Source organism: Streptomyces sp. NPDC048142 (assembly GCF_043202835.1).
GTDB lineage: Bacteria > Actinomycetota > Actinomycetes > Streptomycetales > Streptomycetaceae > Streptomyces.
This window is the reverse complement of the sequence record NZ_JBIDBC010000046.1, coordinates 1-48,022: the sequence shown is the minus strand read 5'-3', so window position 1 is coordinate 48,022 and position 48,022 is coordinate 1. Positions and strand designations below refer to the sequence as shown.

40 protein-coding genes and 2 pseudogenes are annotated in these 48,022 nt (G+C 72.5%); 21 read left to right on the top strand and 21 right to left on the bottom strand.

Going from position 1 to position 48,022, the window contains the following annotated elements:
- Positions 1–84, top strand: a pseudogene (locus tag ACGF2Y_RS34180) (transposase); the annotation flags it as partial.
- Between the two features lie 7 nt (positions 85–91).
- Here the strand turns inward: ACGF2Y_RS34180 and ACGF2Y_RS34175 are convergent.
- The 6 genes and pseudogenes from ACGF2Y_RS34175 to ACGF2Y_RS34150 form a co-directional block, all read right to left on the bottom strand.
- Positions 92–1,885: a hypothetical protein gene (locus ACGF2Y_RS34175; RefSeq protein WP_392955454.1), complete on the bottom strand. Its 1,794-nt coding sequence runs from the start codon at positions 1,883–1,885 to the stop codon at positions 92–94.
- A 92-nt stretch (positions 1,886–1,977) separates the two neighbouring features.
- Entirely contained in the window at positions 1,978–4,122 is a 2,145-nt protein-coding gene (locus ACGF2Y_RS34170; RefSeq protein ID WP_392955452.1) for a hypothetical protein, read from the bottom strand.
- A 113-nt stretch (positions 4,123–4,235) separates the two neighbouring features.
- Positions 4,236–5,669, bottom strand: coding sequence for a DUF11 domain-containing protein (locus ACGF2Y_RS34165; protein WP_392955451.1), 1,434 nt, complete (start codon positions 5,667–5,669; stop codon positions 4,236–4,238).
- Between the two features lie 810 nt (positions 5,670–6,479).
- A complete protein-coding gene (locus tag ACGF2Y_RS34160) occupies positions 6,480–6,791 on the bottom strand; it encodes an IS630 family transposase (protein WP_392955460.1) in 312 nt (103 codons plus the stop codon).
- Positions 6,792–7,128: 337 nt separating this feature from the next.
- Positions 7,129–8,241, bottom strand: a pseudogene (locus tag ACGF2Y_RS34155) (MFS transporter); the annotation flags it as partial.
- Between the two features lie 140 nt (positions 8,242–8,381).
- Positions 8,382–9,782: an NAD(P)-binding domain-containing protein gene (locus ACGF2Y_RS34150; RefSeq protein WP_392955449.1), complete on the bottom strand. Its 1,401-nt coding sequence runs from the start codon at positions 9,780–9,782 to the stop codon at positions 8,382–8,384.
- A gap of 210 nt (positions 9,783–9,992) precedes the next feature.
- Here ACGF2Y_RS34150 and ACGF2Y_RS34145 point away from each other — a divergent pair, with 210 nt between their 5' ends.
- Positions 9,993–10,349, top strand: a complete 357-nt coding sequence (locus ACGF2Y_RS34145; protein WP_392955447.1) for an ArsR/SmtB family transcription factor — start codon at positions 9,993–9,995, stop codon at positions 10,347–10,349.
- Between the two features lie 237 nt (positions 10,350–10,586).
- On the opposite strand, the gene ACGF2Y_RS34140 is transcribed toward ACGF2Y_RS34145, so the two are convergent.
- The 3 genes from ACGF2Y_RS34140 to ACGF2Y_RS34130 all read right to left on the bottom strand — a co-directional run bounded on the left by ACGF2Y_RS34140 (position 10,587) and on the right by ACGF2Y_RS34130 (position 13,203).
- Positions 10,587–11,648 (bottom strand): ArsO family NAD(P)H-dependent flavin-containing monooxygenase, encoded by a 1,062-nt coding sequence (locus tag ACGF2Y_RS34140; protein ID WP_392955445.1) that lies wholly within the window; start codon positions 11,646–11,648, stop codon positions 10,587–10,589.
- A 143-nt stretch (positions 11,649–11,791) separates the two neighbouring features.
- Positions 11,792–12,898: an ACR3 family arsenite efflux transporter gene (gene arsB, locus ACGF2Y_RS34135; RefSeq protein WP_392955443.1), complete on the bottom strand. Its 1,107-nt coding sequence runs from the start codon at positions 12,896–12,898 to the stop codon at positions 11,792–11,794.
- On the bottom strand, positions 12,895–13,203 hold the full coding sequence (locus ACGF2Y_RS34130; RefSeq protein WP_356212810.1) for a metalloregulator ArsR/SmtB family transcription factor: 309 nt from the start codon (positions 13,201–13,203) through the stop codon (positions 12,895–12,897). Before ACGF2Y_RS34130 ends, arsB begins: the two co-directional genes overlap by 4 nt.
- 92 nt (positions 13,204–13,295) lie before the next feature.
- Between ACGF2Y_RS34130 and ACGF2Y_RS34125 the strand changes: the two genes are divergently transcribed.
- Positions 13,296–13,709, top strand: a complete 414-nt coding sequence (locus tag ACGF2Y_RS34125) for an arsenate reductase ArsC (protein WP_392955441.1) — start codon at positions 13,296–13,298, stop codon at positions 13,707–13,709.
- The gene (gene trxB / locus ACGF2Y_RS34120; RefSeq protein WP_392955439.1) at positions 13,706–14,695 is read left to right on the top strand and encodes a thioredoxin-disulfide reductase; all 990 of its coding nucleotides are present in this window, start codon (positions 13,706–13,708) and stop codon (positions 14,693–14,695) included. Before ACGF2Y_RS34125 ends, trxB begins: the two co-directional genes overlap by 4 nt.
- 29 nt (positions 14,696–14,724) lie before the next feature.
- Here trxB and ACGF2Y_RS34115 read toward each other — a convergent pair whose 3' ends face one another.
- The 5 genes from ACGF2Y_RS34115 to ACGF2Y_RS34095 all read right to left on the bottom strand — a co-directional run bounded on the left by ACGF2Y_RS34115 (position 14,725) and on the right by ACGF2Y_RS34095 (position 23,006).
- The gene (locus ACGF2Y_RS34115) at positions 14,725–15,717 is read right to left on the bottom strand and encodes a DUF389 domain-containing protein (protein ID WP_392955437.1); all 993 of its coding nucleotides are present in this window, start codon (positions 15,715–15,717) and stop codon (positions 14,725–14,727) included.
- A gap of 128 nt (positions 15,718–15,845) precedes the next feature.
- A complete protein-coding gene (locus tag ACGF2Y_RS34110; protein ID WP_392955435.1) occupies positions 15,846–17,984 on the bottom strand; it encodes an ATP-binding protein in 2,139 nt (712 codons plus the stop codon).
- Positions 17,981–18,688: a DUF4255 domain-containing protein gene (locus ACGF2Y_RS34105; RefSeq protein ID WP_392955433.1), complete on the bottom strand. Its 708-nt coding sequence runs from the start codon at positions 18,686–18,688 to the stop codon at positions 17,981–17,983. Before ACGF2Y_RS34105 ends, ACGF2Y_RS34110 begins: the two co-directional genes overlap by 4 nt.
- The gene (locus ACGF2Y_RS34100) at positions 18,685–21,957 is read right to left on the bottom strand and encodes a hypothetical protein (RefSeq protein WP_392955431.1); all 3,273 of its coding nucleotides are present in this window, start codon (positions 21,955–21,957) and stop codon (positions 18,685–18,687) included. The genes ACGF2Y_RS34105 and ACGF2Y_RS34100 overlap by 4 nt, the downstream gene beginning before the upstream one ends.
- Before the next feature lie 299 nt (positions 21,958–22,256).
- Entirely contained in the window at positions 22,257–23,006 is a 750-nt protein-coding gene (locus tag ACGF2Y_RS34095) for a response regulator transcription factor (protein WP_392955429.1), read from the bottom strand.
- 237 nt (positions 23,007–23,243) lie between these two features.
- Here ACGF2Y_RS34095 and ACGF2Y_RS34090 point away from each other — a divergent pair, with 237 nt between their 5' ends.
- The 5 genes from ACGF2Y_RS34090 (at position 23,244) to ACGF2Y_RS34070 (ending at position 27,933) form a co-directional block, all read left to right on the top strand.
- A complete protein-coding gene (locus ACGF2Y_RS34090) occupies positions 23,244–24,530 on the top strand; it encodes a hydrolytic protein (RefSeq protein ID WP_392955458.1) in 1,287 nt (428 codons plus the stop codon).
- Positions 24,531–25,233: 703 nt separating this feature from the next.
- A complete protein-coding gene (locus tag ACGF2Y_RS34085; protein ID WP_392955427.1) occupies positions 25,234–26,775 on the top strand; it encodes a phage tail sheath family protein in 1,542 nt (513 codons plus the stop codon).
- 62 nt (positions 26,776–26,837) lie between these two features.
- Positions 26,838–27,278, top strand: coding sequence for a phage tail protein (locus tag ACGF2Y_RS34080; RefSeq protein ID WP_007457189.1), 441 nt, complete (start codon positions 26,838–26,840; stop codon positions 27,276–27,278).
- Positions 27,275–27,778, top strand: coding sequence for a hypothetical protein (locus tag ACGF2Y_RS34075; RefSeq protein ID WP_392955425.1), 504 nt, complete (start codon positions 27,275–27,277; stop codon positions 27,776–27,778). The genes ACGF2Y_RS34080 and ACGF2Y_RS34075 overlap by 4 nt, the downstream gene beginning before the upstream one ends.
- The gene (locus tag ACGF2Y_RS34070) at positions 27,775–27,933 is read left to right on the top strand and encodes a DUF6760 family protein (protein ID WP_003966147.1); all 159 of its coding nucleotides are present in this window, start codon (positions 27,775–27,777) and stop codon (positions 27,931–27,933) included. The genes ACGF2Y_RS34075 and ACGF2Y_RS34070 overlap by 4 nt, the downstream gene beginning before the upstream one ends.
- Before the next feature lie 1,545 nt (positions 27,934–29,478).
- Here the strand turns inward: ACGF2Y_RS34070 and ACGF2Y_RS34065 are convergent.
- From ACGF2Y_RS34065 to ACGF2Y_RS34055, 3 genes are all read right to left on the bottom strand, one after another.
- Positions 29,479–29,697, bottom strand: coding sequence for a hypothetical protein (locus tag ACGF2Y_RS34065; protein ID WP_392955423.1), 219 nt, complete (start codon positions 29,695–29,697; stop codon positions 29,479–29,481).
- A gap of 252 nt (positions 29,698–29,949) precedes the next feature.
- Entirely contained in the window at positions 29,950–30,084 is a 135-nt protein-coding gene (locus tag ACGF2Y_RS34060; RefSeq protein WP_392955422.1) for a hypothetical protein, read from the bottom strand.
- A 12-nt stretch (positions 30,085–30,096) separates the two neighbouring features.
- On the bottom strand, positions 30,097–30,435 hold the full coding sequence (locus ACGF2Y_RS34055; RefSeq protein ID WP_392955420.1) for a hypothetical protein: 339 nt from the start codon (positions 30,433–30,435) through the stop codon (positions 30,097–30,099).
- Between the two features lie 490 nt (positions 30,436–30,925).
- Here ACGF2Y_RS34055 and ACGF2Y_RS34050 point away from each other — a divergent pair, with 490 nt between their 5' ends.
- The 8 genes from ACGF2Y_RS34050 (at position 30,926) to ACGF2Y_RS34015 (ending at position 37,839) form a co-directional block, all read left to right on the top strand.
- Entirely contained in the window at positions 30,926–31,360 is a 435-nt protein-coding gene (locus tag ACGF2Y_RS34050; protein WP_392955418.1) for a hypothetical protein, read from the top strand.
- Positions 31,361–31,461: 101 nt separating this feature from the next.
- Positions 31,462–31,887, top strand: a complete 426-nt coding sequence (locus tag ACGF2Y_RS34045) for a phage tail protein (protein ID WP_392955416.1) — start codon at positions 31,462–31,464, stop codon at positions 31,885–31,887.
- 40 nt (positions 31,888–31,927) lie between these two features.
- Positions 31,928–32,650, top strand: a complete 723-nt coding sequence (locus ACGF2Y_RS34040; RefSeq protein WP_392955414.1) for a LysM peptidoglycan-binding domain-containing protein — start codon at positions 31,928–31,930, stop codon at positions 32,648–32,650.
- Entirely contained in the window at positions 32,647–34,428 is a 1,782-nt protein-coding gene (locus tag ACGF2Y_RS34035) for a VgrG-related protein (protein ID WP_392955413.1), read from the top strand. The genes ACGF2Y_RS34040 and ACGF2Y_RS34035 overlap by 4 nt, the downstream gene beginning before the upstream one ends.
- 123 nt (positions 34,429–34,551) lie before the next feature.
- Positions 34,552–34,869, top strand: coding sequence for a PAAR domain-containing protein (locus ACGF2Y_RS34030; protein ID WP_392955411.1), 318 nt, complete (start codon positions 34,552–34,554; stop codon positions 34,867–34,869).
- Positions 34,866–35,306, top strand: a complete 441-nt coding sequence (locus tag ACGF2Y_RS34025; RefSeq protein ID WP_392955409.1) for a GPW/gp25 family protein — start codon at positions 34,866–34,868, stop codon at positions 35,304–35,306. The genes ACGF2Y_RS34030 and ACGF2Y_RS34025 overlap by 4 nt, the downstream gene beginning before the upstream one ends.
- On the top strand, positions 35,306–37,267 hold the full coding sequence (locus tag ACGF2Y_RS34020) for a putative baseplate assembly protein (protein ID WP_392955407.1): 1,962 nt from the start codon (positions 35,306–35,308) through the stop codon (positions 37,265–37,267). Before ACGF2Y_RS34025 ends, ACGF2Y_RS34020 begins: the two co-directional genes overlap by 1 nt.
- Positions 37,264–37,839 (top strand): phage tail protein I, encoded by a 576-nt coding sequence (locus tag ACGF2Y_RS34015; RefSeq protein WP_392955405.1) that lies wholly within the window; start codon positions 37,264–37,266, stop codon positions 37,837–37,839. Before ACGF2Y_RS34020 ends, ACGF2Y_RS34015 begins: the two co-directional genes overlap by 4 nt.
- A 555-nt stretch (positions 37,840–38,394) precedes the next feature.
- Here ACGF2Y_RS34015 and ACGF2Y_RS34010 read toward each other — a convergent pair.
- The gene (locus ACGF2Y_RS34010) at positions 38,395–38,694 is read right to left on the bottom strand and encodes a hypothetical protein (RefSeq protein WP_392955403.1); all 300 of its coding nucleotides are present in this window, start codon (positions 38,692–38,694) and stop codon (positions 38,395–38,397) included.
- A gap of 31 nt (positions 38,695–38,725) precedes the next feature.
- Between ACGF2Y_RS34010 and ACGF2Y_RS34005 the strand changes: the two genes are divergently transcribed.
- From ACGF2Y_RS34005 to ACGF2Y_RS33990, 4 genes are all read left to right on the top strand, one after another.
- On the top strand, positions 38,726–39,445 hold the full coding sequence (locus ACGF2Y_RS34005; RefSeq protein ID WP_392955401.1) for an NADase-type glycan-binding domain-containing protein: 720 nt from the start codon (positions 38,726–38,728) through the stop codon (positions 39,443–39,445).
- A gap of 505 nt (positions 39,446–39,950) precedes the next feature.
- Positions 39,951–40,928, top strand: a complete 978-nt coding sequence (locus ACGF2Y_RS34000; RefSeq protein ID WP_392955399.1) for a terpene synthase family protein — start codon at positions 39,951–39,953, stop codon at positions 40,926–40,928.
- Between the two features lie 202 nt (positions 40,929–41,130).
- Complete coding sequence (locus ACGF2Y_RS33995; RefSeq protein WP_392955397.1) at positions 41,131–43,419, top strand: peptidoglycan recognition protein; 2,289 nt, start codon at positions 41,131–41,133, stop codon at positions 43,417–43,419.
- A 42-nt stretch (positions 43,420–43,461) separates the two neighbouring features.
- A complete protein-coding gene (locus ACGF2Y_RS33990; protein WP_392955395.1) occupies positions 43,462–44,952 on the top strand; it encodes a carboxylesterase/lipase family protein in 1,491 nt (496 codons plus the stop codon).
- A gap of 78 nt (positions 44,953–45,030) precedes the next feature.
- Here ACGF2Y_RS33990 and ACGF2Y_RS33985 read toward each other — a convergent pair whose 3' ends face one another.
- From ACGF2Y_RS33985 to ACGF2Y_RS33975, 3 genes are all read right to left on the bottom strand, one after another.
- A complete protein-coding gene (locus ACGF2Y_RS33985; RefSeq protein WP_392955393.1) occupies positions 45,031–45,906 on the bottom strand; it encodes a polysaccharide deacetylase family protein in 876 nt (291 codons plus the stop codon).
- A 372-nt stretch (positions 45,907–46,278) separates the two neighbouring features.
- Positions 46,279–46,794, bottom strand: coding sequence for an ATP-binding protein (locus tag ACGF2Y_RS33980; protein WP_392955456.1), 516 nt, complete (start codon positions 46,792–46,794; stop codon positions 46,279–46,281).
- Between the two features lie 274 nt (positions 46,795–47,068).
- Positions 47,069–47,836 (bottom strand): enoyl-CoA hydratase/isomerase family protein, encoded by a 768-nt coding sequence (locus ACGF2Y_RS33975; protein ID WP_392955391.1) that lies wholly within the window; start codon positions 47,834–47,836, stop codon positions 47,069–47,071.
- Positions 47,837–48,022 lie beyond the last annotated feature (186 nt).

Genomic DNA, 48,022 nt, shown 5'->3' with positions numbered 1-48,022 from the left:
ATCCGCCGCTACATCATCTGGCGGAACAAGCACGCCGCCGACGAACGCCTACGAGAAGTCGTCGCCAGGGCGAACGTTGCCTGATGCGGCACTAGCTACCGGCCTCGGCTTTCTTGGACAGCGTCAGGTCCGCTTTGGCCCCACTGACGCCGCCGGGCGGGCCGACGGCGGCGCTGGTGTTGTTGCCGGGCACGGGGTCGCTCTGCCGTGCGGTGGCGGTGACGGTGTTCCGTACGTCGCTGCCGTTGCCCTCGTACCTGGGGTCGAGCCGGACCTCGATGGTCCAGCTCGTGGACCGCCCCACCGCGAGCGCGCTCCTCTTCGGGCAGGTGATGGTCTGCCCGCTGCGGGCAGTGCAGCCGTCGGGCGAGGCCAGGAAGGTGAGTTCGGCCGGAAGGGTGTCCTCGACGGAGACATCGGTGGCGTCGGCGGGGCCCTTGTTGACGGCCGTGAGGGTGTAGCGGAAGGTCTCTCCCGGGGCCACCGGCCCCTCCCCCGCCGCCTGCTTCTCCGCCGCGATGTCGGCGGGTCCCTCCGTAACAGTGGTTGTCGTGGAGGCGGAGTTGTCGGCGGGATCGAGGTCCAGCCGGTCGTCCGGGGCGGTGACGGTCGCCGTGTTGGTCAGGGTGGTCGGCGAGGGTGGGGCGGTGCCGGTGACGGTGTAGGTCGCGGACCCACTGCGTGCCAGGTTCACTGTGGTGTCCAGAGGGCCACTGCCGGTGGCGGTGCCGCAGCTGCTGCCGGCGGCGGCCGTGCACGTCCAGGTCACTCCCGTCAGCCCGGGAACAGCGTCACGGACCCGGGCACCGGTGACGCCGTTGGTGGCGTCGTTGCCGACCTTGACCGTATAGGTGACCTTGCCTGATCCGGCCGGGACCGAGGCCGGCGCACCGGTCTTGCTGATCGACAGGTTGACGGGGGCGTTGACCTTGAGGTCGCCGATGTCGTGGTTGTTGGTGGCGCCGCCGGTGGAGGCCGAGAAGCCGATCCTGAGGGTGGAGGGCAGCGAGGGCTGGTCGGTGATCGTCGTGACGTCGTAGTCGGTGATCAGCTTCTGCGTCGCGGTCCCGGGTCCGGTATCGGACCAGACGGAGAGCAGCACCTTTTCGCCGGTGGGGAGGAGGAGCACGCGGACGGTGCGGTAGTCACCCTGGCTCGCGGTCTCGACGGTGCCGCCGGGTCCGGCGGCTGAGGTGGCGTGCCGGTAGCCGGTGGTGCCGTTGCCGCCGCCGCGGACCACGACCCGGTTGGGCGCGGCGCCCGGTCCGCCGTTGCCGACCAGGTTCTCGGAGAAGTTGCCGTACTCGTCGAAGCCGAGGCCGAGGTAGGCGCCGGGCAGTCCGTTGTTCCGGCAGGCGTTGGTGAGCCAGCTGGAGGTGCTCCGCGAGCAGGCGTAGCCCAGGGCGCCGCCGAACTGGCCGACGCCGTTGGCGGCCGTGCCGTTCGCGAGGAAGAAGGCGAGCCCGTCGCCGCGCTTGCCGCTGTGGGTCTGCCCGCCCCAGGAGGCGTAGCTGAACTCTGCCAGGAAGCCGAGGCTGGAGGAGAAGGAGTCGTTCATCCTCCAGGAGCCGGCCTGGTTGGTGGAAGTGCTGGTCAGCCGGAGCCAGCCGCCCTTGACGTAGGTGGCGTTGCCGGAGGTGGTGCCGATGCCGCTGGAGCTGTCGAACGGCTCGTGCAAGGGAAAGGTGGCGTCCGCCATCCGGAGCTCGGCCTGTGCGCTGTCGGCGAAGACGGGTGGGCCCGGAGGTCCTGGGGTGAGGGACTGACCGGGGGCGGCGGCGCCCAGGGTGATGGCCGTGAGTGCCACCGTGCACAGCGCCGCCAGGATGCGGGGGAACCGCGCGGTGCGTCCGTGCCGTCGTGTTCCTGATGAGGTGTTCTCCACGTTGAAGCCGTTTCCTCGCCGGGAGCCCCGGCCGGTTTCCCGGCCGGGGCTGTCGCATGAGCGGTCGATGTTCCGCCGTTGTCCGTCAGTTCCTACCGGGCTGTGCGGGACGTGCCGGACACTGCTGCTCCTTCCTTGTTCTCGGCGGCCTCCTTGTCCACTTCGAGGTCGGCCTTGGCCTCGTCGACCTTGCTTCCTGGCACGCCGGTGACCGTGCTGGAGTCGTTGCCGCTGTCGGGGTCGGCCGTATCGGAGGAGACGGTGGCGGTGTTGACGATGTCGTCACCGTTTCCGGTGTAGTCGGGTGCGAGTTTCACCCAGACGATCCACGTCTTGGACTCGTCCGGTCCGAGTGTGGTCTCGGGTCCGCAGGTAACGGTCCTCCCCGCGGCAGTGCAGCCGCTCGGGGAGTGGTCGAAGGAAAGGTTCTCCGTCAGGGTGTCGGTCGCCTTGACCTGCTTGGCCTCCGACGGGCCCTGGTTGGTGACCGTGATTTCGTAGGGGAAGGTCTCGCCGGGCGAGACCGGCGAGTCGCTGCCGAGCTTCTTGCCGGCCTCCAGATCGGCGCTGGGGTCGCCGGACTTGCCGCTGGGCAGCGGTGCGGTGCTGGTGTCGTTGTCGCCGTTGGGGTCGATGTTCGCGGCGGTGACCGTGGCGCTGTTGACGATCTCCGTGCCGTCGCCGGTGTAGGAGGGGTCCAGCTTGACCGTCAGCAGGTACTCGGCCTTCTCGCCCACCTTCAGCGGTGTGCTCCTGGCACAGCGGACGATGTCGCCATCGTAGGTACAGCCGGACGGGGTGGAGGAGACGTAGGTCAGTTCCTTGGGCAGTCTGTCGGTGAGGGTCACGCTGTGCGCGTCCGCGGACGGGCCGTCGTTGGACACGGTGATGTGGTACTGGAACTCCTTGCCGGGTACGGGCGGGGTGTCGCCCACCGGCTCCTTGGTGACGCTGAGGTCCGCCGTGGGAGGGTTGACCTTGTCGCCGGGCGGCCCGGCGGGCTTGCTGGTGTTGTTGGTCTCGTCGGGATCGTCCGTCTCGGAGGTGACGGTCGCGATGTTCTGGATGTCCGAGCCGTCACCCGTGTAACCGGAGTCCAGCTTGACGGTGAAGATCCAGGTCCTGGACGCGCCGGAGTCGAGGGTGGGAAGGGTGCCGCAGCTGACCCGCTGGCCGAGGGCCGTGCAGCCGTCGGCGGGGGAGACGAAGGACAGCGGCGTCGGCAGGGTGTCGCTGACGCTGACGCTCTCGGCGCGGGAGGGGCCGTCGTTGGTGACCCGCACCGCGTACTGGAAGGTCTCGCCAGGGGACACCGGAGTGTCGGTGACGGTGGTCTTGTCGATCCTCAGATCCGCCTCGGGGGTGTCGACCCGGGGGTAGACCTGGTCCGAGGTGTTGTTCCGGGTGTCCGGGTCAGGAGTGTCGGAGCCCGCCGTGGCCGTGTTGGGCAGGTCCTTGCCGTCCCCGGTGTACGACGGGTCGAGCTGGACCTTGAACGTCCAGCTCACCGACGCGCCGGGGGCCAGCACCGGGTCCGGGCCACAGGTCACCTTCTGCTGCGACTCTGTGCACTCGTCCGCGGAAGACACGTAGTTCAGAAGCCTCGGGAGCGTGTCTGTGGCCTTGACGTTCCGGGCATCGGAGAGCCCCTTGTTGGTGACCGTGACCGTGTAAGCGAACTCCTCGCCCGGTACCGCCGGCTCGGTCTGCGCCACCGATTTGGTGGCGACCAGGTCGGCCTTGGGATCGAAGGGGCCGGGCGGGATGACGGGGTCGTTGGTGTTGTTTTCCTTGTCGGGGTCGGTGGCGTCCGAGTCGGTCGTGGCCGCGTTCCCGAGGTCGTCGCCGGTGCCGTCGTAGGAGGGGCTGAGCCGGGCGACGAAGGTCCAGGTCTTCGTCTTGCCGACCGCGAGCTCCGGCTCCGGGCCGCAGGTGACCTTCTGGCCCACGGCCGTGCAGCCGTCCTTCGAGGACTCGAAGGTGATGTTCGCGGGGAGCGTGTCGGTCGCGGTGACGTTCCTCGCCACCGACGGGCCCTTGTTCGTCACCGTGAGCGTGTACGTGATCAGGCCGCCCGGCGGGACCATACGCCCCTCGGCCGTCGGCCCGGCCGCGCGCGTCGAGGTCACCTCAAGCTGCGGTGCCGCAGCAGCCGGAGTGGCACCCCACAACGGCAGCGCGCACGCGATCACACCCGCCAGCCAGTGCAGTGGCCTCCAGGATCTCCTTGTTGCCATCGGCATCGCTTCCTGTTCTCTCCGCCCTGGCCGGCCGGCCAGGGCATGCGTGGGAAGGGGGTGTGGAGCAGCCGCACCAGTCGTGCGACGGTCTGTCCGGGGTGTCCGGGTGCTCAGGCCCGACGCCGCCGACGGACGTGAAGCACCAGTCCGGTGCCCGCGGCGAGCGCCAGCCCTGACGTCCACGGCAGCCACCCGGGGACCTCGCCCCCGGTGTCCGGGAGCATGTGGTCGTGGTCGGGCGTGGGTGACGGCGACGGAGTGGGCAGCGGACGGATGGGCACACCACAGCCACCGATGGCGCTGGGCGTCGCCTTCCCCACGGTCGCGACGTCGTTCCCCGGATCGGGGTCGTGCACCGCGGAGGTCACCCGGGCGGTGTTGTCGACCGCAGCACAGTCGCCGTCGAAGTCTCGGGCCAGCCCTACCGTGAAGCGGTACTCGGCCGTCTCGCCCGGGGCGAGACGGTCCGAGCCACCGCAGGTGACCGTGACCCCCTCCGCCGTACAGCCGTCCGGCGACCCGACGAACGACAGGGCCCGGGGCAGCGGATCCGTGACGGCGACGTCCCGGGCGGTGGACGGGCCCTCGTTCCGGATCGTCATCACGTAGGCGTAGGTCTCGCCCGGCGTGACCGCATCGGCGCCGTCCGCGAGTTCGTACCGCTTCCCGAGCACGAGGTCCGCCGACGCCCGGGCGGGACCCGCGTCCTCGCCCGGAAGCCCGACGAGCTCGGCGGTGTTGTTGGACCGGTTCGGGTCATCGGTCCCGGCACCGGTTCGGGCCCGGTTGACCAGGTCGGATCCGTCACCGACATAGTCCGGGTGCAGCCTGACGCGGATCATGAACGCCACGCGCCGGTCCGGGGCGAGGGTCGCGCTCTCGGGACAGGCGACGGTTCCGCCGTACGCACCGGACTCGCCCGTACAACCGTCCGGAGAATCCACGAAGGCCAGCTCGTCGGGGAGGTCGTCGGTTACCGACACGCCGACAGCCTGCGACGGCCCGTGGTTCCGCGCGGTGAGGGTGTAGGCGAAGACCGTCCCCGGAACCACCGGATCCGCTCCCACGAACTCCTTGGTCACCGCGAGATCGGCCCGCGGGCGCTCCACCTTCCCGCCGGGCGGACCGGCACCCGGGTACGGGCCGGTGTTGTTGATCATGTCCGGATCGTAGGTCTCCGACATGACCGTGGCCTGATTGAGGATGTCCGAACCGTCGCCGGTATACGCCGGGTCCAGCCGGACGGTGATGACCCACGAAGTCGTCTCTCCTGGGTCGAGTCTCGCCACCGGACCACAGGTCACCCGCTGTCCTACAGCGGTACAGCCGTCCTTCGAGCCGACGAAGGACAACGCCGATGGCAGTTCGTCGGTGGCGGTGGCGTTCCTGGCCAGCGCGGGCCCGTGGTTGACCACGTCGATCCGGTAGTCGAAGGATTCCCCGGGCGCAACGGCGCGGGCCCGGGCGAGGCCCGCCGCCCGGCGTCCCGCTGACGACAGGACCTTCAGATCCGCCGCATCGGGAATCCGACCCGGCCGGGCCACGTCCGTCTTCGGGTCCCCTTCCCTGCCCGGGTTGCCATCCCGGCCATCGCCCGCCTCCCCCTGTGTGTTCCCGCCTCCTCTGCCACGCCCCTCCCCCGATGTCCCGGGCCGCCCCTCCCTCCGCTCGCCGCGCCCGATCGCTCCCGCCGGGGAGCCAGAGGGCGCCACCACGTCGCCCCCGGCCCCCGTGCTCCCGCTCCCGCTCCCGCTCCCGCCCAGGCACTCCAGATCCAGCGGAGAGCGGATCTCAATCCCCAGCACGTCTCCCCCCGCGGGTACCCCTCGCCCGTCGGCCGATGCCGTCTGACGGGCCGTCGGCGCCGATGCCGGACGGCCACAACTGCTCCCCTGCCCTTCCGATGGCGGGAGGAGAGACGCTGACGCGGGAAGAGCTGACGCCCCGGAGAGAACCGCCCCCACCAGAACACCGGGAATCACGTACACCACCTTGCGCCGCAACCCCACTGCCACCGCCCCAGTCCGTGCAACCTTGCGACCGCTCGCCATGAAGAACCCTCACCTTCCCGCGCGGGTGCACCTCGGCCCACGTTCGCTGACAGTGCGTTGCGAGCATTCTGCACATAAGAGAACAAATAGTGATGCTTCGTCATACTCCAATCGGCCCACCACCGCCGTCAGGCCCTAGTGTCTTGTGACCCTGATCGTGTCAGTTTGAGTTGCTATTGACCAGATTCTTCACTTTGGTCTGGACAAAGCGGGCCTTCGCGAGGATCTGCTCGGCGGAAGCGGTCCAGGTGAATGGATTCGCGGCCTTGTTCCAGGAGTTGACGTAGTCCCGGATCTGCTTGATCAGGACGTTGACGCTGGAGAACGTGCCGCGGCGGATGGACTGCCGGTCAGGATGCCGAACCAGATTTCGATCTGGTTCAGCCACGAGGAGCCGACGGGAGTGAAATGGAAGTGTATGTGCGGGTTCTTCTCCAGCCATGCCCTCACTTCCGGCGTGGTGTGCGTGGACAGGTTGTCCAGGACCACGCGGATCCCCTTGCCGGCGTGCGGCTTGGTCGCCTTCTTCAGGAAGGCGAGGAAGTTCGCCCCGTTCCGGCTCGGCTCGCACTCGCCGGTCACCTCACCGGTATGGACACTGAGGGCGGCGAACAGGTTGGTGGTGCCGTGCCGCCGGCCTTGTGGACGTTGAGGATGCCCTATGTTGCGTCAAGCGGCAGAAGACGAGGCAGCAAGGGCCGGCGGCGGGCTGGATCTGACGGTAGATCTCGCGAGCGACGGGGCCTTGACCCAAGGCACTCGACACCGAAGATCATGCTCGACCACTACGCTCACTTCATGCCCGGCGCGGGGCGGGCTCGCGGTGAACATCATCGAGTGCTAGGCGAGTAGGCCCCGGACCAGCACTTTTCCATCTTTCAGCGCTGGTCGGGGCCTTCCCTGCCTGCACGTCGGGAAGTCCCTGGAAGCTCCCCGGTGCAGACGAACGCACTCAGAGCTGCGCCGTATGCGGCTTCGGCTGCTTCCGGCCTGGTCGGGTGCTGGTCTTGAGTGCGGTCATGCAGGCGGCTGTTGAGACCGCGGCGAGCGCGATGAAGAGCTGGGGATAGCCGCCGAGCGGTGCGGCGACGACGGCACCGGCGAAGGGGGCGAGGGCGGCGGCCGTGGTAGTGGGTGCGGCGAGAAGCCCGGAGAGACGCCCGTAGTGGGTGGTTCCCCAGCGGTCGGTGATGGCGGTGGCCTGGAGGAGGGTGAGATTGCCACGCACCATGCCCGCTGCGACGGAGAGGGCGACGAGCAGCGCGTACGGGCCAGGGGTGAGGGCGAGAGCCCCGGTGGTGACGGCGCCGAGACCCACGAGAGCGATGGTCCGGCGGGTGGGGGTGGTGCGGCGGGCGAGCGGACCGTACAGGGTACGGCCGAGGGTTTGACCGGCACCGCCGAGCCCGAGTGCCCAGGCTGCTTCGGTGCTGGTGTAGCCGCGTTCCGCCATGAGCGGGACGAGCGCGACGACGGCAGCGGACACGGTGAACGCGGACAGCGTCAGGGTGACGGCGAGCATCCGGAAGGGCCGGGTACGGGCGGCCTTCTCCGTGCCGTCGGCGGCGTGGGACGCGGTGGGGACCGGCGGTTCGGGCCAGGGTGCTCTGAGTGCCAGGGCGTGGGCGGGGATGGTCACCGCGGCAAGGACGAGGGCGAGGACCGCGTAGGTCGCCCGCCAGGACAGGTGATCGGCGAGTACGGCGGTGAGCGGGGCGAAGACGGTGGAGGCGAGGCCGCCCGCGAGGGTGACGATGGTGAGTGCGCGGACGTGGTCGGGTGCCCACCAGCGGGTCAGGGCGGCGAAAGCCGGCTGGTAGAAGGTGCCTGCCATCGCGAGACCGGCCAGCAGCCAGCCGGCGATGAAGACCGGCAGGTTGGGCGCCGAGGCGATGATGAGGACGCTCAGGACGCCGAGGACCGATCCGGTGGTCATGACGGTGCGTGGGCCGTGGCGGTCGATGATCCGGCCGACGCGGATCCCGGCGAAGGCGGAGACGAGCAGGGCGGCGGAGAACGCCGCTGTGGTCGCCCCGGTGGGCCAGCCGGTCGCGGTGGTGATCTGCGGGTTGAGGACGGGGAACGCGTAGTAGACGATGCCCCAGCTGGTGATCTGCGTGACGCACAGCGCGGGCAGCGCGGCGCGGGGCCGCGACCGGTCCCCCGTTCCGGTCGCGGCCCCGCGCTCAGAGGTGTCGATGCCGGTCACGAGCCGCAGCAACCGCCGGCCGACGGTTCGTCCACGACCACGGCAGCGGCCGGTGTGCCGACGCCGAGCTGCACGAGGGCGGGTTCCGGCGTCGCGCAGCAGCCTCCGGCAGCGGTCTCGGACGCGGCCGGGTCCTCGAACAGCCCGGCCCCGCCGCAGACACCCGTTTCGGGGAGGGTGAGTTCGACGCGGTCGGCCTCTTCCAGGTCGCCGGCGAGGGCTGCGGCGACGGAGCGGACCTGCTCGTAGCCGGTCATGGCGAGGAAGGTGGGGGCGCGCCCGTAGGACTTCATGCCGACCAGGTAGACCCCGGTCTCCGGGTGGGAGAGTTCGCGGTAGCCGTGCGGGTAGACGGTGCCGCAGGAGTGCTGGTTGGGGTCGATCAGCGGAGCCAGCCCGGTCGGGGCCTGGAGGCGCTCGTCCAGGCCGAGGCGAAGCTCGGAGAGGAAGGACAGGTCGGGGCGCAGGCCGGTCAGGACGATGACCTCGTCCACCGGGTCGAGGCGGCGTCCGTCCTCACCCACCAGGGTCAGGCGGTCGCCGTCACCGCGTTCGATGACTTCGGTGCGGAATCCGGTGACCGCGTCCGCGAATCCGTTGTCGACGGCCGCCTTTGCCGCCAGGCCCAGAGCGCCGCGGGCGGGGAGCTGGTCGGCGGTGCCTCCGCCGAAGGTGGAGCCGCTGATTCCGCGTCGCAGGATCCAGACAGAGTGGGTGCCTGGCTCGTCCTTCGCGACGTCGGCGAGCATGGCGAGAGCGGTGAACGCGGAGGCGCCGGAGCCGATGACCGCGGTGCGCCTACCCGCGTACCGGGCGCGGACGGCCGGGTCCTTGAGGTCGGGGATGCGGTAGGAGACGCGCGCCGATGCGGCGTGCTCGCCGAGGGCGGGGAGTCCGTCGGCGCCGATGGGGCTGGGCGTGGACCAGGTGCCGGAGGCGTCGATCACGGCTCGGGCGAGAATCCGCCCCTCCGTTCCGTCGGCGCGCCTGGTGCGGAGGGTGAAGGGCTGCTGTTCGCGGTCCGCGTCGACGATGCGGTCGCGGCCGAGGCGGGAGACACCGGTGACGGTGGTGTTGTAGCGGACCTTGTCACCGAGGACGTCGGCGAGCGGCTGGAGGTACTCCTCCGCCCAGTCCGCGCCGGAGGGGTAGGTGCCTCCGGCGGGCGCGGTCCAGCCGGTCGGGGACAGGAGCTTCTCGGCGGCCGGGTCCACGACCTCGGACCATGTCGAGAACAGCCGCACGTGCCCCCACTCGCGCACCGCGCTGCCCGCCGCGGGGCCGGCCTCCAGGACCAGGGTCTCCCTACCGCGCCCGGTGAGATGGGCGGCGGCGGCCAAACCTGCGGGGCCGGCTCCGATCACCACAGTGGGCAGGGCGGTGGTGGGCGCATTCATGGCGACTCCCCATTTGTTTCGATACCTGTCGATGGCCTGCGCACCCAGCATGACACCTGTATCGACAGTCGTCAACATAGACATTCATCGAATCTGGGGCGATGCGGGCGGGCCACGAAACGGCGGCCTCCGCCCCGGCCCGACCGCCTCGCAGGGTTCGCGGGCTGCCGCCCCCTCGCCCATTGATTCGATATGTGTCAACATAGGCGTATGTCGAATGCCAGGTCGTTGCCCGTGCTGGAACCGGCCGTCGTGCCGTGCTGCCCGCCGTTGACCGAACGGCCGTTGAGCGCGGAGGAGGCCGAGCTGACGGCGAAGATGTTCAAGGCGCTCGGCGACCCTGTCCGCCTGCGCCTGTTCTCCGCCGTCGCCTCGCACGAGGGCGGCGAGGCGTGCGTCTGCGACATCTCCGACGTGGGCGTCTCCCAGCCGACGGTCTCCCACCACCTGAAGAAGCTGCGGGAAGCAGGCCTGCTCACCTCCGAGCGGCGCGGGACGTGGGTCTACTACCGCGTGGAGCCCTCCGTCCTCGCGGCCATGGGGCAGTTGCTGTCTGCCGCCGGCTGACGCCCGGCAGGACCGTCACCGCTGCCCGCGGACGGCCGGTGTGGTGTCCGTGGCCATGCACCGGTGGATACGGGACAGGGCCGGGCCGCCGTGGCGCAGCGGGCACTTCCGTAAGGCGGTCACAGCCGCTGCTCGGAAGGTCGACGCGGAGACCCGGAACGAGGTCGCACGCCGCGATATGTGCGCAACCCCCTGGCCCACCGCCATCGGCGCACCCTGACCACGACCGGTGAGGCGTCAGCCGAGCACGGCGGCGATCTCGCGGACCGCGTCCCGGGCGGGGCGGCCGACGCCGATCAGCGTGGCCGAGGCGGGCCCCGTCCAGTCGCCGTACCCCAGGAGATGCAGGCGCGGTTCGTCCACCGCCCGGGTGCCCCGGGTGGGGATACGGCCGCGTTCGCCACGCAAGCCCATCGGGGCGAGGTGGGACAGGGCGGGACGGAAGCCTGTACACCAGATGATCGCCGCGGCTTCCGCTCTCGTTCCGTCGGCCCACTCCGCACCGTCCTCGGTGAGGCGGGCGAACATCGGCTGGGCCTTGAGAAGCCCGGCGTCCCGCGCGGCGCGGACCGGCGGAACGGCGACGATGTCGCCCAGCGAGGCGACGCCGCCGGTGTCCGTGTCCCCGGCGTCCAGGGCGCGGCGGCGGGCGGTGGCGGTGTCGAAGAGGGCGCGGCCGTCGATGTCGTCGGCCAGGAAGCGTGCGGGCCGTCGGGTGACCCAGGTCAGGTCGGTGTGCGGCGCGAGGTCGGCGGCGACCTGCGCGCCGGAGTTCCCGCCGCCGACCACGATGACCCGCTGCCCCGCGAACTCGCGGGGGTCGCGGTACCGCACGGTGTGGAGCTGACGGCCGGTGAACACCTCCTGGCCCGGTACGGCGGGGAGGAAGGGCCGCCACCAGGTGCCGGTCGCCGAGATGACCGCTCGGGCGGACCAGTCTCCCCTGTCCGTCTCCACCCGCAGCCGGTCACCGTCACGGTGCACGGCCAGCGCCCGGACCGGTCGCTGTACGGGCAGGGCGTAGCGATCTTCGTACGCGGTCAGGTACTGGAGGACGTGGTGCGCGTCCGGGTACTCCGCCCCGCCCTGGGCAGGCATCAGCCGGCCGGGCAGGGACGAGTACGCGGCCGGGGAGAACAGGCGGAGCGATTCCCAGGCGTGCCGCCACGCGCCGCCCGGTGCGGGCTGGGCGTCGAGGATGACGAAGTCGAGGTTCTGGCGGCGCAGGTGGTAGCCGGCGGCGAGCCCGGCCTGGCCACCGCCGATCACCACCACGTCCACATCCAGCGTGTGCGTCACCGGGTCACCTCCGTGGCGGCGGCGGGCGGCTCGGCTCCCGCCCCGCCCCCGCGCGGCACTGCTTCCACCGGCGGCCGGGCAGTCGCGCGGGCCGGGGCGGGCGCGGCGGCGGGATACGGGGGGGCGGGAGCCGAGACGGCGCATCAGTGCTGCGTGGTGCCGGTGGTGATCGCGGACGGGGCGAACTTCTTGCGCCAGGCCAGGGCCACGTACACCAGGGCGATCAGGACCGGGACCTCGATGAGCGGGCCGACGACGCCGGAGAGTGCCTGCCCGGAGGTGACGCCGAAGGTGGCGATGGCGACGGCGATGGCCAGCTCGAAGTTGTTGCCGGCGGCCGTGAAGGCGAGGGTCGTGGTGCGGTCGTAGGCCAGGCCGATGGCCTTGCCGATCAGGAAGCTGCCGAAGAACATGATCGCGAAGTACACGAGGAGCGGGAGCGCGATGCGGACGACGTCCAGCGGCTGCGAGGTGATCGTCTTCCCCTGGAGGGCGAAGAGGATGACGATTGTGAAGAGCAGGCCGTAGAGGGCCCAGGGGCCGATCTTCGGCAGGAACGTCGCCTCGTAGGACTCGCGGCCCATCTTCTTCTCGCCGATGCGGCGGGTGAGGAAGCCGGCGAGCAGGGGCACGCCGAGGAAGATGACGACGTTGAGGGCGATCTTCCACATGGAGATGTCGAGCGTCTCGCCTTCGCCGAGGCCGAGCCAGCCGGGCAGGAGGTCGAGGTAGAGCCACCCGAGCAGGCCGAACGCGATGACCTGGAAGACCGAGTTGAGGGCGACGAGGACGGCTGCGGCTTCGCGGTCACCGCAGGCGAGGTCGTTCCAGATGATGACCATGGCGATGCAGCGGGCGAGGCCGACGATGATCAGACCGGTGCGGTACTCGGGAAGGTCCGGCAGGAAGGTCCACGCCAGCGCGAACATGACGGCCGGACCGACGATCCAGTTGATGACGAGCGAGGAGATCATCAGCTTGCGGTCGCCGGTGACGGCGTCGAGCTTGTCGTAGCGGACCTTGGCGAGCACCGGGTACATCATGATCAGCAGGCCGACGGCGATGGGCAGCGAGATTCCGCCGACCTCCACCTTCGCCAGTGCGTCGTTCAGGCCCGGGATCAGGCGGCCGAGGCCGAGGCCGAGGGCCATGGCCAGGAGGATCCAGACGGCGAGGAAGCGGTCCAGGGTGGACAGCTTCCTCACGACCGAGGGCTCCTCGGTCGTCGCGGGTGCTTGCGTGGGGGTCACGGACAGGCCCTCTTGTTCTCGGCAGCGTTACGGGCGGACTCGGCCAGGTCGGCGAACTGGCCTGCGAGCTGGGCGATGACGTCCGGGCGGAGCTTGTAATAGGTGAAGCGGCCGCATGGTTCGGTCTCCACGACCCCGGCCTCGCGCAGCACTCTCAGGTGATTGGAGAGGTTGGTCTGCCGGGCGCCGGTCTCCTCCACCAGGTGGCTGGTGCACAGCGTCTCGCGGGCGAGCAGGGTCACGATCCGGAGCCGGAGCGGATCGCCCAGCACCCTGATCAGTTCAGTGTCGACTGACGTCATCATGGGCTGATACTCTCACATCAGTGGCTGCTGACACCACCGGGTGCTGATCTCAGTTGCGCCTGATTCGACCGTGTGACGAGAGAGACCTCCTGATGCCCGAGAAGCCCTCTGTTCTGTTCGTCTGTGTCCACAACGCCGGCCGCTCCCAGATGGCCGCCGCCTGGCTCACCCACCTGGCCGGAGACCGCGTCGAGGTCCGCTCCGCCGGGTCCGACCCGGGCGACGCCGTGAACCCGGCCGCCGTCGAGGCGATGGCCGAGGTCGGCATCGACATCTCCGCCGAGACCCCGAAGATCCTCACCGTCGACGCGGTCAAGGAGTCGGACGTCTGCATCACCATGGGCTGCGGCGACACCTGCCCCGTCTTCCCCGGCAAGCGCTACCTGGACTGGAAGCTCGAGGACCCGGCCGGCCAGGGCGTGGCGGCGGTCCGCCCGATCCGCGACGAGATCAAGGCCATGGTCGAAGGCCTGATCGAGGAGATCGCGCCGGAGCCGTCCAAGTGAGTGCCGGCACGGACATCCGCGACGTCATCGTCATCGGCTCCGGCCCCGCCGGATACACCGCCGCCCTCTACACCGCGCGCGCCGATCTCAAGCCGCTGGTCTTCGAAGGCTCGGTGACGGCGGGCGGCGCGCTCATGAACACCACGGAGGTCGAGAACTTCCCCGGGTTCCGCGACGGCATCGTCGGCCCGGACCTCATGGACAACATGCGGGCCCAGGCGGCACGGTTCGGCGCCGATCTGATCCCGGACGACGTCGTCGCCGTCGACCTCACGGGCGGCATCAAGACGGTCACCGACAGCGGCGGAGGGGTCCACCGGGCCCGTACGGTGATCGTTTCCACCGGATCGCAGCACCGCAAGCTGAACCTGGAGCGCGAGGACGAGCTGTCGGGCCGCGGTGTCTCCTCCTGCGCGACCTGTGACGGGTTCTTCTTCCGCGACCGCGACATCGTGGTCGTCGGCGGCGGCGACACCGCGATGGAGGAGGCCACCTTCCTCACCCGGTTCGCCAGGTCCGTCACGGTCGTCCACCGCCGCAGCGCGCTACGGGCCTCCCGGGTCATGCAGAGCCGCGCCTTCGCCGACGACAAGATCTCCTTCGCCTTCGACAGCGAGATCGCGGAGATCAAGGAGGAGGGCGGCGCGCTGTCCGGCCTCGTCCTGCGCGACACGTTCAGCGGCCGGACGCGCGACCTCGATGCCACCGGCCTGTTCATCGCGATCGGCCACGACCCGCGTACCGAACTCTTCGCCGGTCAGCTGGACCTGGACGACGAGGGCTACCTGAAGGTCGATGCTCCCTCGACCCGTACGAACATCCCCGGCGTCTTCGGGGCGGGAGACGTGGTCGACCACACCTACCGCCAGGCGATCACCGCCGCCGGTTCGGGATGCGCCGCGGCCCTGGACGCCGAGCGCCACCTCGCCGCCCTCACCGACGCCGAGGCGGCCGCGGAGCCCGAGAAGACGCCGACGGCGCTCTGAGCATCCCGGCGGTACTCCTTCACGAAGGGTCAGTCCCCGACCCGGCCGGCCTGAAGCTGCCGGCCCTGCGTCGTCACCACCGCCACCGGTAGTCCGTCGGGCACCTTCCCGTCGAGGTCGGCGAGCAGCCGCTCCAGCGGCGGCAGGTCGCTCGGGGTGCGCACGGAGATGTACAGCGTCCGGGAACGTGCCTGGACGCCGATGACCTGCGCGCCGGGTGTGCCGGACAGCCACGCGGTCGCGGCGGCGGAGGTGCGGGTCGTCCATACGTGGAGCAGTACGTTCACCGTGGTGTTGGCCGCCAGCACCAGGCCCACCGCGGCGAACAGCAGCCCGAGCGCCAGGTAGGTGCGGCGCGGTGCTCGGGCCGGTTGTTCCTGCGCGTGGTCGAGTGCGGCAAAGACCATCATGCCGGCGAAGACCAGGGCGAGCAGGTTGGAGAGGAAGAGCACCAGCGCGCCGAGCGCCAGCCACCAGGCCCCCTGTCCGGCGCAGACGCCGACCACGACCAGGGGCGGCACCAGCGAGATCGCGATGGCCACGCCGGGCAGCACCGCCGCGACGTCCTTGCGGGACAGGGCGAGCGCTCCGGCGAAGCCGGTTGCCATGGCGGCCACCAGGTCCAGCAGGCCGGGCGAGGTCCGGCCGGCGATCTGACCGTTCGACAGCAGATCGTAATCGGCCGGTACGGCCAGCGAACCCACTGCTCCGACCGCCACCACCAGCAGCACCCCGGCGAGCACGAACCGGCCCGCCGAGCCGCGTCGGCCCTGTACGGCGGCGATGGCGATGCCCATGATCGGGGTGGACAGCGGCGCGATGATCATCGCACCGATCACCGTGGCCGTGGAATCGGTCAGGACACCGCCGGCCGCGATCACCGCGGAGAAGAACAGCATCGTCCAGAACGCCGACTGCTTGGCGCGTACGTCGCCGCACGAGAGGTCCAGGTCCTCGGCGAGCTCGGCCTGCGATCGTCGTTGACGCTCCGGAAGCACCCATGCGCGCAGTCCTGTGATCATCGGTTCAGTATCGGAGCCGGGCGCCGCAGAGGCGGGAGCCACCCGCGTGGCGTCAGCCATTCGGGTCAGCGCGACACCGCGCCCGCCGCCCTGTCGGCAGGGCCCCGGGCGGCCCTGTGCGGCAACCGCTACCGTCCGCCGCGCGCCCGTTCCTTCCCCAGCCACGGCCCGAACTCGCTCTCCAGCACCAGCCGTCCGAGCTTGCGGTACTCCTGGAGCACCGCCGTGACGAGCTGGTCCATGGTCAGCGGCGCCCCCGACTCGGCCGCGAGGTAGGCGGCGGTCACCGCGCAGGCCCGGATCGACCCGCCGGCCAGCTCGAAGCGGTCCGCGCAGAACTCCAGGTCGAGCGCGGGATCGCGTGGGATCGCCGGGCCCAGGCAGCGGTCCCACAGGGCCCGGCGCTGCTCGGCGTCGGGCATCGGGAACTCCGCGATGACGTCCAGGCGGCGGGTGAACGCCTCGTCGAGGTTGGCCCGCAGGTTGGTGGTGAGCACGGCGATGCCGTCGAAGGACTCCATGCGCTGGAGGAGGTAGGCCGACTCCACGTTGGCGTGCTTGTCGTGCGCGTCCTTGACCTGGGACCGCTTGCCGAAGATCGCGTCGGCCTCGTCGAACAGGAGGATGCCGTTGACGTCGGACGCCTCGACGAAGATCCGCTCCAGGTTCTTCTCGGTCTCCCCGATGTACTTGTCGACCACCGTGGACAGGTCAACGACGTAGAGCTCCATGCCCAGTTCGGCGGCGATCACCTCGGCGGACATGGTCTTGCCGGTGCCGGACTCCCCGGCGAACAGGGCGATGACGCCTCTTCCCCGGCCGCCGCCCGGCCGCATCCGCCACTGCCCGAGCACCGTCTCGCGGTGGCGGGCGCGCAGGGCGAGTTCGGAGAGCTGGGTACGGGTCACCGGGGGCAGCACGAGGTCGTCCCAGCCGACCGCGGGCTCGATGCGGCGGGCGAGCCGCTCCAGGCCCGCGCCGTTCTGGGCGCGGACCGCCGCCCGCAGGTCCTCGGGGGTCACCGGCCGGGGCCCCAGGACGGCCAGCCGGGACGCGACGGTCGCGGCCCTGCGCAGTTGGCCGGAGTCGAGCCGGTAGGCGGCGGCCGCCTCGATGAGCGCGTCGTCGGCGGTCGCGTGCGCGGCGGACAGGCCGACCGAGCGGCCCGCGTCGGCGAGCGCGCGCCGCCACTGCCGGGCGGCGCCGTCCGGGCCGGGGGGCAGGACGGTGACGGGCACCGGGCTCTCCGCGGTCCACAGCGGGTCCCAGTTCTTCTTCCCGTACGCGATCAGGGGCGTGGAACCCAGCGCCGTGCACAGGGAGCCGAGGACCCGGGCCCCCTCGGGGCGTTCGGGGGCGAGCGTTTCGAGCGGGCCGAGGATGACCCCGGCGCGGCCGATGCGGGCCTCGGTCGCCAACGCCCGTACGAGCGGCGCTGGTTCGGGTGCGGTGGCGAGCGCCGCGATGTCGACGACCAGCGGGCGCCGGCCGGCGGCGCCCAGGGCCTCGACCGCGAGGCCGCACGGGTCGCCGCCCCGGTCGAGCAGGTGCACCAGGCCGCTGCCCGTGCCGAGCGCGGCCGCGATCCGGGGGACCTCGGGCCGCTCGTCGGGCTGCTGCGGAAGTGAAGCCACCCGGACGAACCCGCGCAGCCGGCCGTCGGTCTCGTCGTCGCCGAGGAGATGCGCGGTGACCCGGTCGGGTACCCGCAGGGTCCGGGAGAGCAACGGGCGTTCGGGGTCCGCGATCTCCACCAGTCCGCCCGCGACGAGCGGGGCGGACGGCGAGAACCGGAAGCGGCCGGAGCCCGCGGCGGGCAGCCCGCAGAGTTCCAGGGCCAGGCCGATGGTGGGCCGGCGGCGGGTGAGGTCGTCGTTGAGGTAGCCGTACAGCCGCTCGAACCGGGTGTCGACGTCGGGGGCCAGGGCGACCAGGAGGAGTTCGACGTCCAGCGGCGCCAGGCCGAACCGCTCGGCCAGGTGGCCGAGCCGGCTCCCGGCGGCAGCGTCCGGCGCGGCTTCGGCACCGTACGGCGGTACGGGTGTGAACGCGTCGCGGGTCTCCAGGATCCGGCTCGCGGCCTCGGGTGTGAGGTACTGCCCCCGGTAGGGGTCGTCGGGGTCCGGGTCGACGGCCCGGCGCGCCGCGACGGCCTCCCGGACCCGCCGCTCGACGCGGCCGAGCCGCTCCCAGAGCTCCTCGAAGCCCGGTTCCCCGGCACCGGCCGTGGGGCCGGGGGACCGGGTCTGCTGTGGTGCCAGGGTCATCGTGCCGCGTTCCCCCGCTTGCGCCGGCCGGGCGGCAGCTGCCGTTCACGGGGCGCGGCGAAGCCCTGCCCGCCCGGGTCGGACGCTCCGTCGTAGCGCAGGCGGCGGCCGGGGCCGCCGCTGTCGTCGCCGTCCAGGTGGGGTGCGGCCTTCATCACGAGCCCTTCGGTGACCGGCGGGCCGGCGGGGGTGCGTTCGCCGGCGAGCGGTGCGACGACCCGCAGGTCGATCGCGGCCTTCAGTTCGCCGCCGAGCGCGGACCAGACGTCAGAGGCGGACGGTCCGCCGGCTCCCGGGCCCGCCGCCTCCAGCTCCACGGTCAGTCCGAGTTCGGCGAGGCTGCCGGTGTGCATCCGGGCGGGCAGCACGTCGGAGCGGACGAGCGTGCGCAACACCTCGGAGAGCAGCCGGTGTTCGTCCTGCGGGCGGTTGGTCCAGGCGGTGACCAGATAGGTCAGTTCGAACCAGCGCGGCGGGGTCCGCCAGCCGGTGACCACGCCCGCCTCGTCGTGCGTCCCGGCCGTGCCGGTGCGCCGCCTGCCCGCGTCCTCACGGATGCCGTGCAGGAAGACGCTGATGGTCGGGGCGTTGCGGCGGGCGGACCAGTCCTTCGTCGGGGCGTCGAAGACCAGGTCGACGCCGCTGTCCTCCAGTCCGGCCTCGGCCAGCAGCAGCCGCAGCCCCTCGTCGACTTCGTGGATCATCGGCGGATCACCTCGTCCGGCGGGGTGATGGTGCCGAGCACCACCAGGAACGGCGTCTTCACCGGGCTGAATCCGGGGCCCTTCGCGGTGATCGTGCGCGGCCCGGTCCGGTCCTTGGCCACGATGAGGAGCTGGGCGATGAACGTGCCGTCGCCCAGCGGCCGGGTCGGGGCCGCGGCGGCGGTGATGCCGGGCTTCCAGCTGAGGGTGACGGGCGCGCCGGGCGGGAAGTCCTTGCCCCGTACGGAGGTGACGAAGCCGGGCTTGCCGATGGCGGGCACCGCGATGATGCGGGGCTGGAGGATGCGCAGCCGGATCCGGGAGACGTTGTCGCGGGGGTTCGCGTCGGTGCCCGTGGTGGTGAGCTGTGCGGTGATCGTCGTACGGAGTGCCTTGTCGGGCGACAGGACGACGCTGACGACGGTGGACGCGCCGGGTGTGAGGTCGGGGAGCGCGCACGTGCCGCCGGTGCAGCCCGCGGGGGCCGGTCCGGCGGGGATGTCCGCGGGCAGCCCGAGCTTCAGCCGGAGTCCGGTGGCGAGCGCGTTCCTGCCGTTGCGCACGGTGTACGTCACCACGACCTTGCCGCCGACGTAGCCGGGGCTGGGCTGGGCCCGCACGGTGACGCCGGGTCCGGCCTCGGGCGCGGGCGGCGGGGGCGCGGGGGCCGGCAGCGGGGGCGGAGTGGTCGTCGGCGGCGGCGCGGGGGTCGTCCGGGTCGGCGTCGGGGTCGGCGTGGGTGTCGGGGAGGGCGTCGTCGGGGTCGGCGTCGGCGTGGTGGGTGTGGGGGTCGGGGTCGGCGGCGGGGGCACGTCCTCGACCGGGACGATCGTCCCGGTGGCGTTGTCCGTGGGGTTGGGGTCCAGGACCGCCCCGGTGACGGACCAGCCGATCCGCTGGTCGCCGGTGGTCACGCCGGTCAGCCGGGCCGTGATCTCCACGCCGGTCCCGGGCGGGACGATGCCGAGGTCGCACTGGGGCGTGCCGGCGGCGCAGGTCCCGGCGTCGGTGGTCAGCTCCTCCAGCCGTACGCCGGGCGGGGCGTCGACGGTGAGCGTGGTGCCGGGCGAGGGCGAGGGGCCCCGGTTGGTGACGGTGACCGTCACCTCGGTGGACGAGCCGACCTCCACCGGGTCCCCGGTGGGCGGTGCGGTCAGCGACAGGTCGACCGACTGCTGGAAGGCGGGCTCCTTCTGCCGTCCGTCGTGCGTGTTGTCGACGGGGGCCACGTCGCCGGAGGCGATGTCGAGTACGGAGAGCTGCTCCATGGAGTTCGGCGGCAGCTCCCGGCGCGAGGTGAAGAGGAGTTTGCTGCCGTCGGGCGACCAGGCCACGTCACGGGGCTGGTGGGGGCCGGTCGCGCTGGTGTCGGGGATCGGCAGGTCGCAGCCGTCGGGGTCGTCCTTCTGGACGGAGGGCAGCACGACCCGGCAGCCGCCGCCGCGCAGGGGCTTGATGAGGACGCCGGCCTGCTGGTTGACGCGGCCGCCGCCGTCCTTGCGGTTGAACGCCACCTTCAGGCCGTCCGGGGAGAACGCCGGGCTGTCGTCGATGACTTCGCAGTCGCCGGGGCAGATGGTGGCGCTCAGGTCCCGCTGCCGGTCGAGGTCCGCGACCGGCACGACCCAGATGTGCTTGTTGCCACCGTTGCCGTTGATGACCTCTTTACGGGTGAAGGCGAGGTTGACGCCGTCCGATGACCAGGTCGGCTGGGCGTCGTCACCCGCCTGCCGGCCCTCGGGCGGCCGGATCTCGTCGAGGATCGCGCCCGTGGCCACGTCGGCGATGAGGATGCGGCCCGGACCCGACGCGTCCCCGACGCCGCCGGGCGAGGTGCGGGTGAACGCCAGCTTGGTGCCGTCGGGCGAGAAGGTGGGGTCGGTGTCCCAGTCGTCCGGGCCGCGCCCGTCGAGCGGCAGCGGCGCTTCGTCGGTGCCGTCGGCGTCGGCCATCCAGATCCGCTCGATCCGCCCGTTGCCGCCGTCCTCGAAGCGGGTGACGACGATGCGCCGGCCGTCGGGCGTGTAGTTCTGCCGCTCGTGCCACGGGTCGTACCCGGCGGCCGGCCTGAACAGGGGGTTCACGGCGGGGTCCTCGTTCGTGCGGGCCGCCGGGTCCTCCTTCAGGATGGTGAGGTGCAGGTCGCGGGGGTCGGAACCGTCCTGACGGACGTCCTGGAGCGTCACGATGTGCGCCGCCGACAGCTTGCCGTCCGGCTTCGCGGTGATCCGGGGGATGACGACGGTCCCGGCCGGAGCGAACCAGGTGGGCGGTCCCACCGCGCGGTTCTCGTTGACCAGCTGGTCCGGCGGTTCGGGCTCGAACGCGGTCACCCGGTAGACGTGGTCGAAGTCGTCGCAGCCGCAGGTGTGGTACGGGCTGAGGAAGACGATGTCGTTGCCGTCCGGCAGCCAGGAGGCCGAGCGGGTGCCCCAGGCGGCGTGGTCACCGGCCAGCAGCGGCCGGTCGGTCCCGCTGCCCCGGGTGGCCCGCAGTTCGGTGCCGTCGTCGACGTCCGGGTCGGGGTTCGTGGTGAGGGTGTACGCGACGAGGCCCCGGCGGGCGTCGTCGTCCACCGGGTTCCAGGACGGCTCGGTGGCGTCGCCCGCCGGTCCGTCGCTGATCCGGGTCCGCGGGCCGCCGGCGACGGCCCGCTCGTATATCTGCCACCCCCGTGCGGCGTCGCCGTCACCGGCGTACGCGATCCTCGTGCCGTCCGGGGACCAGGTCGGGGACTCCTCGTTCTCGGGGGTGTCGGTGAGCCGGCGCGGATCCGAGCCGTCGACGCCGACCGCCCACAGGTCGCGCTGGACCGTGCCGTCAGGTCCTCGCTCCGCCGAGTCGAAGACCACGGTCCGGCCGTCCGGGGAGATTTCGGGGTGGGCCGCGTCCCGGCCGGTGGTGATCCGGCGCACCGAGCCGTCCGCGCCGCGCACGTACACCTGGGGCCGGGCGCTGTCGCGCAGGCTGGTGAAGACCAGGACGTCCCCGCGGGCGGAGGGGTCCTGGTCGTAGTGGGCGGGGCCGTCGCCGAACAGCGGGTCGGTGGTGTCCGCGTCGTTGGCCTGCCCCAGGCTGCGGTGTTCGGTACCGGCGAAGGCGATACGCCCCGCCTGGAGCGGTTTCGTGTCCGCCGCGGCGGCGACGGCCTCGCCCGCCCCGTGCGGGGCGGCGGCCGAGCCGACCAGCAGCAGGGGCGCCAACAGCACCACCGCGACGGTCAGTCGGCCCAGCCGGGAATGCTTTGCCGGGCCAGCAGTGCCGGTCACGGCCCACCTCACAGTCTGTCGATGACTCTCCACCGGCCAGCCTCGCCCGCGTGCGGGGGCGAAGGACAGGCCGCGAGTACCCGGAGCGGGGGAAGGGACCGCTGCCCTTTGCGGCGGTGGACCCGCTGCGCCCGGGGCAGGGGGCCGCCGGAGGGGCCCGGTCCGGGTGCTGGGCCCCGGAGACCGGCCGGGCCCGGGGCCGGATGCGGAGCCCCTGGGCACCGGAGCACCTCGGGCACCTGGGTGCCGGAGGCGGTCCGGGTGCCGGTCCGGATGCGGCGCACCTGCGCGGCCGGTCCTCAGATCAGCCCGTGCCGCATCGCGTATCCCACCGCGTGGGCCCGGTTGCGCAGTTCGAGCCGGGTGGCGACCTCGTGCAGCACGTTCTTGACGGTGCGTTCGGAGTACGAGGTCTTCTGCGCGATCTCCGCGGTGTCGCAGCCCTCCGAGACCAGCCGGATCATCTCCGCCTCGCGCGCGGTGAGGGTGGAGAGCGTGAGCCCCCGGGGGTCGAGGACCGTCCGCTGGAGAGAGCTGACGTGGTCGAGGAGCTTGCCGAGCAGATCGCCCGGCAGCACGCCCTCGCCGTTGGCCATCGCCCGCACCAGGTGGACGAGCCGGTCCTGGTCGGCCTCGCCGCGCCGGAGGACGGCGGCGACCCCGCACTCGATCATGGTCTGGAGGGCGCCCGACTCGAAGAACCCCACGACCAGTCCGGTGCGGGTGGAGGTATTGCGCTGGAGCCGGTGCAGGAGCTGGACGGTGGGCTCGTCCACCATGTCCACCACGACCAGGGAGACCTGCGCCCGGTCCGCCTCGGCCTCCGGCAGCAGTTCTATCTCGGGGCGCACGCGCAGTTGGTGGATCATGCCCGTCTGCAGGATCAGGTCCTCCGCGTACACCGCCACGGAGACCCTGCCCCCGGGGGCTCCCCCGGAGCCGGCCGTGCGGCGGCCCGCCGCGTCGGGCCTGCGGTACTGCCCGCGCGCCGCCGTGCTGTGCGCCGTGCTGTGCGTCGTGGTGTTCGTCGTGTCCGTGATCGTCGTCATCGTTCCGTGCCCGTCTTTCTCGGATACTTCAGCCCGGTATGCCTGCTGGTGCTCGTATCGCCCCCGCCGGCCGGGGCAGGGCGCGCGGGCCCGTGGAGGGGGCGCGGGGACACCGTGGCGGTGGGCCCTCGGGGCACCACCCCTGCCCGCTTGTTGCCCTCGCGTCTCTGCTGTTGAGCGCCGCCGGCGGCCTACCGTCGCAGAGTGACCACATCTGCCGAACTCGAAAGCCCCACGGTGACGGTGTCGCCTGGCGGTACCGCGACGACCACCCTGACCGTGCGCAACGACGGCGACATCGTCGAGGCATACACCCTCGAAGTGGTCGGCGACTGCGCCGCCTGGAGCACCGTCGAGCCGGCGCGTGTGTCGCTCTACCCGGGCACCTCCGAGACGGTGACCCTCACCTTCGCCCCGCCCCGCTCCCACGAGGTCCGGGCGGGCGAGACCCCCCTGGCCGTACGGGTCCTGCCGGCGGAGCGGCCCGAGTCGGTGGTGGTTCCCGAGGGCACGGTGACCGTGGAGCCCTTCCACGAGCTCCGCGCGGAGCTGGAACCGCGCCGCCGCCGGGGCTGGCTGGGCGCCCGCTTCCGTACCGCCGTGCAGAACAAGGGGAACACCCCGGTCGACGTGGCCCTCGCGGGCAAGCAGGCGGGGGAGGATCTGCGCCTCGCCTTCGCGCCGGACAAGAAGCGGCTGGAGCCGGGCGAGTCGGCGGAGGTCCGGCTGAAGGTCCGGGCCCGGAAGCTGATCTGGTTCGGTGAGCCCGTCACCTGGCCGTTCGAGGTCCGGGCGACCGAGGGCGTCGAGGCGAAGGCCGAGGACGAGCAGCCCGGTGGACCCGAGCCGCTGCCCGGGGAGTTCGCCCAGATACCGGTGCTGCCCAAGTGGCTGCTGATCGTGCTGGCCGCGCTGCTGGCCCTGCTGCTCGCGTGGTTCGCCCTGGTGCGCCCCGCGGTGCAGAGCACGGCCGAGCAGGCGGGGACGAAGGCCGCGCAGGAGGAGTCCGAGCGCGGCAAGGAGCAGGGAGCGACCCCGCCGGGCGGTGCGGACAACCCGGCCGGCGGTCAGGGAGAGGGAACCGGCCCGGACGGAACGGCACCCGGTACGGGCGGTTCCGGCCCGGCCTCCGGCGGGGGCAACGGCTCCGGCGGGGGCGGCGGCGGTCAGCAGGCGTCCCGGACCATCGACGTACAGACCCGGGCGGGGGCCACCGAGGAGGGGGCCTACAAGGTTCCGGCCGGGAAGGTGTTCGGCGTCACCGACGTCGTGGTGGCGAACTTCCAGGGTGACGAGGGCATCGTGACGATCTCCTTCGGAGAGCACAAGATCACGACCATCGCTCTGGAAACCTTCCGCAACCAGGACTATCACTGGGTCACCCCCATTCAGGTTCCGGAGAACGCCACCGTCACCGCTTCCGTCACCTGCGCCAAGCCCGGCACTCCGGCCACCGGAACACAGGCTTCCGGGTGCCATCAGGTTCTGAATGTCAGCGGCGTGCTGAGCGATCTCACACCATAGAAACAGCGACGCCGATCGCTCCGCTTCGCCTGTCGACGAGACAACAGCAGAAACCCTGCTGAGCGGAAACCCGGTATGCCGGGCGATGGCGGATTCACTCTCCCGGGTACACCAGAGGTCCCTACCAGTTCGGTCGTCCGCGACAGCGACAGCATCGGAAGAATATCCGCTTCCGGTGGCCGCGGACACGAACAGGCCTGCTCAGGAGTGGTCCTGACGGTGAGAGGGCGGCCGGCGGTGCCCGTTCGGAAGCTCCCCGTGCCCGCTTCTCCCCTCCGCGCGCGGCTGAATCCGCCCACCTTCTCGGCGTATTCTGGCTGAATCTCGTCACCTTGGGGGGTTTCCCCGGTGACCCCCGACGGCTCCCGGTCTTCCGCGGTTTACCGGGAAAGAGAGATACCAAACACATCGGGTCCCTGGCGGGGCGACCGCCCTTTCGCCCAATCCCCCGACAGGGGCGGCCGCGGCGCGCTGTTCCGTAACGTGTTGTTCCCGTTCTCTTCACACGTCGGCGGAATACGCGTCGGCGACCGCGAATACGGCGACCGTTCCGGCCGGCCCGCCAAGGGCAGTGTTCCCCCGGGTACGGGGCCCGGAAAGGGCAGTCTCCTTGCCCCGCGTCCAGGACTCCTGGGCCTACTCTCCGCCCGCTCGGCCGGTCAAGACTGGGCAGTGATCAAGTGACCGTCCAGAAGGAGCGAGCATGCCGTCGTACCTCACCCCCGGTGTTTACGTGGAGGAGGTGCAGTCCGGAGCACGGCCCATCGAAGGAGTCGGCACCGCGGTCGCAGCCTTCGTCGGCTTCGCCGGGACCGGCCCCTTCCACCAGCCGACGCTGGTGACCAACTGGGACCAGTACGTCCAGACGTTCGGCACCTTCACCGCCGACACCTACCTCACGCACGCCGTGTACGGCTTCTTCGCCAACGGCGGCGGCGCGGCCTACATCGTGCGCATCGGCGGCCCCGCGCAGGGCGCGGAGGGCACGGCACGAGGTGCGGTCGCCCAGACCCCCGCACCCGTCGCGCTCGGCGGGTTCCTGGTCTCCGCCAAGCCCGGCACGGGCGCCGACCTCTCCGTGGAGATCGCCGACGCCGAGGGCGAGAACCCGCCGGAGGACCGCTTCCGGCTGCTGGTGCGCCAGGGCGGCAAGGCCGTGGAGACGTACGACGTCTCCACCCGCAAGAACGTCAAGGGCTACCTGGTCACCCAGGTCCGCGACTCCAAGTTCGTCCAGGTCACCGAGCAGCCCGGCACGGCCCAGAGCCGCCCCGAGAAGCAGACCGTCGCGCTCGCCCCCGCCGCCACGGGCGCCCCCGGCTCCGGTGTGGCACGGCTCGACCCGTCCGAGTACGTGGGCGACGCCTCCGCGCGTACCGGGTTCGCCGGTCTCGAAGCGATCGACGAGATCACGATGGTCGCCGTCCCGGACCTGATGAGCGCCTTCCAGCGCGGGGACATCGACGCCGAGGGCGTCAAGACCGTGCAGCTGGCGGTCATCTCGCACTGTGAGCAGATGGGCGACCGGGTCGCCGTCCTCGACACCCCGCCGGGCATGAACGCCCAGCGGGTACGCACCTGGCGTAACGAGGACGCCGGTTACGACTCGCGTTACGCGGCCCTCTACTACCCGTGGGTCAAGGTCTTCGACCCGGCGAGCGGCCGCAACTCCCTGGTCCCGCCGAGCGGTCACGTGGCCGGCGTCTGGGCGCGCAGCGACGGCGAGCGCGGCGTCCACAAGGCCCCCGCCAACGAGGTCATCCGGGGCGCGGTGGACCTGGAGATCCGCCTCAGCAAGGGCGAGCAGGACCTCCTCAACCCGATCGGCGTGAACTGCGTACGCGCCTTCCCCGGCCGCGGTATCCGCATCTGGGGCGCACGCACTCTCTCCTCCGACCCGGCCTGGCGCTACCTGAACGTGCGCCGCCTCTTCAACTACCTGGAGGAGTCCATCCTCCTGGGCACCCAGTGGGTGGTGTTCGAGCCGAACGACGACCGCCTCTGGTCGAGCATCCGGCGCAACGTCACCGCCTTCCTCACCGAGGAGTGGCGACGCGGTGCGCTGTTCGGCCGTACGGCCGAGGAGGCGTTCTACGTCCGGTGCGACCGGAGCAACAACCCGCAGGAGTCGATCGACCTCGGTCAGGTCGTCTGTGAGATCGGGGTGGCCCCGGTGAAGCCCGCGGAGTTCGTGATCTTCCGTCTCTCGCAGTTCTCGGACAGCACCAGCCTCGTCGACGAGTGACCCCCGCGGTCCTCCCCCACTCATTCACTTTCACCATCGATCGGAACAGGTGACACACAGTCATGGCAGAGGGCGACGCTCTTTCCACCCACGTCTTCGGCGTTCAGCTCGGCGGCTATCTCGTGGAGTCCATCCAGGAGATCAGCGGCATGACCGTCGAGGAAGAAGTCGTCGAGGTCCGTCAGGTGACCGCCGAGGGCAAGCAGATCATCCGCAAGCAGCCCGGTGCCCGTCAGGCGGGCGAGGTGACGATCACCCGCGGCCTCGACAAGAGCAGCGAGTTCACCACCTGGATCAAGGAGACCCTCAACAACGGGGCCGTCGACACCGCGCGGCAGAACCTCACGATCGAGATCAAGGACTCGACCGGTGAGACCGTCCGCCGCATCCAGCTGATGCAGGGCTGGGCCTCCAAGTGGGAGGGTCCCTCCCTCAAGGCCGGCGAGTCCAGTGCGGCGACCGAGACGGTGACCATCACCTTCGAGGAGATCGTGGTCGAATGAGGCGCCGGACCGTTACGTCGGGCGGCGGGCTCGAAGAAGTCCTCGACAACCTCGCCGCCGCGCCCGCCGGACCCGGTGCGCGCGAGGAGACCTCCGCGCCCGCGCCCGCCCGCCCCCGGGAACGGGAGTCGCTGCAGACGGAGTTCGCCTTCGAGCTGCCGCGCGGGTACGTCGACGACGAGGGCCAGGTGCACCGGAGCGGCACCATGCGGCTCGCGACGGCCCGGGACGAGCTGCGCCCGCAGATCGACTTGCGGGTGAAGGAGAACCCGGCGTATCTGTCCGTGGTGCTGCTGAGCCAGGTGATCACCCAGCTCGGCACGGTCACCGATGTGCACGCCGGGATCGTCGAGCGGATGTACGCGACCGATGTGGCGTTCCTCCAGGACTTCTACCGCCGGATCAACAGCGAGGGCCACACGCATGCCGCGGTGACCTGCCCGCTGTGCCACGGGTCGTTCGAGGTGGACCTCTCGGGTGGGCGCCTGGGGGAATCGTGACGTACGCGCTTCCCCGGCTGCGGGAGGAGATCGCGTACGTCGCCTACCACTTCCATTGGCAGCGTGAGGACATTCTCGACCTCACCCACGGCGAACGTCAGCAGTGGGTGCGGGAGATAGCGCGGATCAACACCCGCGTCAACGAAGGCGGGTGATCGTGTGGGGCTCGGGGACTGGTTCCGTCGGACGGACCGGCAGCGGTCCGGCGCGTCCGCGCGGGAGAGCGGCGGGGACGCGAGTGCGCCCGCCGTACCCGCCGTACAGACTGCTGTCCCGGCCGCCGACCCCGCCTCCGCTGCTCCGGCGGCGTCCGGCGGGGACGGCGGTGGCTGGGACGGCGGCTGGCGACGGGTGGCCCCGCCGTCGGTGACCGTCGCCCGGTCCTCGATCGGTGTGAGCGACGGGCTGCGGTTCCGGTCCCGGCTGGCCTCCTGGCAGAACCCGGCCCTCGGCGGCGAACTCGGCCACTCCGTCCTGCCGTCGGCCCCGGTCGGCCTCATCCACGGCGTCGCCCGCGCGGGCGGTGCGCGGGCCGCGTCCCCCGGCGGACCGCTGCTGCTGCGCGCCGTCCGGCCCTCGGGCGCGGACGAACCCGTCGAGCCCAGGACGGACCTGCCGACCGCCTCGGTGAACCGGACGGCGGAAAAGGGCAACAGGACGAACAGCGGTACGGGTACGAGTACGGGTACGGGTACGGGTACGGGGAAGCCGGGTCCTGCATCGCCGCCGGTCCAGCGGTCGGGCGGGTCGCGTGGACCGGCCCCGTCCGCCACGAACCGGTCGCCGTCCGGCGCGTCGGGTACATCGGGCACGTCTGGTACGGCGGGGGCTTCTGGTACGTCAGGTTCCTCCGGGCCTTCGGGGTCCTCCGGGCCGTCGCGTTCTTCCGATCCGTCGCGCTCGTCCAGCCCGTCGCGTTCCTCCGGCCCGTCCAGCTCCCCTGCCCCGTCCGGCTCGTCCGTGCCGTCCGGTGCACGCACTCCTGCGGCCCCGCCGCTTCCGCCGCGCCTCGCGGGCCGAGGATCGGAGGCGGAGTATCGGGCCCGGCCCGCGGCCGTACGTCCGCAGCGGATCGCCCCGCCGCTGATCGTCGCCCGGCGCCCGGCGATGCCGCTGCGGCAGATCGCCGGGCTCCCGCCCGCCCCGCCCACGGCCCCTTCCACGCCTTCCCTGCCTTCGATGCCTTCCACGCCTGCTGCTCCTTCCGCATCGGCCGCACCGGCCGGTCCGGCTGCCCCTCCCGCCGTCCAACGGGTCGTGTCCGAGCGGCCGTACGGTCCGGACCGTACGGCTCCGGGCGGCGACGCCCCGTCGTTCGACCGTGCGTCTGACCGGTCCGCCACCGAAGTGGTGCGCCCGGCCCTGGGCGAGCCCCTGCGCGAGCTGCCCGCCGGCGCCCGGCCGGCCGGTGCCCACGGCCCGGCGGGCGTCGTTCCGTCCGCCCCCTCGACGGCTCACCCGGCAGCGGAGATGCCGGTACTCCAACGCCAGGCATCGGACCCGCCGAGCCCGCCGGCCACGACGCCCGCAATGTCCACGACACCCGCGACATCCACGACGCCGAGGGTGCCCACGACACCCTCGGCCTCTGCCTCCTCCTCGTCCGGCTCGGCGAAGGCACCCGGGCCGGCTAAGGAGAAGGGGCCGGGGCCTTCCCCCGCACGGCAGCAGCCGTCGCCGGGCGCCCGGACCCGGACGCCTCAGCCGTCCCGACCCATCCAGCCTCCCCCGGCGTCCCAGCCGCCCATCCGGCCGTCCCAGCCCGCCCGGCCGTCCAGTTCGTCGACGCCATCGGGCCCCTCCCCCGCCGTGCAGCGAGCACCGGCCCCGGGCGGCGCGACGCCCGCCACCCCCTCCCCGGCGCCCCGGCCCGACGCTTCCGGCGGCGCACGGGCCCGCGCGCGGGGCGGGATCGGCACGCCGCTTCCCTCGCTGCCGCCGACCGCCCGGCTCGGCGGCGAAGCGCCACTGCTCGGTGACCGCCGGTCCGCCGGGACGCTGCCCGATGCGGGCCGGGCCCCTGGCCACGGACCGGCGACGGCTCCGGGCTCCGGGCCCGCTGCTCCGGCCCACGCCCCGGCGCCGTCGGGCGCGCCCTCCGCGATGCCGGTGCGATCGGCTTCCGCCGCGCCCGCCGTGCCTGCCACTTCCCCGCCCGGAACCGCCGCCGTTCAGCGCACGGCGGCCCCCGGACCCGCCCGTGCCGCCACCCCTTCCGGTACGCGTACGGGCTTGGCCTCCACCCCTTCCGGCACGCGTACGGGCTCGGCCTCGGCCTCCGCCGCTCCCCCGCCGCCTGTACGCATCCGGCCGATCGCTCAGGACCGGGCGTCGGCGCAGGGCTTCGGCGGTGCGACACTGTCGCCCACGGTCCAGCGGTCACGGACCCTGCTCCCCAGCCGCGCCCTGACGGTGAACACCGGTTCCGCAGAAGGGTTTTCGGGACCCCCGACGACGGCGGCGGCAGGCGGCAGCACCTCCCGGCCGGTCGTCGCGGCCACCTGGCGGCGCGACGTGCCCCAGCCGGGCCCCGCCGCCGGGCGGACCGGAAGCCTGCCGGGCGCCCAGCGGCCCGCCCCCTCCGGTACGGTGCCGGGCGCCACGGTCCAGCGCTCCGCGACCGCGCGCCCCGCCCGCCGGGGTGGCGCATCCTCCACGGACCCGGCCCCCGGCACCGCGAAGCGAAGCGCCGGACCGACCGGCCGGGACGGACAGCGCGAACCCCGCCGCGCCCCACAGACCAAGACCGCACCCGCCCCCACCGGTGGCGTGCTCCAGCGACTCGTACGGCGGTCCGGGCGGGCCACGACGCCCTCGCCCGTGCCCCCCGGCACGCCCCCGCACCAGGCTTCCGGGCCGGGCGCCCGCCGGGCACCGCAGCCGGGTCCCGCACCGCACGCCTCCCCGGCTGCCCCTCCCGTACAACGCGCCGCCACCGCTCCGGCCGTGCCCGCCGCGACGCTCCCGTACGCCCTGCCCTCCCGGCCGGAGATACCGCCGACGCCTTCAGGAGCGTCGGCGTCCGCGACCACCCCCGGCCGACGTCCTGTTTCCGCCCCCGTTTCCGCTCCCGTTCCTGTTTCCGCTCCTGCTCCCGTTCCTGTCGTCCGGCCGCATCCGCCCGCAGCCGCGCGGCCGGAAGCCGCCGTGCCCGTACAGCGGCTGGCGATGCCGGTGGTGCCCGACAGTGCCGGCCCGCCGGCCGCCGGACCGGTGCCCGTGGGCGGTGCCGCTCCCGGCGGGCCGCCGGGTCTCTCCGTACGGGTGCCGCCCCGCGCGCCCGCGCAGGCCGCCGGAGCGGGTCGTCCGGAGAGCCGGGCCCAGGCGGTCCAGCGTGCGGCGGCGAACGCCGGGATCACCGGGGTTCCCGTGCAGGCCGCACCCGCGAAGTCCGCCGCCGGGGCGACGGGGGCGGCCACCGGCTCCGACAGCGCTCCCGACGCCCCTCCGGCGAACCGGCTGAGCGGAACGGAGATCGAGGAGCTGGCCCGCCGGCTCCTCGACCCGGTGAGCCGGCTCATCCGCGCCGATCTGCGGCGGGGCCGGGAACGCAGCGGACGGCTGCACGACGGCCGCCGCTGACGGCGCGACCGCCCCCGGCGCCGAACCGCACCCGTACTCGTACCCGTACCGCCCGCCTCCGCACGACCCGTACAAGAGACAGCAGAGAAGACGAGAGACGCATGACGGACAACATCTTCGCGACGAGCGTGTTCTTCAAGCTCGCGATCGGCGGCAGCGACCTGGGCGCGTTCCACACCTGCTCCGGCCTGGGCGCCGAGGTGGAGATGGAGACGTACGCCGAGGGCGGCAACAACGGGTTCGCCTGGCAGCTGCCGGGGCGGATCACCTGGACGAACATCACGCTGACCCGCCCCGTGACCGCCGACACCCTCAAGATCGCGCGCTGGCTGAACGAGACGATCCAGCGGGTCGAGCCCAAGGACGGCGAGATCGTGGCGCTGCGCCCCGACCTCAGTCGGATCATCAGCTGGCAGGTCCACGGCATCGTGCCGGTGCGCTGGCAGGGGCCGTCCTTCGACCCCGCCAACTCCCAGGCGGCGATCGAGACGCTGGAGATCACGCACGAGGGCCTGGAGCCCTCCTGACCGCCCCCGGCAGGACCAGGACCAAGGAAGGAGGAACGCAATGTCACCCGCTCTCCGTGCGAGCCGCGCTCGTGCCCAGCTGACCATCATGGAGCCGCCGTCGGCCATCGGCACCAAGCCCGGCGGGGCGCTCGCGCAGCTCACGTTGCAGTTCAACCCCGCGAAGCTCTCGCTGAGCAAGAGCACCGAGTGGCGGCGCACTCCGTCCCGGATGGCCGGGCAGTCCGCGCTGCCCGAGTTCGTCGGCAGCGGGCCCCGGTCCCTGTCGCTGGAGGTCTTCCTCGACGCGACGGCCACCCACGACAACTCCGTGGAGAAGGCGGTGGAGCAGTTGATGACCGCGTGTGTCCCCACCCCGAGCAGCCTGGCCCGCAAGACGCCCGCCAGCCCCTGGGTGCGCTTCGACTGGGGGACGTCGAAGACGACCTCGTTCGACGGGGTGCTCTCCAACCTCTCCGTCTCCTACACCCTCTTCGACGTCGACGGAAAGCCGCTGCGCGCCACCTGTTCCCTGTCGATCGAGGAGGCGAGCGTCGACCCGGCGGGCCAGAACCCCACCTCGGGTTCGAAGGAGGCGCGGCGCACCCACCGGGTCGTGGCCGGGGACAGCCTGCCGCTGCTGGCCTGGCGGGAGTACGGCGACGCCACCGCCTGGCGGACCATCGCGCACGCCAATGACATCGACGACCCGATGCAGTTGACCCCCGGCAGGGAACTCCTCGTGCCCGGACGGGAAGACCACCTGGCGGAGGAGAACCGATGAGCGGCACGGAATCCCCCGGCCGCTCCTTCGCCGCCGACCCGATCGTCGAGGCGCCCGCCGAGCTGCCCATCGCCTGGGCCACCCAGCTGGTGAGCTGCGTGGTCGACGAGAACGTGGGCCTGCCGGACACCGCCGTACTGATGTACCGGGACCCCGACCACACCTTCCTCACCAAGACCGGCATCGGTATGGGCACCCCGCTGACCATCTCGGTGGTCACCGTGCAGGACCGGGTGCGCGAGCAGCTGTTCACCGGAGAGGTCACCGCGATCGAGCTGGACACCGACACCACCGGATCGTTCACCGTCGTCCGGGCGTTCTCCAGGGCTCACCGGCTCCAGCGCGGCCGGAAGGTCGTGGCGTACCGGAACATGAAGACGGCGGACATCGTCCGCAAGGTCGCCACCGGTGCGGGTCTGGCCTGCGGGAAGGTCGAGGCCGCGCCGGTCACGTACAAGCAGGTGACCCAGCCGAACGTGTCGGACTGGGAGTTCCTCCAGCACCTGGCGGCCGAGAGCGGGGCCACCGTGCGGGTGGACGCCAAGGGCCTGCTCCAGTTCACCAAGCCGGAGCCCGCAGCTTCGGCCCCCTCGCCCTCGACGTCCGCCACACGCGACCCGATGGTCCTGGAGTACGGGAACAACCTGCTGGCCCTGCGGGCGGTGCTGACCGGGGCGGACGGGGCGGACAGCGTCGAGGTGCGCGGCTGGAACGTCGACACCAAGACCCGGCTGGTGGCCCGGGAGCAGTCCGTCCGCAGCGACACCGTCACCCCGGGCATGAACCCGTCGGCGGCGGCCGGGATCTTCGGCTCCAACTCCCGTACGACGATCGCCGACACCCCGTACCGCACGCAGGCGGAGACCCGGGCCGTGGCCGGTGCGCTCGCCGCGTCGGTCAGCGCCGGCTTCGGGGAGATCGAGGCGGTCGCCTACGGGAACCCCCAGCTGCGGGCGGGCCTGCCGGTGGCCCTCGGCAACGTGGGGCCCGCGTTCTCCGGCCGCTACACCGCGACCGCCGCGCACCACGTCCTCGAACCGGACACCGGCTACCGCACGACGGTGATCGTCAGCGCCTCGCCGGACCGTTCGCTGTCGGGGCTGGCCTCCGGCGGGACGGCCCCCGCGCGCGGCCCGCGCATGCCGGGCCTGGCGATCGGTGTGGTCACCGACATCCGCGAGGAGGGCAGGGGCCAACGCGGTTGGGTGCGGCTGAAGTTCCCGTGGCTCGACGACACCTACGTCACCGACTGGGTCCGCACCGTGCAGTGGGGCGGCCAGGGCGGCGGCGGGGTGTTCAGCCCCGAGGTCAACGACGAGGTGCTGGTCGGGTTCGAGCAGGGGCTGCTGGACAGCCCGTATGTGCTCGGCGGCCTCTACAACGGGGTCGACCAGCCCTCCCCGCACGACATCCCGCTGGTCGATCCGACCAGCGGCAAGGTCAACCGCCGTTCCCTGGTGTCCCGTTCGGGCAACCGGCTGGAGCTGCTCGACGCCCCGCGCGGCCCGTCCGGGGTGCGGATCGCCAGCGGCGATCAGCGGCTCGACGTGATGCTCGACGAGAAGAAGGGCGAGATCACCCTGACGGTGAAGGCCCGCGGCGGCACCCGGGAGCTGAGCTCGGTGAAGCTGTCCGCTTCGGGCATCACGCTCGACGCCGGGGCCACGGGCGACGTGAACATCAAGGGCCGCTCGGTGACCGTCAACGGCCAGACGGGGGTCACGGTCGACGGCGGACTGCTCGCGGTTCTCAAGGCCAAGCTCATCAGAATCAACTGACTCCGCGTCACCTTTCCCGTCTCCCCCACCTCCCCTACCTCCCCTACCTCCCCTACCTTCTCTGCCTTCTCTGCCCTCTCCCCGATTTCCCGAAGTCCCTTCACCGCAAGGAGAACCCCGGCCATGCCCCCCGCAGCCCGCACGGGCGACAGCACCGCCCACGGCGGTCTCATCGGCACCCCGCCCCCGGGTGCGTTGGCCGTGGCCACCGTGCTCATCGGCGGCCGGCCGGCGGCCGTCGCCGGAAGCCTCCATGTGTGCGTCGTCCCGCCGCACGCCGCGCTCGGTCTTGGCAACGTGATCATGCCCAACCCGGCCGCCGCGCTCACCGGCCAGGTGCTGATCGGCGGGCTGCCCGCCGCCCGGATGCGGGACACCACCACCTGCGGCGCGCCCGTCATCAGCGGCGCGCTGAACGTCCTGATCGGGGGCCCGATGTGAGCGGCGGCGGATTCATCGGGCGCGGCTGGGGCTTCCCGCTGCGGGTCGGGCCGACGGGCGGGATCGCGCTGGTCGAGCGGGACCGGGAGATCGAGGAGGCGATCGGCCTGATCCTCGGCACCGCGCCGGGCGAGCGGCCGATGCGCCCGGAGTTCGGCTGCGGCATCCACGACTACGTCTTCGCGCCCGGTGACGGGGCGACGGCCGGGCGGATCGCGCAGGAGGTCCGCACCTCGCTGGAGCGGTGGGAGCCGCGCATCGAGGTGACGGACGTGGTGATCGCGTTCGACGCCATCGAGGAGGGCACGCTCTACATCGACGTGCACTACACCGTGCGGGCCACCAACGACCTGCGCAACCTCGTCTTTCCCTTCTACACGATCCCGTCGTCCGAGGGTTCGTCGTCGAAGGCCTCTCAGGAAGCGGGAGTGCGCTGATGGCCCTGCCTTCGCCCAACCTGGACGACCGGCGTTTCCAGCAGCTCGTCGACGAGGCCAAGCGGTACGTCCAGCAGCGCTCCCCCGAGTGGACCGACCACAATGTGTCGGACCCCGGGGTCACGCTGATCGAGACGTTCGCGTATCTGGTCGACCAGCTGCTGTACCGGCTGAACCGGGTGCCGGACAAGAACTACGCGGCCTTCCTCGACCTGCTGGGCGTGACGCTGTTCCCGCCGACCGTGGCGCGGGCCGAGATCGACTTCTGGCTGTCCGCGCCGCAGCCGGAGACCGTGTACCTGCCCGCCGGTACGGAGGTGGCGACCGCGCGCGGGGAAACCGAGGAGCCGGTGGTGTTCTCCACCGCCGACGACCTGCCGATCGTGCCGAGTTCGCTGGTCAGGCTGGTCACCGCGCCGGTGTCGGGCGAGCAGACGGACCGGACCGCGCCGCTCGGCGCGGGCAAGGACATCCCGTGCTTCCAGGCCCGGCCGGAGCCCGGTGACGCCCTGTTGTTCGGGCTGCCGACGGCCGTGCCCCGGTGCATCGTCGCCGTCCGCCTGGACAGCCGGGTGGAGGGTGTGGGCGTCGACCCGCGTCAGCCGCCGCTGGTGTGGGAGGCGTGGGACGGGGCCCGCTGGGTGACCTGTGCGACCGGCACCGACAGCACCGGCGGGCTGAACAGGCCCGGCGAGGTCGTCGTGTTCGTCCCGGCCGGGCACACCGCCTCCGTCGTGGCGGGGACCCGGGCGGGGTGGCTGCGCTGCCGGGTCACCGCTCCGGAGCCGGGCCAGCCGTTCTACTCGGAGTCGCCGACGATCCGGGAGGCCGAGGTGTTCACGGTCGGCGGCACGGCGGCCGCGGAGCACGCGGAGACCGTCGTCGACGTGCCCCTCGGGGTGTCGGAGGGCGTCGCCGGGCAACGGTTCTCGGTGAGCCGGGCGCCGCTGCTGCTGGACGGGGAGCCGCCGGTGGTGCAGGTGTCGGCGGACGAGGGCTGGCAGATCTGGACCCCGGTGGAGCACTTCGGCGCGTCGGGGCCCGGTGACCGGCACGTCCGGATCGACGCCGTCTCCGGGGAGTTCGCGTTCCCGCCACAGGTGCGGGAGCCGGACGGCACGATGCGCACGTACGGCGCGGTGCCGGAGAAGGGCGCCCAGCTCCGCGTCCCGCGCTACCGGACCGGCGGCGGCGCGGCGGGGAACGTCGCCCGGGGCGCGATCTGCGTGCTGCGCAGTTCGGTGCCGTACGTCGCGGGCGTGCACAACCGCGAGGCGGCGACCGGCGGGGTCGACGGCGAGACCGTGGAGAACGCGAAGGTGCGCGCGCCCAACATCCTGCGGGTGCAGGAGCGGGCGGTCACGGCCGAGGACTACGAGGTCATCGCCCGTCAGGCCGCACCGTCGCTGCGCCGGGTGCGGTGTCTGCCGGCCGTGGCGGGCGAGGCCGGCGCGGTACGGGTGCTGGTGGTGCCCGACGCGGTCGCCGACGAGGACGGCCACCTGCGGTTCGAGCAGCTGATCCCCTCGGAACCGGTGCTCGCGGCGGTCACCGCCCGGCTCGACGAACGGCGGCTGGTCGGCACCCGGCTGGTCGTGGAGCCGCCCGCCTACCAGGGCGTCACGGTCGTCGCCCGGCTGGTGGCCGCGCCGGGGGATGTGGACCGGGTCCGGGCGGAGGCGCTGGAGGCGCTGTTCCGGCACATCGACCCGTTGCGGGGCGGGGCGGACGGCCGGGGGTGGCCGTTCGGCAGGCCCGTGCAGTACGGGGAGGTCTTCGCCGTGCTCCAGAGCGTGGAGGGGGCCGGTCTGGTGGAGGACGTCCGGCTGTTCCCGGCGGACCCGATCACCGGCCGGCGCGGGGCGGCGGTGGACCGTGTCGACGTCGCGCCGGGGGCCCTGGTCTTCTCGCACCAGCACCAGGTGGTGGTCACCGCGAGCGGGGCCGGTGAGGGCGTATGACGCGGGCCGCGATACCCGGGCTGCCGAGCCGTTATCCGATCGGCGAACTGCTGCCCGCCCTGTACGCGGACGACGACCTGGCGCAGCGGTTCACGGCGGGGCTGGACACGGTGCTGGCGCCGGTCCTGTCGACCCTGGACAACCTGCCCGCCTACTTCGACCCGACACTGGCCCCGGCCGACTTCCTGCCCTGGCTGGCGTCCTGGGTGGGCGTCGAGACGGATCCGGCGTGGCCGGTGGAGCTGCGCCGGGCGGTCGTCGCGCGCGCCGTCGAGCTGCACCGGTGGCGCGGCACCCGGCGGGGTCTCGTGGAGCGGCTGCGGCTCTGCTGCGGGGTGCACGCGGACGTCCGGGACGGCGGGGGCGCCACCTGGTCGGCCGAACCGGGCACCGCGCTCCCGCCGCCGCCGACCGGTGAACTGCTCGTCCGGGTCTGGCCGGTGCGCGAGGGCGTCCCGGTGGACGCCCACCGTGTCCTGGAGGCCGCCACGGCCTCGTGCCCCGTCCACCTCACCTGCCGGGTGGAGGTCCTGCCGGGCCCGCCCGGAGAGCCCGAACAGACAGGAGGCTGACGTGATGCGTTCGTGCCCGGCGTGCGGTACGGCCAATGGCGAGAGTGACGACTTCTGCGGCAACTGCGGCGGCTACCTGGGCTGGTCCTCCCAGCCCGTGCGGCGTACGCGGCCTCCGGAGCCGGAGCCGGAAGCCCCGGTGGCGCAGGCGGAAGCCCCGGTGGCGGAGGCGGAAGCCCCGGTGGCGGAGGCGCAGGGCCCGGTGGCGCAAGCGGAAGCCCCGGTGGCCGATGCGCAGGCCCCGGTAGCCGATGCGCAGGGCCCGGTGGCGCAAGCGGAAGCCCCGGTGGCCGATGCGCAGGCCCCGGTGGCGGAGGCCGGGCCCTCGGCGGAGCCGGAACCGGTCGGGCCGCCGCCGATGCCGCGACCGCCGACGCCGCCCGCGCCGGACTCCGGCCCCTCCCCGCGCCCGGCTCGTCCCGCACCTGCGGCTCCGGACCGGCCCGACGCACCGGCTCGTCCCGCCCCCGGGACTCCGGACCGGCCCGCACCGGCGTCCTCCGACCGGCCCGAACCGCCCGCGCGCCCCGCAGCTCCGCCGCGTCCCGCCCCGGCTCACCCCGAACAGCCGCCGGAGCCGCCGGAGCCGCCCCGGTCGGCCCCCGCGCCTGCGGCGGAACCCACGCCCGTGCGGCGGCCCCCCGCGCCCACCCCCGTACCACCGCAGCCCACCGCGCCGTCGGCGCAGCCCGTACCGGCGCGGTCGCCCGTGCCTCCGGTGCGGCCCGCTCCCGCCCCCGTACTGCCTGGAATCCCGGCGTCCGCACCGGCGTCCAGAAGCGCGTCCGGCCATGCGTCCGGGAGGGACGCGGCGGACGAGACGGACGAGCCGGTCGGGGCGGTACGGCCGGCCAAGCCCGTGACCCGGCGGCCCGTCGTGCGGCCGGTGACGAAGGAGGAGACGCCGGACGGTCCGCCCTGCCCGGCCTGCGGCACGCCGAACCTGCCGGGGCGGCAGTTCTGCCGGCGGTGCGCCGCTCCGCTGCGGAACCGGGAACAGCCGGCCGCCCTGCCCTGGTGGCGCACGGTGTGGCCGTTCCGCCGCCGGGTGCGCGGCGGTTCGGGCCGGGCGCTGCGGCGGACGCTGCTGGTCCTGGCCGTGGCCGGGCTGCTGTTCGCGGGCTTCCTGTTCCTCCCGATGGGGCGCTACCTCTTCGAGGACGTCCGGGACAAGCTCGGCGGCACGGCGGAGATCAGCCCCACCGGGGTGAGCGCGAGCGCGGCGGCTCCCGGGCACCCGGCGGGCGCGGCCGTCGACGGACTGACGAACAAGTACTGGGGCGCGCCCGAGCTCGGCGCGTCGCTGACGTGCTCCTTCGAAACGCCGTTCCGGCTGGTCGGCGTCGTGGTGCACACCGGAGTGTCGAAGGAGCCCGAGGAGTTCCGGCGGGGCGCGCGGCCCACCCGGGCGGACCTGGTCGTCACCACGAAGGACGGCAAGGTCCACGAGGAGGCGGTGACCCTCAACGACAAACCCGGCGAGCAGACGGTACGGACGGGAATCAGCGATGTCGTCTCCGTGCGGCTGGTGCTGCGGGAGGCGGCCGGCCAGGGCGAGGGCCGGCCGATAGCGGTCGGCGAGGTCGAGTTCTTCAAGCGCACCTGAGCCGGACGCGGTCACTCCGCCTGCCCACTCGACACCTGTACGCCGTGGGCTCCGCCGGTCCACTCGGTGCCCGTACGCCGTCGCTTCGCCGGTTCACTCGGCGCCCGTTGCCTGACCCCCGTCACTGCCGTTGCGGCGGGCCCACCAGTGGACCAACTACCCTGCAGTAGTCAGAGAGTTCACGCCGATCAAACATTTTCGGTCACATATGGCTTCCCTCTGGCTCCCACAGGGGGTTGACTGGGCATTACACATGGTGACGCGCTCACCCACCGGCTCACCGGCCCTGTCCCGGCCGCCCCGGCACCCGGCGGAGAAAGAGAGGACAGCGATGGCCCTCTCACCTCGTACGGTCGCCCCACCGCCCGGCCTCCGGGCCCCCGGCCACCGCTTCCCGACGGGCCCGCCCCCTGCCGGATAACCCGGAATGCGCCGTTCACATCGTCCGCCCGTATTCATCAGACGAGGGGCAGCAATGAGCCAGATCACGTTGCCGGTGTTTCACATGCCGTTTCAGAGTGCCGGCTGCAATCCAGGCCTGGCAAAAACCCGTGCGGCCGCCTGGGAATGGGCCGAATCCGAGGGGCTCGATCTGTCCGTGCCGTCCCGGAGGAAAATGATCCGGACCCGCCCGGAGCTGTGGATCTCCCTCATCTTCCCGAAGGCCACGCAGGAACATCTCGACCTGTTCTGTCAATGGCTCTTCTGGGCCTTCCTGGTGGACGACGAGTTCGACGACGGCCCGGCCGGACGTGATCCGCTGATGTGCGAGAAGGCGATCACCCGCCTGGTGGACGTCTTCGACGGGGCCGCGCCGAACGGACCGATGGAGCGGTCGCTCGCCGGGCTGCGGGAGCGGACCTGCCACGGGCGGCCGCCGCAGTGGAACCGGCAGTTCCGGCGGGACACCGCCGCCTGGCTGTGGACGTACTACGCCGAGGCCGTCGAGCGGGCCGCCGGACAGGTGCCGAGCCGGGCCGAATTCGCCAAGCACCGGCGGGATTCGGTCGCCATGCAGCCTTTTCTCTGTCTGCACGAGATCACCGCCGGAATCGACCTTCCGGATTCGGCCCGGAGCCTGCCCGCGTATATCGCCCTGCGGAACGCGGTCACCGACCATTCCGGGCTCTGCAACGACATCTGCTCCTTCGAGAAGGAGGCCGCTCTCGGCTACGAGCACAACGCCGTACGGCTCATTCAGCGCGACCGGGGATCGACCCTCCAGGAAGCCGTCGACGAGGCCGGAGTCCAACTGGCCCGGATAGCCGAGCGGGTGCAGCGGGCGGAAAGGGAGCTGATCGAGGAGATCGAGGCGGCGGGCATCGGCGGCCCGACCCGGACGGCCCTGGAGCGCTGCGTCCAGGACTACCGGGGGCTCGTCCGGGGCGACTACGACTACCACGCCCGCGCCGAGCGCTACACCCGTCCGGATCTGGTGGAGCTGGACGAACGGGACTCGCTGTCCCAGTACTTCGCCGCCTGAACAGCCCGCCAGGCGACGGCCGCTCCCACGCGACAGGGCGGGGTGGGGCGGGAGCCGGTCCGGACCCGTGGAAGACTGAGGCCCGCAAGCATGTCCCGGGTCGCCCCACCGGCCGGGCCGACGGAGACGTCTGCCCCCGGTCAGCGACTGACCGGCCGGAACGTCCTGCCTTCCAGTCGGCTTCGTCCCCGGGGAATCACACGTGAGAGCACAGCGAAGAGTTTGGACCACGGCCGCCGTCACCACGGCGGCCGTGGCGGGCGTCCTGGTGTTCCAGGGCGTGACCGGCACCTCCGACGCCAACCGCGACGGGCGGGCGTCGGACGCCAAGTCCGCCCCGGTGAAGGCCGAGGCGCACAGGACCGCGCTGAAGACCTCGCCCGACGGCGGCTCCGCGTCGCTCCCGCGGCGCGACACCGAACCGTTCAGTCTGCTCGGCGTCACCTGGACCGATCCCGCCGCTCAGGTGACGGGCCGTGTCGAGGCCCGTACCCGGTCCGCCGTCACGGGTGAGTGGACGGGCTGGCTGCCGCTGGACACCGAGGTCGACGGGCGCACCGAGGCCGGCAGGTCCGGCGTCCGAGGCACCACCGAACCCCGCTGGGTCGGCCCCTCCGACGGCGTCGAGGTCCGCGTCCGGGCCGGTGACGGCGCCCGGGCCGGACTGCCCGACGGGCTGCGGCTCGACACCGTCGACCCGGGCGGCGCCACCACTCCGCTCGCCGCCGAACCGGCCGCGTTCAGCGTCGAGGAGACCCCCTCCGCGGAGACCACGCCCAGCGAGGAGCCGCCGGTCACCCCGCCTGCGGAGGAGCCGGTCGAGGAGCCCGCGGACGAGCCGTCGCCCACCCCGACCACCGAGACCCCGGCGCCGCCGAGCCCCACACCGAGCCCGAGCACCGCGTCCCCGACGCCGTCCGCGTCGCCGACGACGCCCACCGCCGCACCGTCGCCGACGCCCGGACCGCCGTCCACCGTTCCGCAGCCGCCGATCGTCTCCCGGGCTGCCTGGAAGGCGGACGAATCGCTCAGCAGTGAGTCGCCCGACTACCTGGACCGGGTCAAGGCCGTCTTCGTCCACCACACGGCGCAGACGAACGCGTACTCCTGCGCCGACTCGGCGGCCGTCGTGCGCGGTCTGCACACGTACCACGTGAAGTCGAACGGCTGGAAGGACCTCGGCTACAACTTCGTCGTCGACAAGTGCGGCACGGTCTTCGAGGGCCGCAAGGGCGGTGTGGACCGGCCGGTGATGGGAGCGCACACCTACGGTTTCAACCGGGACACCACCGGCATCGCCGTGATCGGCATGCACACCGACACGAAGGCCGCCACCGCCGCCACCACCTCGGTCGCCCGGATCGCCGCGTGGAAGCTCGGCCAGTACAAGGGCGACCCGGCCGGCTCCGTCCAGCTCACCGCGGGGGCGAACGGCGGCAACTTCGCCGGCACGTCCTTCGTCGCGGGCCGGGCCTACCCCTTCCAGCAGATATCCGGACACCGGGACGGGTTCAACACGCAGTGCCCCGGCGGCAGTCTTCACGCCCAGCTGCCCGCCGTCCGCGCCCTGGCCGCAGGCCCCGTCACCGGTCTCGCCATCACCTCGGTGACCGGGGCGAACGCCTCCGGCTCCACGTACTACACCCGGTCCAAGATCACCGTCGGCTGGAAGGCGACCACCCACGCCTCCTTCGTCAAGGGGTACGAACTGCTCGTCGACGGAAAGCCGGTGGCCGCCGTCGAGGGCAACGTCACCTCGGCCCCGGCCACCCTCGCCGCCGGCAAGCACACGGTGCGGGTCCGGGCCACCCACCGGTCGGGGAAGACCTCGCTGTCCCCGGTCGCGACCGTGGTCGCCGACACCGCGCCGCCGGTCTTCTCCACCAAGCCGGCCCTCACCCTGCGCCCCGGCACGGTGAACGCCACCGGCGTCCCGCTCACCCTGAAGTGGAAGGCCACCGACGCCGCCGCCCTCAAGGAGGTCCGGCTCACCGCCCCCGTCGCCAAGACGTACGGTCCGACCTCGGTCAGCGCCTCGCACACCGCGAAGCCCGGCAGGACGACCGCCTGGAAGATGACGGCGTACGACCGCGCGGGCAACACGGCCGCCGCCTCGGTCTCCCGGACCCCGGTGATCCTCCAGGAGTCCGCCGCCAAGAAGAGCGGTAAGTGGACGACGAGGTCCTCCGGCAGCTACCTGGGCGGCAAGTCGTACTCCAGCAGCTCCAAGGGCGCCGCCCTGACCTGGACGTTCACCGGACGGTCAGCCGCCTGGGTGGTGTCGCGGGCTGCCGCTTCGGGGCAGGCATACGTGTACGTCGACGGGAAGAAGGCCGCAACGGTGGACCTGAAGTCCTCGGCCACCAAGTACCGGCAGGCGATCTGGACGAAGTCCTGGTCCTCCAGCGCCAAGCACACGGTCAAGATCGTGGTCGTCGGCACGAAGGGCCGACCGACGCTGACCACGGACGGGCTGGTCTACCTGAAGTAGCCCGCCCGGACCACCGCACCACGAGAGGGATAGGCACGCGTCATGTCCGACATCGTGGCGGGGGCTGCCCCGCGGGCAAGGACCGCGCAGGGCACCGTGCGCGGTGCGGTGGAGCGGGGCGTCGCGGTCTTCCGCGGCATCCCGTACGCGGCTCCGCCGGTGGGGGCGCGAAGGTTCCGCGCGCCCGGACCGCCGGAGCCGTGGGAGGGCGTGCGCGATGCGCTCGCGTACGGTCCGACGGCCCCCAAACGGCCCTATCCCCCGCCGCTGGACCGGCTGCTGCCGGATCCGGCGGTCCCGGGCGATGCCTGGCTGAACCTCAACGTGTGGACGCCGTCGCCGGCCCCGGACCCGACCGGGCTCCCCGTCCTCGTGTGGATCCACGGGGGCTCGCTGGTGCACGGCTCCTCGGCGGTGCCGGTGTACGACGGGTCCGCGTTCGCCCGGGACGGGGTGGTCCTCGTCTCCGTCAACTACCGCCTGGGCATCGAGGGCTTCGGCGTCCTCCCGGACGCGCCCGCCAACCGGGGGCTGCTGGACCAGCTGGCCGCCCTGGAGTGGGTGCGCGACAACATCGCGGCGTTCGGCGGTGACCCGGACCGGGTGACGGTGGCCGGGGAGTCGGCGGGGGCGATCAGCATCGCCGCCCTGCTGGCCGCGCCCCGGTCGGCGGGGCTGTTCCGGCGGGCGGTGCTCCAGAGCGGGGCGCCCGCCGCACTGCCCCCGGCCGCCGCGCGCGGGACGACCGCGCTGATCGCGAAGCGGCTCGGGGTGCCCGCGACGGCGGCCGCGCTGTCCGCCGTGGACCCGGAGGCGCTGCTGACCGCGCAGACCGAGGTGACCAGCGGCGGGAACCCGCTGACCGGCCGCAACTCCTTCCAGGTCGTGGTGGACGGCGAACTGCTGCCCCACGACCCCGTGGCGGCGCTGCACGCGGGCGCGTCCGCCGGGATCGACCTGCTGATGGGGACGAACACCGAGGAGTACCGGCTCTGGTTCGTGCCCGGCGGCCTGACCGAGAGGATCAGTCGGCTGAGACTCCGCCTGGCCCTGCTGAAGTTCAGGGTGCCGGACACCACGGCCCGCGTCTACCGGGCCAACCGGCCCGACGCCACCCCCGGCGAACTGCTCGGCGCGCTCGCGACGGACCTGCTGTTGCGGGTCCCGCTCAACCGGCTGGCCGACGCCCGGACCGAAGCGCCCGGTTCCACGTATGTGTACGAGTTCGGCTGGCCCACCCCCGTACAAGGGCTGGGCGCCTGTCACGCGCTGGAGCTGGGCTTCGTCTTCGACACGCTCGCCCACCCGGACACGATGGCCCTGACCGGCCCGGACGCCCCGCAGGAGCTGGCGGACGCGATGCACCGGGCGTGGGTGGACTTCGCGACGGACGGGAACCCGGGGTGGCCGTCCTGGGACGCGCGGCGGCCCGTGACGGTCTTCGGCCCCGGGGCCCCGGCGCTGGTCCTGGCCCCGCGCGACGACGAGTTGCGCGGCTGGAAGCCGTACCGCACAGGCGGGAAGAGCCGCTAGCGGAGCGAGATCCCCTGCGGGCCGGATCCCCCACGACCGGCCCCCACAGCCAGTCCATCACGGCCGGCCCGGCACGGCTCAGGGGCCGGATGACCGGGCCGTCCTGGTGATGCCGGCGGCCGGTCGGGTCAGCAACTCCGTGGCCGTCACCGCGCGCAGCCCGCGCCGGCCGATCTCGGCGAGGAGCAGCGGCAGCGCGTCGACGGTGACCGGGCGGCCGAGGCTCAGCTCCACGACCGATCCGTTGCGGAGCTCCCCGGCGACCTTCCGGGTGACGGCGGCGACGCGGGTGGCCGCGTGGTCGAGCGACTCCACGTCGCAGGCGAGGACATGGGGGTAGCCGGCCCGCTGGGCGAGGCGCTGGACGAGCGGGGAGGCGTACGCGGTGGGTGAGGGGCGGAACCAGGTGCCGATGGACCCGGTGAGCCGGCGCAGCCGCCGGGCGCAGGCGGCGATCTCCTCGTACGCAGCACGCTCGTCCAGGGCCGCGAGGTTCAGGTGGTGCTCGGTGTGGTTGCCGATCTCGTGGCCCCCGTCGAGGATCCGGCGGGCCAGGCCGGGGTGTTCGGCGAGCCAGGTGCCGACCGCGAGCACCGTGACGCGTGCCCCGGCCTCTTCGCACCGGGCGAGTGTGGTACGGGCGAGGCCGGGGTCGCCCCGCCCGTCGAAGGTGAGGGCGACGCGGGGCCGGTCGCGGGGGCCGTGGGCGATCCGGACGGGCAGCCCGGGGAAGCGGCGCGGGGCGGGTGCGGCGGTCGGGGAGGCGGTGGGGCCCGGGGTGCCGGAGGCTCCGGGAACGGGGGCCTGGCCGGGCGGGCGGGTGACGGCCACGGGTCCGGCGGCGCCGCCCGTCCCGTCGCTCCGGGCGCATCCTGCGGTGAGGGCGGCGGCCAGCGCCCCGGCCCCGGCCCCCAGCGCGTCGCGGCGGCCCATCGGGGTCCTGTGTCCGTCCATGCCCGACCACCTCGCGTTCCACGGGTTCCACCGATTTCCGGGACACAGTAGAGGCGCGATGGGCGAAATGGGGCGATTGAGCAGTTCGCCGGATGATCAATGAATCATTCAAGCGTCACCATAAGAATGCATTGAATGCCAGGCAAGTGACCGAGCACACCTACGATTTAACCAGCGAATGCCCGTTTGATCCTAAAATATCCCGATAAGACGCTTTGGCACCGAGGTCGCCCGTCTGCCATAGTCGGAGCCACGACCTCCATTGACCCGGGCCAGGTCGTCATGAGCGGCCGTGAACACACCCCCCAAGTCACGGCCTCCGACAGAAGCCCCCGCAGCGCCGCACCCCGGCCGACCGGGGGCTTCTGCGTATCAGCGGTCGGAGATCCGCATCTCGAACCAGGTGGTCTTGCCGCGCGGCAGCAGGTCCACGCCCCAGCGGTCGGAGAGCTTGTTGACGAGGAAGAGCCCCCGGCCGCTGACGTCCATCTCGCGCACCGGCATCAGACACGGCAGTCCGCGCGAGGGGTCACGCACCTCGATACGGATCCAGCCCCGGCGGCGCACCATGCGTAACCCGAAGACCCGGGCCCCGGTGTGGCGCACCGCGTTGCCGACCAGCTCGGAGACGAGGAGCACCGCGTACTCCGCGGTCTGGGGCGAGAGGGCCCACTGGCGGAGCACGACGCAGGAGGTGAGCCGGCGAGCGGTCGCCGCCGACTCCGGGCGGGACGGCAGCCGGACTTCCCCCTCGGTCGGATTCCCGAACAACTCCACCGCCTTGAACGCCTGTTCGTCGTCCATGGTCGACGTCCAGCGTGCCGCGGTCGCGCTGCTGCGCGGTCGCGGCTGATCCACACCCTCCAAGCCCGCCATGCCCACCATCATGGCCGCACGGATCGCCCCCCGGGGCCGTTCCGTGGGAATCCGCACCCCGGAACAACTCATTCCGCAGAAGGCTTTTGGCATATGCCTCTGGCAAAAAAGCACTCCGAACAACCTCGCTGAGCTGCGGTGATACCTCACCCGCAGAGGCTTGGCCGGGCGACGGGAGCACCGGGCCTTAAGGTTGCCTTAAGGCCCGGATAATCCGCTCTGACGGATGAACTCCCCGCGCGGGACCGCCCGACCCGACTACCGGGCCACCCGTTCTGACTACGGGTCAGCCGAAGGTGGCCTTGCCCGGCCCCTCCTCCACGAAGCTGCGCATGCCCCGCTCGCGGTCCTCGGTGGCGAACAGGCCGGAGAACCAGTTCCGCTCGATGGTGAGCCCGGTGTCGAGGTCCGTCTCCAGTCCGGCGTCCACCGCCTCCTTGGCCGCGCGCAGCGCCAGCGCGGGGCCCTTGGCCAGCTTGGCGGCCCAGGCGTGCGCCTGCTCGTAGACCTCGGCGGCCGGGACCACCCGGTCGACCAGGCCCAGCGTCAGGGCCTCCTCCGCCTTGACCATGCGGCCGGTGAAGATGAGGTCCTTGGCCCGGGAGGGGCCGATCAGCCGGGCGAGCCGCTGGGTGCCGCCCGCGCCCGGGATCAGTCCGAGGAGGATCTCCGGCTGGCCGAACCTGGCGTCGTCCGCCGCGATCCGGAAGTCGGCGCAGAGCGCCAGCTCGCAGCCGCCGCCGAGCGCGTAGCCGGTGACGGCTGCGACGACCGGCTTCGGGATGCGGGCGACGGCGGTGAAGGCGTCCTGGAGGCCCTTGGACCGCAGCACCATCGCCGTGTGGTCCATCGCCTGCATCTCCTTGATGTCCGCGCCCGCCGCGAACACCTTCTCGCCGCCGTAGAGGATGACGGCGCGCACGTCGTCGCGCCGGGTCGCCTCCTCGGCCAGCTCCCGCAGCCGGTCCTGGACCGCGACGTCCAGGGCGTTCATGGGCGGCCGGTCCAGCCGGACCGTACCGACGTTGTCACGTACTTCAAGGCTCACAGTCATGCGAAGAGGTTAAGGGCTCTCCCGCAACCCCTGGCGGGCGCACGACGCCGGCGGGGCCGGGGGCGGGGGGGGGGGGCCCCGGGCCCCCGGGGGGGGGGGGGGGGGGGGGGGCCTACAAAATATTAAAAAACACCCCCAACCATTTAAAACCCGTGTTGGCGGATTTAAGGGAGGGTATAATTTTAA

Excerpts from the sequence above, each read along its gene's own strand:
- ACGF2Y_RS34045 (WP_392955416.1), top strand. The coding sequence starts at position 31,462 with ATGACGGACAACATCTTCGCGACGAGCGTGTTCTTCAAGCTCGCGATC.
- ACGF2Y_RS34110 (WP_392955435.1), bottom strand. The coding sequence starts at position 17,984 with ATGACCCTGGCACCACAGCAGACCCGGTCCCCCGGCCCCACGGCCGGT.
- ACGF2Y_RS34085 (WP_392955427.1), top strand. The coding sequence starts at position 25,234 with ATGCCGTCGTACCTCACCCCCGGTGTTTACGTGGAGGAGGTGCAGTCC.
- ACGF2Y_RS33990 (WP_392955395.1), top strand. The coding sequence starts at position 43,462 with ATGTCCGACATCGTGGCGGGGGCTGCCCCGCGGGCAAGGACCGCGCAG.
- ACGF2Y_RS34130 (WP_356212810.1), bottom strand. The coding sequence starts at position 13,203 with ATGATGACGTCAGTCGACACTGAACTGATCAGGGTGCTGGGCGATCCG.
- ACGF2Y_RS34170 (WP_392955452.1), bottom strand. The coding sequence starts at position 4,122 with ATGGCAACAAGGAGATCCTGGAGGCCACTGCACTGGCTGGCGGGTGTG.
- ACGF2Y_RS34035 (WP_392955413.1), top strand. The coding sequence starts at position 32,647 with ATGAGCGGCACGGAATCCCCCGGCCGCTCCTTCGCCGCCGACCCGATC.
- ACGF2Y_RS34145 (WP_392955447.1), top strand. The coding sequence starts at position 9,993 with ATGTCGAATGCCAGGTCGTTGCCCGTGCTGGAACCGGCCGTCGTGCCG.
- ACGF2Y_RS34030 (WP_392955411.1), top strand. The coding sequence starts at position 34,552 with ATGCCCCCCGCAGCCCGCACGGGCGACAGCACCGCCCACGGCGGTCTC.
- ACGF2Y_RS34020 (WP_392955407.1), top strand. The coding sequence starts at position 35,306 with ATGGCCCTGCCTTCGCCCAACCTGGACGACCGGCGTTTCCAGCAGCTC.
- ACGF2Y_RS34075 (WP_392955425.1), top strand. The coding sequence starts at position 27,275 with ATGAGGCGCCGGACCGTTACGTCGGGCGGCGGGCTCGAAGAAGTCCTC.
- ACGF2Y_RS34060 (WP_392955422.1), bottom strand. The coding sequence starts at position 30,084 with ATGCGTACAGGCGGCGGGGGAGCGGCGGAGGCCGAGGCCGAGCCCGTA.
- ACGF2Y_RS34105 (WP_392955433.1), bottom strand. The coding sequence starts at position 18,688 with ATGATCCACGAAGTCGACGAGGGGCTGCGGCTGCTGCTGGCCGAGGCC.
- ACGF2Y_RS34095 (WP_392955429.1), bottom strand. The coding sequence starts at position 23,006 with ATGACGACGATCACGGACACGACGAACACCACGACGCACAGCACGGCG.
- ACGF2Y_RS34125 (WP_392955441.1), top strand. The coding sequence starts at position 13,296 with ATGCCCGAGAAGCCCTCTGTTCTGTTCGTCTGTGTCCACAACGCCGGC.
- ACGF2Y_RS34080 (WP_007457189.1), top strand. The coding sequence starts at position 26,838 with ATGGCAGAGGGCGACGCTCTTTCCACCCACGTCTTCGGCGTTCAGCTC.
- ACGF2Y_RS33975 (WP_392955391.1), bottom strand. The coding sequence starts at position 47,836 with ATGACTGTGAGCCTTGAAGTACGTGACAACGTCGGTACGGTCCGGCTG.
- ACGF2Y_RS34000 (WP_392955399.1), top strand. The coding sequence starts at position 39,951 with ATGCCGTTTCAGAGTGCCGGCTGCAATCCAGGCCTGGCAAAAACCCGT.
- ACGF2Y_RS34150 (WP_392955449.1), bottom strand. The coding sequence starts at position 9,782 with ATGAATGCGCCCACCACCGCCCTGCCCACTGTGGTGATCGGAGCCGGC.
- ACGF2Y_RS34015 (WP_392955405.1), top strand. The coding sequence starts at position 37,264 with ATGACGCGGGCCGCGATACCCGGGCTGCCGAGCCGTTATCCGATCGGC.
- ACGF2Y_RS33985 (WP_392955393.1), bottom strand. The coding sequence starts at position 45,906 with ATGGACGGACACAGGACCCCGATGGGCCGCCGCGACGCGCTGGGGGCC.
- ACGF2Y_RS33980 (WP_392955456.1), bottom strand. The coding sequence starts at position 46,794 with ATGATGGTGGGCATGGCGGGCTTGGAGGGTGTGGATCAGCCGCGACCG.
- ACGF2Y_RS34115 (WP_392955437.1), bottom strand. The coding sequence starts at position 15,717 with ATGATCACAGGACTGCGCGCATGGGTGCTTCCGGAGCGTCAACGACGA.
- ACGF2Y_RS34040 (WP_392955414.1), top strand. The coding sequence starts at position 31,928 with ATGTCACCCGCTCTCCGTGCGAGCCGCGCTCGTGCCCAGCTGACCATC.